Source organism: Alicyclobacillus fructus (assembly GCF_017329605.1).
Classification (GTDB): domain Bacteria; phylum Bacillota; class Bacilli; order Alicyclobacillales; family Alicyclobacillaceae; genus Alicyclobacillus; species Alicyclobacillus fructus.
This window is the reverse complement of the sequence record NZ_JAFMTY010000027.1, coordinates 1-42684: the sequence shown is the minus strand read 5'-3', so window position 1 is coordinate 42684 and position 42684 is coordinate 1. Positions and strand designations below refer to the sequence as shown.

The window sequence follows — 42684 nt, the reverse complement described above, 5'->3', positions numbered from 1 at the left end:
GCCTGTGCTGCCTGTGCTGCCTGTGCTGCCTGTGCTGCCTGTGCTGCCTGTGCTGCCTGTGCTGCCTGTGCTGCCTGTGCTGCCTGTGCTGCCTGTGCTACCCGAGCCACCCGAGCCACCCGAGCCACCCGAGCCACCCGAGCCACCTGTGCTTTGACCTTGACCTGTGCTTTGACCTGTGCTTTGACCTGTGCTTTGACCTGTGCCTTGACCTTGACCTGTGCCTTGACCTTGACCTGTGCCTTGACCTTGACCTGTGCTAGTCGAACCGCCGCCCTGGACCGAGCCGCTGGACGCCTTGACCTGGCCGGAGCCCGTCACGGTCACAGGCTGATTCGAGCGGTTAACCAACTCGTCGATGACGCCGTCGTTCTCGAGCGCCTTCACAGTGATCCCCGACGCCACCTCCAACGTCGAAACTTCAGCATTTTGAGCAATGGAAACGGAGGCGCCGGAGGCGAGCAGGACCAACGAGTGGACTGAAGCCTCGACGTTGAGCGCCGCGTTCTGCGCAAGGACGTTCACCGCGCCAAAACCACCACCCGAAAGGGACAGGCTCGCTGCCGTGCGGTCATTGAGCACCATAATCGTGGAATTCGAACTCGACACGAGCACCGCTGCATTCGGATTCGTCGCCAGTACCACCATCTGTCCAATGGCGGAATCCTCGAGTTCAAGCGCGACCGCACTCGAGGAGTGCACATCAACGACCGGGGCGCTCACGCCAATCAGATGAACCGAGTGAGAAGCGCCCGACAGAACGACGATTTTGCCGGAGACCGACACGTTTTGAAGCGTCACGGAGCCGTCTGCGCCCGGATTGACATACACGTTGCCATCCACCTGAAGGTTGCGGAGCACCACGCCGTTTCCGACGACGGTCACATCTCGCTTGATGACTTGACTGCCGCGCTCAGGCCCCAGCGTGCCACTGCGCACCACCTGCGGCGGGGTCAACGCCCACTGATGACGCGAACCATTCCAACTGTTTTGAATCCCGAGATCGTTCAGGATCTGTTGCAGGTAGTAGATCGGCGCATAGACGGTTGCAACTCCATGCGATCCCGACGCCGGATCGATATGTACTTCCGTGTTGAATTTTTTTACGACTTGTCCATCGAGCAGGACCGTGGTATTCCCCGACCCCACCGCCAGATCCGATGTGTCCACGTTGCTCGTCTGTGATTTCAGGGACCAGGTGTGCGTGACGCCGTTCCACGTCGCCGAGATGCCGAGTTTGGCAAGAAGCTCATCCAGGTAGTAGAGCGGCATGTAGGTCGTGACGTGGCTGCCGTCCGAAGTGGCCCAGGCATACGCGCGGAGCGTGCCGCCGCCTGTGACAGAAATCGTGGCCGACGCAGAGCGAGACGCTGCCGGCGCAGCAAACGTTGTCACCGAAGGTGCCATCGACCCGAGGACAATGGAAGTCGCCGCTGCAAGCGCCAACGGCCTGTGTTTCCGTGTCGACATTCCGTATACCCCCCTACATTTTCGCGGAACGAACCTTTGCGTAGCGAGATAAGATTGGAAAGGTTGGTTGTGGGTTCGTGACGCTCTCCAAGGGTTCCTGACATTCACAAAATACTACAGGAACGTTCTGTCGGCAATAGTTTTTTGATGCCTCGCTCGGGTCAAATTTCGGCCGGCTCTTCTTGGGCATAAAACGCTATGCGAGAAAAGGCGTCTTTAGTAGAATAGAGGAGTCTGACAAAAGCGAGGGTTCGAAATGTCCACGGTCCTGACTGATATCCACGTCCATCTGCTTCCCGGCGTCGACGATGGGCCGAGCACCCTGGATGAGGCCGTGCAGCTCGTCGACGCACTCGTGGCGAACGGCGTGCGTCAGGTCATCGCGACACCGCACCGGTTCCACCCGCGCATGCACAACGTTGGCACCGAGGCAGAGCATGCCATCGAACGTGCCTACGGGCGCGTCCAGGCGGCGGCGAGAGAGCGAAGCCTTGCCATGCAACTTGGCGCCGAACTGTACGCATCCGACTTCCTGAAAGACGCCCTTCTTCAGGACAAGGTGGCCACGCTGGGAACGACGGGATACGCGCTGATTGAATTTTCGCCCCTCGAGGATTTCGCTCACCGCGATGTCGAGGCGTACATCCACGAGCTCATCATCCGCGGGTTCCGCCCCATCATCGCTCATCCGGAGCGCTATGGCTGGGCGCGGCGTGAAGTGCGCCTTCTCGAGGCACTGGTGGAACAAGGCGCTTATCTGCAGATCACGGCCGGGGCGCTCCTGCCAGGCCCCCGCCGCGACGCCGGTGCGTGGGCGTGGGAACTCGTCGAGCGCGGCCTCGCCCATGTGCTCGCATCCGATTCGCACGGTGTCGAGCGCCGACCTCCCAGGCTTCGCGAAGCGTACGACGCAGTGGAAATGCGCCTCGGCCCTCAAGTCGCCGCTCGGCTGATGGAAAACGCGGAGCGAGTATGGAACGGCGAAGAGATGGCCTGTATCGAGCCGGTGATGGTGAGACGACGAACCGTTCATCAGCTGTGGTCGATGATCAGGCGATAAACGCCATCGCCGAAACAGGAATCGTGACACATTCTGTCGAATGACACTTCGTCTGTTGCCACCCATCCTCGCGACTGAAACAGAAAGGGAGTGCACACCGTTGGCGTCCAAGCGACAGAAAGAGAAACTCGTCACGCTCGAGGACCCCACGTCCTCGCTGGCGGAAGAGTACCGCACGCTGAGGACCAACATCCAGTTCGCAAGCGTGGTGCATGAGACCCGGACCATCTTGGTCACAAGTTCCGCGCCCGGCGAGGGCAAGTCCACCACGGCCTGCAATCTCGCCGTGGTGTCCGCGCAATCCGAAAAGCGTGTCCTGCTCGTCGACGCGGATCTTCGCAGGCCCAACATTCACCGTCGGTTTCAGGTGACGAACATTCACGGCCTCACCTCGCTGCTCATCCGAGAGCGGTCGTTGGACGACTGTATCCTGGCGAGCGGCGTGGAACGGCTGTCCATTTTGCCCTGCGGCCCCCTCCCCCCTAATCCGTCGGAACTCGCGTCGAGCCGCGCCATGGTGGACCTGATGCACGAGTTGCGGGAACGCTTCGATCTCGTCGTGATCGACAGCCCGCCGGTTCTCTCCGTGTCGGACACCCTCGCGTTGTCTCGAGCGGCGGACGGCGTGCTGTTTGTGATTGATTCGCAGAAGTCGCACCGCAATCACGTGAAGCGTGCGGTGCAGACCTTGCAGCAGGTCGACGCGCACCTGTTGGGCGTCGTGCTGAACCGCGTCAAACGCTCTCGCACGGATGCCTATTATTACTACTACCGCTACTACCAAACGTCGTCGCAGCAGCCCATCGCCACACCCTGAAGGACATACGGAAGGAGCGCTACTGCACGTGGAAGAGAATGAACTCTTGCATTACTGGCGGGTCATCCGCCGGAACTGGCTCCCGGTGGTCATCATCCCTATTGTTGCGGCGGTGGTCAGCGGGCTCTTGTCGTTTTTCGTGCTTCACCCGCAGTACGAGGCGGACACGACGCTTCTGGTCAATCAGCCGCAGAATTCCGCCGCACAGATGGCTCTGGAGTACGATTCCATCATGGCGAATCAGGCGCTCGTCAACACCTACAGCGCCATCATCAAGAGCAACTCCATTGAAAGCTCGGTCATCGATGAGCTTCACCTGCCGTACACAACGGCGCAGCTCGACAAGATGATCACCGTGTCATCTCCGACCCAGAGCCAGGTGATTGACGTCAAGGTCATTGCTCCGAACGAGGCGCAGGCGGTGTCCATCGCCAATGCACTCGCAACCACGTTTCAGCACCGGGCCGCGCAGCTCATGAATGTCGAGAACGTGCAAATTGTCGATCGCGCCGTTGTCCAGCCGAACGCGAAGCCGGTGAAGCCGAACAAGAAGCTGAACGTGGCGGTCGCGTTCATTTTGGGCCTCATCGTGGGCATCGGTGTCGCTTTCCTCCGCGAATACCTGGACTATCGCATTCGCACGCCGGAGGATGCGGAGCGGCTCTTACAGTTGCCGGTTCTTGGCGTGGTGGAGGAATACCGGTTGGGTTGACGTATCCGGGCAATTCATCAACGCAGGGAAGTGCTAGCGCACGTCCCTGCGTTTTTTCGTGGCACGTTACAGGGGGAAGAAGCGAAGGAAGCCATGTTTTCGTCATGAGCGGCTAACGCCGACGAACCCGGGATTGAGTCGGGCAGATGCTAGCCGGATCGAACGAGGGCGCGAGCGCGCGGGAGATGGTGGGGGTGTGAGGGAAGCCCCTTCACGCTCCCGTGGCGCCCGGTGCCGCCCCACTTGCCTGCGAGGTGGTCATCGCCCCCATCGCGGCTTCGACCGCGCCGGTGCCCTCTGTTGACACCGGATGTGGCGAACTGTTCACGAGAAACTGAATGGTTCCGAAGTTGTCCACAGAGAAACCGTTCACCGCTGGCGACACCTGCAGCAGGCCGATGGTCTGACCTTGCCCCACGGTGAGCGTGACGCCCGAAGCCTGCACTCTAACGAGAGGAAGGGAAGCTTCGGCCTTCAGGACGCCATCGTCAGCTCGGATCTCCGCAGACTCATAGGCGCTTCCCGCGAGCACGACCGCTGATGTCGCAAAGTCGTCCACCTCGAGCACAGACGATTTCGAACTCGCGACTTGAACACCGCCCACGCCAGGCAACACGTCGAGAACGCCGACGGCTCCGCCGCTGAGTTGGATGGACACGGGCCCCTCGCTATCGACGTCGATGCGAGGCGATGCGATGTCCGTAAGTTGGATGGGTGCACCCGAACTCTCCAGGATGACCAGCTTGCCATCGATGCTGACGTGATCGAGCGAAACAGAACCGTCAGAAGACGGAGCGACGATCACGTCTCCGTCCACCTGCAGATTCCGGAGCACGATGTTCGCTCCGCTGGCCAATAGGTCCGACCGCACTTGCTCGACACCCTGGGATGGGCCAAGCGGCTCGCTCGTTTGGAGAGGCGGGACCCACGTCCACACCCGCGAGGCGCCGTCCCACGTGTTCTGCACGCCGACATCTGCGAGCAGTTGCGAAACCTGAGACAGCGGCAAAAAGGCCGTGTCGACGCCGTTCCATCCAGACGTCAGATCCACGCCGGGAACGACGTTGAGCCTGGTGACCAGGCTCCCATCCACCTCCACCGCTCCAATCCCGGTTCCGACGGGGAACCCCCACGTGTCCGCGCGCGATGTGGGTGTCTGTATCGCCCAGGTGAATGGAGTCGCATTCCAGGTGGAACGAAAACCGATGGAATCCAAAGCCTTCTGCAGAATGTCGAGCGGGACGCACACCTCACCCGAGTCCGAAGAACCCGTGACCCAGAGATCCATCGGGATGGAGGCCGTTCCAATGCGCAGCGCCGCCACCGCAAGAAAGCCGTCGCCTCCGGAAGGCGGCGAGGCCACTCGATAGAGAGTACGCCCGGGTAGCACGAAACTCGCGCGCGCCGCCTCGATCGATGGCAAGCGATGTATCACCTGCGCTTCGAGCTTTGGCGCCGCCATCCAAGTGAAAAGGCAGGCCAACGACACAGCGGCCGTGATTCGCTCAACATGACGTGATGCTCGCATCCCCCGCGCTCCCCTTCACCTTTGACAGTTCTGAGAAGGCATTTCTCCTCGCGCCGCGCTCGATCCTTCTGGTCCTCCACATTGGGGGAGCGTATTTTGCGAGTGGCAGCGGATCCGTGTCAGTCCGAGCCTTTGTACGCCATGGGAGCCCCACTACGCCGCCAATACGGCCGTATCGTCACCGGCGTTCCTAGCGGCACCGTGTGGGCGAGCCAGATGACGTCCTCGTTGGACATGCGGATGCACCCGTGCGAGACGAGCTTGCCGATGCTCGACGGATCGTTCGTGCCATGAATGCCATAGTGCGGCTTGGACAGGCCCATCCAGTACGCGCCGAAGGGCCCGCCGGGATTCGGCTCCTTGTTGACAATGGTGTACTGCCCGATGGGCGTCCGGGTCACCATCTTGCCGATCCCGACGGGAAACGCGCGGATCACCTTCCCCGCTTCGAGCAGATATAAGCGCCTGTCGGAAAGATCGACGATGATTTCGTACTTCGCCACGGCGGATCGCCTCCGCCCTCAGCCTATGTGCGAGCGGCTGCTCCTGCGCATGGCGGGGGAGCGTTACGTGTTCTGGCGTGGACTTGGGTTTGCCCGCGCGGCGGTTGTCGAGGTCAAGGGAGCTTCTGCGCGCATGAGCTATGGCATGCTCCGACGGAAGGAGGTTCGACCGTGGCGCAGAAGAAGCGCTTGGCACCGCCGACGAACTTCCTCGTATGCCTCGGAGCGACCCGTAAGGTTTCGATTCAGAATCCGGCGAGTGCATCGAGCGCGTTCGTGCTGCAAGCCGGATCGTATGCCAAGACATTCCGAAGCTGATGAAGTGAACGGGTGCCCCGGCGCCCGGCCTTGCCCGAACCGGAAGCAGCACAACTTTCTTTACACACTCAAATATATGTGTTAAACTAAGGATAATCGGAATAGGGATCCCATCCCTGTCTTCCCCTTGGTTCCTGCATCATCCCACCCGATTCAGACCCTGATTGCAAAACCATCTCCGACGTATTCATCGCACTGGATTCCGGTGACCGTCTCGCTCATCGCCTATCGCGCATGAACTTCGATTTCTCAAAAGGAGGCAAAAATGGAGACTTTCCTGCTCATTCTTTCACTCATTTTGCTTGCGGGCGTATGGTCCGCGCACCTCGGCAATCGGTTAGGATTTCCGGTACTCATTGGCTTCGTGACCATCGGCATGTTGCTCGGCCCGGGCGGACTCCGGCTTGGTCCCCACGTCCCCATCTCCGTCGCCCAATCCATCGGCTATCTCGCGCTCATTCTCATCCTGTTCGAAGGCGGCCTGCACACCCCGCTCGACCGCATCCGCAGCGTGTGGAAACCGGCCCTGTCGCTCGCCACCGCGGGCGTCGTCATCAGCGGCGCCATCCTGACCGTCATGGCACACGCGCTGCTTCACCTCCCATGGTACGCGGCGGCGCTTCTCGGCGTCGCAGTGAGTTCGACGGATGCCGCCTCGGTCTTCTCCATCCTCGGCCGGCAGCCGCTGCGCCGGCGCCTGGTGGATGTCCTGGAAGTGGAATCGGGCACGAACGATCCCATGGCGTTCTTTCTGACCATCCTGCTCATTCAGTGGTCGGAACACGGCATAGGCAGACCGTGGAGTGCGCTCGGTTATGCGATCTCGACCTTCGCCCTGCAAATGGCAATGGGCCTCATTGCGGGGGCCGTGATCGGATACCTCGGCTCGCTGGCCAATCAGCGCATCAAGCTCGACACGGGCGGCCTGTACCCGACGCTCTCCCTCGCGTTTGCGCTGCTCAGCTACAGCGTCGCCGTCCTGCTGCACGGCAGTGGCTTTCTCGCCGTCTACACCGCGGCGGTGGTGATGGGCAACCGCAGGCTCGAGCATCGCCACAGCATCCTGCGGTTTCACGAGGGGCTGTCCTGGACCATGCACATCGTGATGTTTGTCGTGCTGGGCCTGCAAATTTCCCCCGCGCGGCTTGGGTCCATCCTCGTGCCGGGCGTGCTGCTCGCCGCAGGCGCCCTCTTTCTGGCGCGGCCCGTTGCCGTCTGGATCTCGACCATCGGCATGCGCTTCTCCGCGGCGGAGAAGGTGTTTATCTCGTGGGCCGGGCTGCGCGGCGCGGTTCCCATCGTACTCGTGATGACGGCCATGCTCTCGCCCGCCTACACGCCCGCGCCCATGCTGGACGCCGTGTTTTTCGTCGTCATTGCGTCCACCCTGATTCAGGGTCTCACCGTCCGCCCGCTCGCCGCAAAACTCGATCTGCTGGAGCGCGCCCCGTCCGGAGATCTGCTTGAACTGGTGCGCATCGCGCGCGAAAACGCCGTGATCACGCCAGTCGAGGTGGACGCTTCGTCCGATCTCGTCGGGCGAAAGATGGTCGAGATTGAGTTTCCAGAGAACACGCTGTGTTACGCAATTGTGCGAGGGGACCAGGTCATTGTGCCCCGCGGCGCGACCGAGCTTCAGGCAGGGGATCACCTGCTGATTCTGTCGGACCGGCGAAACATCGGGCGGCTTAGGAGGCTGTTCGGGGCGGAGCGAATGGGGCCGGCGGAGATGTTGCCGTAGTGGCGCGGCGGGAGGCAGGTTGCAAGGGCAGGGTTTGGTGGCCCGCGGGGACGGAGCCCGGTAGCTGCAGGCGACTTCCAGGCGACTTCCAGGCGACTTCCGGCATGGAGAGGACACAGAGGACGCAGAAGCGCGCGCCCAGGTGCGGACATCATGACCGGCTTTCACCGCATCGGTTCGCATTCTCCTCGGCCTCATCGACGGACGGGTTGGGTGGGCGTACACTGGGGGCATCCTCCATGCGGATGGCGCGGCGCGTGACGGGCCTCGCAACACGGAGGAATCCGGCTCGCATTGTGGTTTCGACCAGGATCTCCTATCATGGGTGGTGGGATACGCTTCGATGCCCGGACAGGACAGCTTACTCAAGGCGCTTACGCGCACGCTCTCGGGTGGAGCGCTTGACGCCCTCGGGGTACGCGGCGTGGAGACACTGGAGCCATTCACGACCGAACTGCCCGCCAGCACGCTGAGGATGGATCGGGCGTGGCGGATGGCAAACGGCGACGTGTTTCACCTGGAATTCCAGGATCGCCGCGAGCGCACGCTTCACCGCTTTTTGGAATACGATGCCCGCCTTGCCAATCAGGTCAAGGCCAGAATTCGCACGGTCGTCTTGTACCACGCGCATGTTGCCAGTGCGCCGCAGGAGTTGGACATCGGCACCGCCATTTATCGCGTGGAAAACGTGTTCCTCTCCGCGCTCGACGGCGATGACGCACTGGACGAAGTTGAAGCTCACCTTCGTGGGACGATGGGAACCCGCCGATCGCCTTCGGCTGGGTCTCGCGCTCTCGATGCGCGTCGAAGACCGCCATCAAGCCATGGTCCGCGTGCTCAACCTTCTCCCGCCCGTTCCGGACGACGAAGAGCGCGAACTCGTGGCGAGCGCCGTCCTCGCGTTTGGTGACAGGGCGTTGTCAGACGAAGACCGCAGAAAATTGCGGAAGGAGCTGAAGAACGTGTTCCGCATGGCAGAAGAACTGTATGAAGACGGTCGCAGAGAGGCTGCCGAAGACATTGCACACCGCCTGCTGGCCGAAGGGGTGCCCGTCGACGTTGTGGAAAAAGCGACGGGCCTGCCTCGCGAAAGACTCGAGCAGATGCAGCGCGAGGTGCACTGACGCTCACATGAGCGATGAGCCGAGCACCGCACGCGGAAGGTCTTCGGTCAGCTTGCGCCTCCAGCCGCCCTCCATGATCTGGCGAATGACAGCGTGCGACTGGCCTGTGGGCGACACATGATCATCGTCCCACCCTGCGTGCCGCAGCGTCACGCGCGTGGTGCGCCCATCCAGTGGCTCCAGGATGAATTCCACGCTCCAATGGGCGTCCCAGTCAAACGCGAAGCGAGTCGGCGGTTCGACAGCGATGACTCGGCATGGCGAGTCTCCGTACGGCCCCGCGTGCAGGAAGAACGGTTCGCCCTCGATGGGACGGAGCGTGCTCCCCATGAACCACGCGCCGAGTCCGTCCGCCGTCGCGACGTACGGCCAGATTTTCTCGGGCGACGCCTCCATCACCACGTCCAATACGATGTCTGGGAGTTTGGCCATGTTGTCGCATCACCTCTTGAACGACAGCGCGCCGTCGTCCACGCAGATGGCGTGCCCGTTGATGAATCGCGCGTCGTCCGACGCCAAAAAGGCCACCACGCGGGCAATCTCGTCCGGCTCCGCCATACGCCGGCGCATGTGCGCCCGCTGAATCGTGTTCCACACGTGCTCGTCCTGCCGCCAGTTGTCGACGAGGCCCGTGTTCACCATCCCCGGCGCCACTGCGACGACGCGGATGTTGTAGCGGGCGAGATCGAGCGCCGCCGCCTTGGTCATGGCCACGACCGCCGCCTTGCTCGCGTGATACGGGAGCTGGTTCCTGTCCGCGATGAACGCGTAAATGGACGCCGTGTTGATGATCACGCCGCCCGTGCCCGCCTGCCGCATGTGGCGCGCCGCCGCACGCATGCCATAAAAGACGCCGTGCTGGTTGATGGATACGACGCGAAAGTATTCCTCCGGCGGATCGTCGAGGAAGTTTCGCGCGCCGTCGCCAAACACGCCGGCGTTGTTGAACATGATGTCGAGGCGGGAGAATCGCGCCACCGCCGCGTCGACAAGCGCGTTCACGCTCGCCTCGTCCGTGACGTCGACGAACATCCCTTCCGCCTCGCCGCCCGCCGCCCGGATCTCGTCCGCGACGCGCCGCGCGCCCGCCTCGTCGCGATCCGCCACCACCACGCGCACGCCGCGCTCGGCCAAACGGCGCGCCGTCGCGCTGCCGATGCCGCCCGCGCCGCCCGTCACGATGGCCACGCGGCCCTCCATGTCCCTCATGCCAGTGCCTCCTCCTGATACGCCATGAGCCGCTCCCGCCAAAACGCGGGAATGGGCTCCGGCCGCCCGTTCTCGTCCACGTGCACGTACACCGTCTCCGCGCGGAAGATGGGCTCACCCTCGCGCGTCATCACAAATTCCAGCGTCACGCTCGTGTTCCCGATGCGTTTCGGCCGCACCCAGATGGACAGCTTGTCCCGCCAGCGCGCTGGCTTTAGGAACGTCTGCGTGGACGTGGCAATGACGGTGGTGGGCACGTCGTCATAGAGCCCCAATTCGCTCCGGAAAAACTCCTGATAGGCGAGATCGAGGTACATCAGATAATTGGCGTTGAACACGATGCGCTGAGCGTCCACCTCGGACCAGCGCACCTCGAGATCATAGTGATAGCGAAACCCTTCCATGTCGTTCACCTCGCGTCACGGCAGGACGAGCGTCACACCGCCGTCCACGCGCACCGTCTGGCCCCGGATCATCTCCGCCTCGGGCGAACACAGAAAGAGCGCGAGATTCGCCACGTCGTCCGGCGTCACCATCCGGTGATACGGCATCTTCTCCTCGAGCTTCTTCAGCGTCTGATCCATGTCCGGGAAGTGATCCAGCGCGTCCGTCAGGACGGCGCCGGCCGAGATGCAGTTCACGTTGATCCGGCGCGGCCCGAGCTCCACGGCGAAGTAGCGCACCATCGCCTCGAGCGCGGCCTTGCTCGTGCCGACCGACAAATAATACGGAAACACGCGATCCGCCCCGAACGAGGAGATGGCGAGCATGGCGCCGCCCTCCGGCATGAGCTTCGCCGCCCGCTGCGCGCCGATGAGAAACGCCCGGGCGTTCACGTCGACGGTCCAGTCAAAGCCCTTCGTGTCCACCTCGAGCGCCGCGCGATTGCGGCCCGAAGCGGCGTTGTGGATGAAGACGTCCAGGCGGCCGAACGCTTCGCGCACCTCGTCAAACAGCGCGACAATCTTCTCCTCCTGCGCCATGTTGGCGCGCACGGCGATGGCCCGCCTGCCCATTTGCTCGATCTCGGCGACCACTTCGCGGGCGAGATCGCCATTTCGGAAGTAATTCACTACCACGTGGGCGCCCTCTTCGGCGAAACGAATGGCGAGCCGGCGGCCGATGCCGCGCGAGCTGCCCGTGACGAGCACGACCTTATCTTCAAAGCGCCGAGGCGCCCGCCCTGCATTCGCCAAGCTGCATCCTCCATTCCACGGGAAGCCAATTCTCGCTCCATCATACCAAACGCAGGGCGCCTTGTCCCAGCCAAATGCGTCGCCTGGCGCCTGTGGACGTGGTATGATAGAGGCGGAACTAGCACCAAGTCATAAATTTGTGCGGGCGGTTCAGATTCACGTAGAGTCTGACAGCGAGAGGAGAACCTTCATGGCGGACAAGACGCGCATCGTCGTCACCGGAATGGGTGCCGTGACGCCATTCGGGGTCGGGGTTTCGACGTTTTGGGAGAACATCGTCGCCGGCAGATCGGCCGTGCGCGAGACGGAGGACGAACTGTTGCGCACGTGGGCGCCGGTGGTTGCGGCGGCCCGCGATTTCGATCCGGCGGCGTATCTGGATAAGAAGCAGGTGCAAAACAGCGACCGATTCACGCAGATGGGGCTGGTGGCCGCGGCGGAGGCCATTCGGGACGCAGGGTTTGGCGACGGCGGCGCGTTTGGTCCGTATGAGCGGGATCGCATCGGAATTTCCATTGGGTGCGCGTTCGGGGGCGTGCAGACGCTGGAGGAAGGATCGAACCGGCTCGCGTCGGGGCGCTCGACGCGCGTGGGCCCGAGGCTTGTGCCGAAGTCCATTCCCAACGCGGCCGCGGCCGGGATCGCCATGCGCTACGGCATTCGCGGGCCGGTGATGACGTACTCGACCGCGTGCGCGTCGTCGGCCAACGCCATCGGCGAGGCGAGCTACTGGCTGAGGCTCGGCGAGATTGACATGGCGCTGGTGGGTGGCGCGGAGTGCCTGTTCAGCCCGGCCATCCTGGCGGGCCTGCGCGCGGCGGGGGCGCTGGCGACGGAGGGGCCGGCGGATTACAGCGCGTGGTCCCGGCCGTTTGACAAGCGGCGGACCGGCATGGTGATGGGCGAGGGCGCGGCGGTACTGGTGCTGGAGACGCTGGAGCGGGCCCTTGAGCGCGGCGCCACCATCTACGGCGAACTCGTGGGGTACGGCACGTCGAACGACGCGTATCACGAGACCTCGCCCGATCCGTCCGGCCAGGGCGCCAAGCTGGCGATGGAGCGGGCGCTTCGCAGCGCGGGCCTCGCGCCGTCGGACATTGACTACGTAAACGCGCACGCGACGGCCACGCCGGCCGGCGATATCGCGGAGTCGACGGCACTCCGGGATATGTTCGGATCGCACATTGACGAGATCCCGGTGAGTTCCATCAAAGGCGCCGTCGGGCATATGCTCGGCACTGCGGGCGCCATTGAATCGATTGCCTGTGTGAAGGCGCTCGAAACCGGATGGCTGCCGCCCACCTTGAACTGTGACGAGAAGGAAGAGGTGGCGCCGCGCGACGTGGTGGCGAACCGAAGCCGCAGGGCGGACATCCGCACGGCGCTGAGCTCGTCGTTTGGATTCGGCGGGCAGAACGGCGTGTTGATCTGGAAAAAGGCGGAGTTGTGAGCAGCGCAGGCGGGGCCTGTATCCTATCGAGCAGCAGAAGGGCCGGCCCCCGCCCTCACACCGCCCGCGTGCGGCCCCGCGCACGGCGGCGGCGTTTCCACCTACCTTACATCGCGGCGGGAGTTGTGGAGTAGGTCAGTAGGTCAAAGGATGCAAGGAACCGCCCCACGGCCCGGCGCCGGGGGCCCTTGGTGCCGGGCCATTCGATGGGCATCCAAGGGGAGCGCGGCGCGCATCCCGAGGCAGATGAGCGCCATGGAAATCCCCTCAACCCACGGAAGCCGTCTGTCACGTTCCCGCGTAGCGCCACACCCATCCGCCGTCTCGCGTGACGAGGAGGCCGCAGTCGGTGAGCAACGCGCCGAACGCTCCTCCCACCATGCTGAGGCTCTGGATCTGTTCCGGGCGAACGGCGCCAGGCGGTGTGACGAGGTCCCGCGATGTCCACGTCGATCCGCCGTCGTGCGTGACCCAAAGCGTCAGGCGCTTGGCCGGATCCATCTGGGCCGCGGATGTGCAAAATACCCACCCATTCTTCCCCGACCAAGCCATCGCGAGCGCGTCGTATCCTTCGGGAAGGAGGAGCTGCTTGGGCTTCGCGCCGGCCTCGTCCACCAGGATGGGGCGCTCGAGCGGAGGAACGGACTGGTTCCCCTTTTTGCTTCCCGGTCGCGACACCTGCTCTTCGAGCCACCACAGCGCTCCTTGATCAAAAACAGGCTGAGAGAGCACGGCCGCGTTGGGCGTCGAGGAACGCACCTGCCAGTGCAGGCCGTCGCTCGAAGTCAGCACCACGTTCTGCGGATACGCGCCGATCGCAAGGGTGTAGGTGCCCTGACGCATCGAGAGGGCGACGGCGCACGCCCCTGGGGTCAGGTCCTGGGTCAGGCCGTCCGGCAACGAGCCTGCGCCGAGATCGCGCCAATGGGATCCGCCATCGCGACTGACCCACAGGTGAAGCTTGACGTCCCCGTTTGGTAACGCATGGACGCTCGCGACCACGAGGCTCTTCCCCGGCCCCGCCGCGACGGCGATGGGCAGCTGGCCCGGCAGCCGGGCCATCACGCGCCATGAGGCACCACCGTCCGCGCTCACCTCCACGGCGCCCTGAAACCCATCCTGATCCACGCCAACAAGCGCCGGCGTCGCCGAGGAGCCAAGGGCGGGATCGGCCACAACCTGCACGTCCGGCGGCGAAACGGGGGCCACGCGCCGCCAATCGGTGAACCCGGCGGCGCTCTGGTACAGCCCTGTTGGTTGCGAGGAGGACGGGGCGGCGTACCAAGTGCCGTTGGGCGCGTGAGCGAGGGCAACCGCGTACCACGATGGTATCACGGCGAGGGTGGAGACCTTGCCGGTCCGCAGATCGAATGAGGTGACGCCGCCTGGAAACGGAGCCGCGTATGGACAGAGGCCAATGTAGGCGGTGTCGCCCGAGATGACGGGCACGGACTGCGCGACGCGGCCCTGATAGGCCGGCGGCACGACGGTCTGCCATGAGCGGCCCGCGTCGGTCGTCCACCACACGCGCGTCTCCCAACTGCCCGCGTCTTTCACGAGCCAGACCCCGGTGCCGCTGGCGCTTACGGCCACGTTCGCCTCCCAGGGCAGCATCGCCGGTGTCCGCACGAGCGTGCGAAACGTCTTGCCTCCGTCGGTGCTGTGGACGAGATCGACAGGACTAGGCGATCCGGCGGATGCACCCGACCGGGGCGCCGCCTCGCTGAGCCACAGATCGGTGGGCGAGGTCGCGGCGGCGTCGAAGACCGTCTGTGCCAGAGGCACCTTGCTCCACGTACTTCCCGCGTCGGACGTGCGGAGCAATTCGCCGTGCACGGTGGCGTAACCCACCGTTCCGAACATCGCGATGGAGGGCGTCTCGGGATCCACGCCGTCCACCGCGCGGGTCCGGAGCTGCCAGACCACGCGCCACGACGCGCCGCCATCCTTCGTCTGCAAAATCCGGTAGGTGATAGGAACGGACGTCGATCCGGCATTCATCTCGCCTTGTTGCTCGGTGATGACGGCGCCCACGCGATCTGAAGAGAACCCGAGCGCGAGGACCTGGCCGGTCAGATTCGCCACGACCTTCCACCGGCCGTCCGCGGTTTTGAGGATGGCGCTCGTCGTTTGGCCGTTCAGCGCCGCAAACCCAATGTCTCCCACAAAGACAGGCGAGATAGCTTGCGTGACGCGACTGGGCGTCCATTGAGGCGTACCGAGGAACGCAAACGCCCGCTTCGCCGACAGCCTGGCCGCCGTCCACTGGCCCGTGCCCGAACCGTTCACCGCGATACGGTTCGCCGGAGGCGCATCGTTGCTCACGACCCTGCCCCCATCGCTCGCAATCCCGCATCCCGCAAGCAGCACTCCGCAACACGCCATGGCGCTCCAAAACGGAAGACGCACATTTCATCCCCCCACGGTTTGATGACGCCGTTCGCTTCGTCTATGGGACCGCCGCACGTGTGGACATCGCCCCGCTTGCCAATCTCAGCCTTCGCCGTCGTTCATGATTCGCGCCGGAGACGGCCCGAGATCACACATCGTGCCACGGATCTGTCCTTCGCCGGGCTCGCGAATCCAATAGCGCGCCGGGAGAGGGCGGTTCGGTTGGCGATTGCGCAACGCGAGCCAGCACACATCGCATGCACGCCCATGCACAGCCTTCTCCCCCATGCAATTCTAGCTTCCATTCTCATCGTAATTTTCATATGTTATCAAATATGTTATCAAAAATCATATCATCCAAATTCTTATTTGAATGGTCCGGGATGTTCGTGATAGGCTTGTCTTGGGAGGGAAACCTCTCCTTGCACCCCCTTTGTGGAAAGGGGGTGAGAGGGATGTCGCACGGAATCGCCTGTGTGCTCGGAGTGATTCTGTGGGGCCTGGCCCGTCTGGGTTATGCCAGCGCGGACATCATTCGGGCCTTACACGGCGAACCCCGCCTGGGCCGCAATCCAAAGGCGGGGCCGTCACATCGACCTCGCAGGAGGGGTTAGCCCTCCTGCCGTGTTCAAGGTTATGTTACCACGTCAGGACGTATTCGTCTACCGTTCTTTGCCTCGAAACGTGTTACGTGGCGTTCGATTCGGCGACCATCCATCTTGCTGACCGCCACAACCCACTGCTCGCTCGACCGAACGAACGCCTTGAACTCGTCCTCGGTCCATTCACGGTTGTCCTTCTCGGGTTCTCGTGGTGGATGGTAGAAGGACTTTGTTTTCCACATTTGCGATAGGCAATACAGCTCACGAATGTCTCATGCCGCTAGGTCTACGAATGGATAGAGGTGGATCTCGGTGCATGACGAAATATTGAAAATCCTTTGTGATCCGACGACCCATGATGCCTTGGAATGGATCATCTCTCCACAACATCAGCACTTATACAATAGCCATACGCATACCGCGTATCCCATTCGGGACGGGATTCCTTCGTTTTTGGAGTCCGAGGTTTCGGGATTAAACGAAAAATATCGGAAGTTGTATGACCGGATTGCTCCTTTCTATAACCTTTCCAACAAAGTGAGTTTCTTTCTTCGCCATGGTGGTGAGGCATCCTACAGAAAACAACTGCTCAGCGAATTGGAAATCGCCGATGGAGACTCCGTGGTCGAAATTTCTTGTGGAACTGGCAGTAATCTTCTCTACCTAAGTCAACAATACAGAGATCTCGTACTCTATGGATTGGACATCTCCTGGGGTATGTTGAAGATCTGCCAACGCGTTTTGCACCGGAACCGGATACAAGCCAAGTTGATCCACGGTCAAGCCGAGGCGTTGCCGTTTCGAGACGATTCTTTCGACGTCGTGTTCCACGTTGGCGGAATTAATTTTTTTAGTGATCAGCGGAAAGCTATCCAAGAAATGATTCGCGTTTCGAAGCCCGGGAAAAAGATTGTCATCGTGGACGAAACAGAGAAGAAAGTTAAGGGGACATACGAGAAGACCCCCTTTGTAAGACGGGCATATCAACATCGCTCATCTCCGGTCTCTATTCCCATTGATTTCGTGCCATCCAACATGGAAGAAATTCAAATAAAGGAATTCGACAATGGCCTGATGTACTGCTTGAGTTTTCGAAAGCCTTTATCCAAATGTTTCTGAGTCTCAGCGAGTTCCAACGCGATATGCAGTTGTGATCTAACATGGAGCCTTTTGCAGAATCACGAGTCCCTGTGTAGCAATCATTTGTCGAGCATCAAGAAGCACTGCACACCAACTTAAGCCCTTGATAGCACGCGGATTGCAGGGGCAGGTTTGCACCAAACGCGCTTGAGCCCCGCGTGGCTGCGGGGCTCGTTGGAGATCCGTTTGTCTTTGTGTGCGGTTTACTCGGCCGACGTCTTGCGTTGTGATTTCGTCACCGACAAGGTCCTTTTTGGCGTCGGAAATCCCCAGGCTTGTGAGGATGGCCTTCACGCTGTCGTTCACCCGCCGCTCATTCCAGGGATAGACTGGCCTGACGAGACCGCGCGTCAAGCCCAACCCGTGTTTCCTGGGCGGTTCAGGTCTGTCCCACCCAGTCAGGCTGCGCGACGCGCCGCCACGCCTCGCGGATGGCCTCAAACTCCTCTTTCGGCAACGGGCCCTCGTCGACGTAGCGCGCGTTTTTCTGCCACCGCCCCGGGTTCTGCGTGCCCACGATGGCCGTCGTCACCCCTGGCACACTGAGCGTGAATCGAAGCGCCACGCCCACCGCCTCGCCGAGCGGCTTCTCCGTGAAGGGAAGCTTCAGTTCCCGCAGCCGCCGCCAGTACTCCACGTAGTAGTCGATGTCTGGCTTTTCGGTGTACCGCCAGGCCACGTTCGCCACGGGCCGTTTGGCAATCACACCCATCCCCCGCGAGGCGGCGAGCGGGATCACGCCGTCGATGGCGCTCTGATCCGCGACGTTGACGGACGTCTGCAGGCTGTCGAACACGCCCAGCTCCACGGCGTATTTCGCCGCCTCGTTGTCGCCGCTATAGCCCAGGAAACGGATCTTCCCCGCCTCCTTCGCCTTCTGCAGCTCCGCGATGACGCTCCCTTCCTTCAACACTTCAACGGAGCAACTGTGCAACTGCATCAAGTCGACGTAATCTGTGCGAAGCCGCTTCAGGCTGCGGTCGATGCTCGCGCGGATGGTCTCCGGCGCCCAGTCCGGGGTCTCGAGTCCAGACCGATGACCACACTTCGTGAACAGGAAGAAGTCGCCCCGCCGATGACCCACCGCCCTGCCAATCAGCTCCTCGCTGTCCCCGTAGCACTCGCCCGTGTCGATCACGTTCAATCCCGCGTCGAGCGCACTCGCGAGCAGCCGCTCCACCGTCGCGACATCCGCTCCGCGAATCTCCGATCCGCCAAACCCCAGCGCGCTCACGCGCATGCCCGTCCGGCCCAATTCACGGTATTCCATGGTCTCTCCCCTCACATGTCGGCTTCTTCTTCGGCTCGCCGGAGGCAGGTCATCAAAACGTCCCCCAGTTCGCCCGGGTGCGTCAGGCGCAGCGTGACGTCCGGCCGCTCGCGGCCGAGATACCGATCGATGTAGATGGTCAGCATCCCCAGGCGAATCGCCGGCCGCATCTCGTTTCGGTAGTGATCGCCAATCGAAACCGCCCGCTCAGGCGCCACCCCAAACTTCTCCAGCCATCTGCGGAAGTGCTCCTCCGTCCGGTACGGCTTGACCGCCCGAAACACGAAGTCTTCGATCACGTCCTCCAGGTTCAGCTTGCGCAGAATCGCCCGGCTGTCCGGCTCGGGGCTGTTGGTGGCGAGCACCACGTGCCCCCCGCGCGCCCGAATGGCCTCCATCGCCTCGCGCAACCCGCTGAGCGGCTGCATGGGAAACGGCCCCGCCATGTAGTCGCGCGTTCGCAAGAACGCCTCGTCCCGCTCGCGAGGCCCGATGCCGTGGCGAATCGCGATCACCTGCAGCAGGCCCCAGGGATCGTCGACGTGCAGATAGGCGCGATCCGGCCGTTCTCCCTCGTCCACGCCGTCCACGCGCTCGCCGGTTTCGCGCGAGAACGCGTGGCCGTAAAACGCGGGGCCCTCGTGAAGCAGTGCGCGGTGGGCGTCCTCGAGGAACGCCTGGCGCTTGTCTTCCGGCACAAAGGCCGCCAGCTCGCGCGCGTACGCCTCAAAGTGCTCCGTCTCGGCGTACACGGTGCCGTCGAGATCGAAGATGAAAAGTTTGGCACGCCCGATGCGGACGTAAGGGTCCTGATACACGCGTCTCACTCCCGCAGAATCGAATACGCTTCTGTTTCATCTTTCCACGTTCATCTTGATGTCACGCCTCAAGCCGAAAGCTCGCCACCATCCGCCGCAGCGACTCGGCCATCTGCGCGAGCGTGGCGGCCGAGGCCGTCATCTCCTGCATCGACGCCAGCTGCTCCTCCGTCGTCGCCGCCACGGTCTCCATGCCGGCGCTCGTCTGCGCGGACACCTGCGCGATCTCGTCCACACCTTCGCGCAGTTGCGCGGATGCTCGGCCCAGACGGTTCACGAACGTCACCACGCCCTGAAGCTCCTCGTCCACGCGCTCAATGGCCTGGCGGATGCGAGCAAACGAGGCGTCCACCGCTTCGAACGACGCCTTGCCCGCCTCCACCTGCTCGCGCGAGGAGACCATGCGCGCCGCGGCGTTCTCCATATCCGCCTGGATGGACGTCACCAGATCCGCAATCTGCTTCGACGAGTCGGCCGACTGCTCCGCCAGCTTCCGGATTTCCGACGCCACCACCGAAAACCCGCGCCCCGCCTCGCCCGCTCGCGCCGCCTCGATGGCGGCGTTCAGCGCCAAAAGGTGCGTCTGCTTGGCGATGCGGGTCATGACCTCCACAATCGCCCCGACTTCCTGCGATCTCGACGCGAAGCTCCGCACGGCCTGCGCGAGATGTTCGAACGCGCCGTCCACGGAGGCCATCTGCGCGACGGCCTGCGCCACGTGTTGCCCCCCGCCGCGAGCCGCTTCCCGCGCCTGTGCGGTGGCCTCGCTTGCGCCCTGGAATCGCGCGGACATGTCCTCCATCCCGCGGGCGAGGAGTTCAAACACCTCGGTGGAACGCGCGATGCGCACGTCCTGCCGCTGCACGCCGGAAGAGACGTCCTGAATCGTGAGCGCAATCTGTTCCGCCGCTTTGCCCGTCTCCTCCGCGCTCGCCGCGAGTTCCTGACTTGCCGCGGCGAGATCGCCCGACGTGCGCGCGAGTTCGTGGATGACCTGCCGCATGGCGGCGGTCGCGGCGTTCAGTTCGCGCGCCAGAAGCCCCATCTCGTCCTGCGTGTCGACCGCCACGCGCCCCGCGAGGTTGCCCGCCGCCACCTCCTGCACCGCCCGCACCAATTGGCCGAGCGGCCGGATGACGAGGATCTGAATCGCCGCAAGCAGCAGGATGGCCGACACGATGATGCCGACCGCGCTGTTCACGTAGATCCCGTAATGGCTATTGGGCACCGCCCGACGAATCGCGGCGTCGATGGCGTCCGAGATGGGCACGCTCAGTGCGAGGCTGACGATCACGACCACGATCATCTTCACCCGCAGGCTGACGCGCACGGCCCTCTCACGCGCAGACCCGCCTTGACGATCTGAACGCGACACATCCGATGTCTTTTCCAACGCGCAATCACTCCTTGGAACCTCTCGGCATCCCTTGTCAATCTACGACGCGCATCGCGCCATCTCCTGCCTGCGGTTGCCCATTGGCGAGAGCGGCTGTCATAATAGAACAAGTGGTCTGACAGAGACAGACGATTCGCCGGAGGTGCGCCATGGGGTTTGAGTATTGTTTCGCGTGCGGAAAGGACAATCCGCACGGCCTTCACATGCACTTCGAACGCGACGGCGACGGGGTGGTGTGCCACTTCGAGACGCGGGAACACCACATCGGCTGGCCCAATGTGCAGCACGGCGGCATCACGTGCACGCTCCTCGACGAAGCCTCGGCCTATGTGCCATTTTTCATGGGACTCGTGACCGTCACAGCCGAGCTGAACATCTCGTTCAAGAAGCCGATTCACGTCGGCGAACGGCTTCGCGTATGGGCCCGGCCGACCAAGGTCTCGTCGCGCCTGTTGGTGGTAGAGGCCGCGGTGGAAGGCGAGGACGGCGAACTGAAGGCCTCCTCGACGGCCAAAATGATGGTGCTCAACGCGGAGAAACAGAGGGAACTTGGCATGGAGGGGTTGGAGACAAGAGGATGACATCTCGGGAGAATCGCGGTCGCCTGCTGATCTCGTGTCCGGACCGAATTGGAATTGTCGGCGCCGTCGGCCAGTTCCTCGCGTCGTGCGGGGCGAACATCGCCGAGTCGGCGCAGCACTCCACGGCCCCCTGGGGCGGAGACTTCTTCATGCGCGTGGAGTTTGAGCTCGAACGCCTCCCGGAGCGCGAGGAGGCGCTGTGCCAGGACTTCGCGAAACTGGCGGAGGAATACCAGATGCGCTGGCGGTATCATCCGGCGCGCAAGAAGAAGCGCATGGCCATCTTCGTGTCGCGCGAACTCCACTGCCTGCAGGAGCTCCTGTGGGAATGGCAGGACGGGCTGCTCGACGCGGATCTGAAGATGGTGATTTCCAACCACGAAGACGCCAGGCCGCTCGTGGAAAGCCTGGGCATTCCGTATCATTACGTCCCTGTCACGCCGGAGACAAAGGCGGAGGCGGAGGCCAAACAGCTCGCGCTCATGGACGGGCAGATCGACGTGATCGTCCTGGCGCGCTACATGCAGATCCTGAGCCCGTCGTTTCTGCAACACTATCCGCAGCGAATTATCAACATCCATCACTCGTTTTTGCCTGCCTTCATCGGTCGCAACCCCTACCAGCGGGCGTATCAGCGCGGGGTGAAGCTCATCGGGGCGACGGCCCACTACGTGACCGAAGAACTGGACGAGGGGCCCATCATCGAGCAGGACGTGATGCGCGTGGATCACCGCTTTACGGCGCTCGACCTGAGGATCGCGGGGCGCCAGGTGGAGCGCGCGGTGCTGAGCCGCGCCGTGAAGTGGCATCTCGAGGACAAGGTCATTGTGCACGGGAACAAGACCATCGTGTTCGCGTGAAGAGTTCGCATTTGGCGGCGGCATGGGCGACTGTCGCTTCAGCGTTCGCCAGCCCGGCATACGCTGAAGCGAAAGGAGGCAGTCTCGCCATGCCACATCCGCTGTATCCAATTGCGAAGCAATACGTCGGGCGACCCGTCATTGTGCACCACGTGAACGGCCGCCGGTATCACGGCATCCTGCACAGCGTCCGCGATCACGGCATCTACCTTCTCAACGTCCGGCCTATTGCCCACGCCGCCGGAACGGAGGAAGAGCGCTTCTCGACGCTGGACGCGGCGCAAGGCGGAGACATCGAGACGGTGTACGCCCCCGTGGGCTATTTTGCGTTCGGCGCCCTGACCGGCCTCACGCTCGGCACGGCGCTCGGCGCGGCGGCAGCCCGCCCATACCCGTATTACGGCTATGGCTATGGGTACGGCTACGGCTATCCGGGCTACTGGTGGTGAACCGATGGGGCTCGCCGGATGGGCCGGCGAGCCGCTCACGTCAAACGGAAGCTCCCCAGCCTAGGAGCGGCCTGCATGACCCGCTCGGCGACCAGCGCGACAAGGGCCGGATCGCGCCCGAGCGGCGGCGCCACTTGAAAGGAGACAAGCCTCTCCCCCCGCCACCGCCTGACCCGCTCCGGCAGGCCCTCCGTGAGAAGCCCCGGAAACCAGAGATACGGCACCACCGCGAGGTGACGACAGCCGCCCTGCCACAGCTCGTCGAGCGCCGCTTCGAGAGAACGGCCCGTTCCGGCCAGAAACCCGTGCGCAAGCGGCACGCCGAGGCGCCGTTTCACCCGGAACGCGACGCCGGCAAACGCGCGCTGCGCTTCCTCGTCGCGATTTCCCCGCCCCACGAGGACGACGCCGGCGCCCTCCGGCATGCGCTCGAGCAGCGCGCGGGCGCGGTGGACCGCCACGTCGATGAACGCCGATTGGTCTCCGAGCGGCTTACACCAGCTGAGGTGGAGCGGCCCGGCGATGTTTTCCGCGCGCGCCACGGCCTGCGGCAAATCGACGCGCATGTGTCCCGCCGAAAAGAGCAGAAGCGGCACCATGTGCACGCGCCGGACGCCGCTTTGGGCCATGTCGACGAGCGCCTCCGTCACGCCCGGCTCGACAAGCTCCACAAAGGCGCGCGACGTGTCCCGCGCGTCGAGCCCAGCCTGCGCCACCACGTCGTCCACAAACTGATGCCACATGGCAAGCCCCGGCTGATACCGCGTGCCGTGGCCAATGAAGAGAACCTTGGCTTCGCCGTGGGTCATGCGCCGCACACCGCCTCGCGCGCCGCCAATCCGAAGGCGTCAGCCCGGCGCAGCGGTTCCGAATCCATCCCCAGTTCCAGCGCGAGCGGCCGCATCAGGGCCGGATCGCCAAGCGCCCACAGGTCGGCCGGGCCCTCCGAGAGCCAGTCTGCGATCACGTCACGCCACGTCCGCACGAACGGCTGCCAGCGCGCAGGCACCGCCGGTGCGAGCCTCGCGCCCAAGAGGTTCAGCGGCCGCACCTCTGCCCCGCTCGCCCTGCACGCCGCGTCCACATCGTCGCCCGATCCGGCGGCTTCAACCAGCCACAGGTCCACAGGCGCCCGCGCGATCTCGCCGAGCGAACGGGCGTCGGGAGACAGCCCGCGCTCGCGCAGCGCGTGCGCGACATAGCCGTCGATGGCGGCCACCTGGACGTGCGCGAGCCTGCGCAGATCGAGCCCCGCGCGCTGCACGGCGCAAAGCCACGCGTCGACGCCGAGCGCGGTGCGAAAGACGAAGCCCACGGGCCTGCCGTGCGCGACGGCCGTGAGCCCTGCATCCGCCTCGCTCGGGCGCAAACTCCGCGCCCGATCCCAGGTGTACGCGAGCACCTCGGCGCCCTCCGCTTCAAGCGGGGCCGCGTGCGCGAGGGCCTCGCGCATGGACGAGGCCAGCAGGAGATGGCGCTCACCAAAGCGCGGCATCGACTCGAACCACGAGCCGAGCGAGGCATCTGCCGCCACTTGCCCGATGACGATCACGGCGGGCGACCCGATGCCCTTGCGCTCCGCCTCATGGGCAAGACCGCCGAGCGTCGCGCGCACGGTCCGCTGCTTCCAGCGGGTTCCCCACTCGACGATGGCGGCCGGCGTGTCGGACGAGACACCGTGGGCCGCAAGCTCACCCGCGATGCGCGGCAGCTCGCTGACGCCCATGAGCAGCACAATGGTCTCGGCGGCCGCGAGTGCGTCGACCCGCGCCATCAGGCCATCGCCCGCATGCCCCGTCGCCACGGCGAACGAACGGCTCACGCCGCGCAAGGTCGCCGGAATGCCTGCGAACGCGGGCACGGCCAAGGCCGACGTGACACCGGGCACCAATTCAAACGGAACCCCCGCCTGGCGCAGCGCCGCCGCTTCCTCGGCGCCGCGGCCAAACACGAGCGGATCGCCGCCTTTGAGGCGGACCACCAGGTCGTGTTGGCGCGCCAAATCGACGAGCATCGCCTCGATCTCCCGCTGCCCGAGCGCGTGACAGCCAGGCGCCTTGCCGGCGTAGACCAGCGTGGCTTCGGGCTTCGCGTGAAGCAGAAGGCGCGGAGAGACCAGCCGATCGTAGACGATCACGTCCGCCTGCTCGATGAGCGCCCGAGCGCGCTCCGTCAGAAGCCCGGGATGTCCCGGGCCGGCGCCGACGAGCGCCACGCGGCCGTGGGCCATATCGCTTCCCCCTTCCAGTTGAAACCTCACGAGACGGGAACGGCTTGTTGCAACCGCTCGATCCCGACGCGATGGCAGAAATCCCCGAACCGCTCTCCCGGCTGGCGCTCGTCGCGATAGAGCTCGAGCACCGGGCGGAGGGTCGGGACGAGATCGTCAAACGGCACCATTTCGCGGAAGCGCGCGTTGAGCCGCGTGCCCTCGACGTTGGCGCCGAGGAAGATGTCGTACTTGCCGATGACGCGCCCGACAAACCCGATCTCCGCGATGTACGGCCGCGCGCAGCCATTGGCGCAACCGGTCATGCGGACGATGATGGGCTCATCCGCGAGGCCGAGATCCGCCAGAAGCGCCTCGAGCCGTTCGACGACCTTCGGAAACACGCGCTCCGATTCCGCAATGGCGAGCCCGCAGGTCGGCATGGCGGGGCAGGCCATGGAGCGGATCTTGACCGGCGTGTACGCCTCCGGGAGGCGAATGCCTCGGGCGGCGAGTTCCGCCTCGATGGCGTCGGCGTCCTGCGGGGCGAGATCGGCCAGGATCAGGTTCTGCTGCGTCGTCAGGCGCACGGTCGGGCGATACTTGGCGATGACGTCCCGCAGCGCCGACTTGAGCGGAAGGCCGGGTTTATCGGCGATGCGCCCGTTCTCGACGTAGAGCCCGAGGTGCACCTTGTCGCCGTCTTCGATGCGGCCGAGGTGATCGTCGCTCGAGTGCCAGACGAGTTGGCGCGGCGGCGCCAGCTTGCGGCCCAGCCGCCGCTCGGCCTCCTCGCGGAACCAATCCACGCCGCGCGCCTCGACGAGGTACTTCATCCGCGCGAACTTGCGGTTCTCGCGGTTGCCGTGATCGCGCTGAATGGTGATGATGGCCTTGCACACGTCGACGAGATCGCCCGGCGCGACGAAGGCGAACGGTTTGGCGAGGGCGGGATGTGTCTCCTTGTCGCTCGCGGTGCGGCCCATGCCGCCGCCGATGAGCAACGTGTAGCCCGCCACCGAATCGCCTTCCCGGTGTGCCACGATGCCGATATCGTTCGAGTACACGTCCGAGCAGTTGTCGCCTTCGTAGGCGAAGCCGATCTTGAACTTGCGCGGCAGATACGTCTCGCCGTACAGCGTCTCGCGGGCGCGATCGACCTCCGGATCCACCCGCTCGCCGTCCAGCCAGATCTCGTAATACGCGTTGGTCTTGGCGCTCGTCTCATCCACGAGCCGGAGCAGATCCCGGCGCACGGCTTCCTCGAACGGGCCGTGATGCGGGTGCGCGCAGCCGACGGTGTTGCGGACCTGATCGCCGCAGCCGCCGAGCGTCGTGATGAGCGCCTCGTTGATCCGCCGGATGGTCGACTTCAAATTGCGTTTCAGCACGCCGTGCAGCTGAAACGTCTGGCGGGTGGTGATGCGCATGGTGCCGTTGCCGTATTCGTCGGCCAATCCGTCGAACACGAGGTACTGATCGGCGTTCAGGACGCCGCCGGGGATGCGGGCGCGGATCATCATGATGTAATGACGTTCCTTGCCCTGCTTGACGAGCTCCCGGCGCAGGTCGCGATCGTCCTGCTGGTACGAACCGTGGAACTTGAGCACCTGCACGGCCTCTTCGCTGAAGTGGGACGCGTCGTTGTGGATCTCCTCATCCAGCGGGCCGCGCAGAAAGCGGCTGTTCTTCTTGATGATCTCGACCTTCGACAGCTTTTCCTCCGACACGCTCGCACCCCCTCACTGGTCGGCGTGAAGGCCGCATTCGGTCTTGTCGAAGCCGGCCCAGCGGCCGCTCCGCGGATCCTCGCCCGGTTTCACGGGCCGGGTGCAGTGCAGGCAGCCAATCGACGGATAGTTGCGATCGTGCAAGGGATTGTAGGGCACGCCTCGCTCGACGATGTAGTTCCACACGTCCTTCTCGGTCCAGCGGACGAGCGGGTTGACCTTCACGATGTTGAACTTGGCGTCCCACTCGAAGACCTTGGCGTTGCGCCGCGTCGGGGCCTGCTCGCGCCGGATGCCGGTGATCCAGCCGTCGTAGCCCGCGAGAAAGTCCGCGAGCGGCTCGACCTTGCGGATCTTGCAGCACAGGTTGGGATCTCGGCTCCAGAGCGCGTCGCCGTGCTGAGCCGCCTGCTCCTCCAACGTCAACTTCGGAAGGACCTGGTGCAGGTTGGGAATGCCGTATTTTGCGACGGCGCGATCGATCAATTCATACGTCTCGGGAAACAGCACGTTGGTGTCGAGATAGAACACGTCGGCCTCGCGGTCGATGGACATGAGCATGTCGAGAATGACCATGTCCTCAGCGCCAAACGAGCACGCGAAGGTGATCTTCGGCACTCTGCGCAGCGCCTCGCGCAGAATGTCCTCCGGATGCGCTTCTTCGTAAGCCACAGCCAATTCGTCGATCCACGCCGCTTCTTCCAGCGTCACAGCCACGGACGTTCACCCCAAAATCCCATTGGTTTATGCGGTATTGTACGTATCTCCACGTTAATCGTGTTTGGCCGGAAAGTCAATCGGAAAAGAAGGCGATGGCGACTCGACGGCGTGGACGTGCGGCGAAGGTTTCCTACAAACGCTCGAATATGAACTGGAGAAAACAGGGGGATAGTTGTCGCAAACGCCGAATCGGTTGCTGGAGAGCCGCTGCGGCGGGGCGTGTGTCACGCGATCCCGATCATTGTCAGGCCGTGGCGCGTGACCTATTATGGAAGGAGAACGTGCCGTGAGTGTGCAGCTTGCGCTCATCAAGGCCCTGACCCGGCCTTTGTCGGGCGGCGCGCTTGAGGTTTGCGGCGTCCAAGGCGTCGATCTCGACCTCATCCGCGAAGCCACGGGCCTCAGCAGCCGAGAAACGGACATCGCTGCGCAGGGTTGAGACCTGCGTGCAACGATGAGCGAACGTCTCCATCCCGGGGTGAGGGCATGTCAGCAGAGCGCATCCCCATCTGGCTCAAGCCGCGCGGCCTGCGCTGTGTCGTCGTGGGCGGCGGGCGCGTGGGCGCAAGGCGCGCCGAACGCCTCGCGCGGGCCGGCGCGAAGGTCACCCTGGTGAGCCCCAAGCTCAGCCCTTTAGCCGCCGATCTCGTCCGCCGGGGGCTTGTGACGTGGATCGACCGGGCCTATCAGCCGGGCGATCTCGCCGAATGCGCCCTCGCCGTGGCGGCAACCGACGACCCGCAGGTCAACCGCGCCGTCCGCCTCGAGGCTGAAGCTCGCGGCGTTTGGTGCAATCGGGCCGACGACGCCGGGGACAGCGATTTCGACTTCGCGAGCGTGGTGTACGCCGGGGACATAGCCATTGCCATCTCGACGGGCGGCACGCGGCCCGACGTGGCGAAACGCCTGCGCCAGGCGCTGGAGCAGGACCTCGCGACGGGCGGTAACGCGTTCATTCGCCTGCTGCGGCAATGGGCCGAGGCGCCGCCCGCCGGCGAAAGGCCTCCCGAGCCATGATCACCCCCATCGCGGCGTAGGCGGCCAGATTCAGATAGACCATCCACGTGTCCTGCTGGGCGTTCACCGAGCCGAAGCAAACGACCCACAGATTCCAGAATCCCGTCAGGTTCAGGGCGGCGGCCACCATCCGCCAGCGCTTGTGGAGAGCGCCGAGCCACGATGCCACCGCGACGGCGAGCGCCATGTACCGCTCGTGCATCTCGGTCGGCAGCATGAAGAAGGAGAACCCGACGAAGGTCGCGGCGGTCAGCGCCCGGACGACGAGAGCCTGGCGGGATCGCGCGAGATACACGATCCCCGCGAGGCAGGCCGCCGCAAGCAGCGCGAGCCCGACGTCCTTGTAGCTTATGCCGAGGACGGCCGGCGCCGTATCCGAGGTGTACGGCGATGCGTCGAACAAGTAGAACCAAATGTTCATCGCGTTCATGCTGAGGTACGGATATTCGCCGGTGGTCGCAATGTACGCGGAGCGGATCATGGGCCAAAGCCCGCCGCCCGCGAGCGGAAGGGCGCACAGGGCGAGCGGAACGAGGGCGCCGAGGGCAAGCTCGCCGAGCCGGCGCAGGCGATACGGCACAAGCAGCGCGGTGCACAACAGGACCGGCAACACCACGACGGTCTCGAACTTCGCCGCCAGCCCGAGGCCAAAGGCGACGCCTGCGAACAGCGGGCGCTTGCGCACCAGCCACACCGCCATCAGCGAGAGCGTCGCGTCGATCACGTCCACCTGCCCCCACACCGCCGTGTCGAAGATGAGGACCGGGTTCAGCGCGTAGGCCGCCATGGCCAGGCGGCGCTTGTCTTCCCGCAACCCCCGCGACAAAAGCCACAAGAACGGCATGAACAGCGCGTACGTCAGGATGCCGGGCAGTTTGGCCCACAAGCTGCCTGGCCGAAGATCCACGTGCAACGCTTGGGCCAGGCGCGCATAGCCGTCGAGCACGTACAGGTAGAGCGGCGGATAGTCGATCCCGCCCGCCTGGTACGCGCGCGCGAGTCCCCACGTGCGAACCATCTCCGCCCAGCGCAGAAAGATGGCCTGATCCGCCACATAGCCGCGCGTCGACAGGGCGAGCGCGATTTGGAGCCCGAGCGACACCAGGAAGCACACAAGGAAGAAGGCCCATCCGGGCACCTCGATCAAGCGGCGCCGCGCTTCAGTCACGCGGCTTCACCTCCGCCCGCGCGCCGACGACGCGATCGACGATGTAGAGGGGCCTGCCCCGCACCTCGTCCAGGACGTTCCCCACGTACAGCCCGAGAAGGCCGACCGCCAACAGCACCATGCCCGTGCAGGCCGCCATGCCCGCCATCAGGAGGCCGATCACGTCGAGGACCTGCCCGCTCACCGCGGACAGCGCGGCAAAGATCACGAAGGCCAGAACGCCCGCGGCGCTCATGGCCGCGCCCGCGTAGAGCGGCCAGCCGAGCGGACGCGCGGAAAAGGAGGTCACCGCGTCGAGCGCCAGGCGCCACATGCGGCGAAGCGGGTACTTGGACTCCCCCGCGAACCGAGGCTGGCGGACGTACTCGACCTCGGCCTGGCGAAAGCCCATCCAGGCGACGAGGCCGCGCACGAACCGGTGATGTTCCGGCAGCGCCCGCAAAACGTCGCACACCTTGCGGTCCATCAGCCGGAAGTCGCCTGTGTCCACGGGGATCTCGACGTCCGTCAAGCGGTTGAGGGCCCGGTAGAACAAGGCCGCGGTCGCGCGCTTGAACCACGTCTCCCCAAACCGGATGGCCCGCCGGGCGAACACCACGTCGTACCCCGCCCGCCACTTCGCCACGAGCTCGGGAATGAGCTCCGGCGGATCCTGCAGATCGGCGTCGATCACGACCACGGCGTCGCCGCGCGCCGCGTCGATCCCGGCCGTGATCGCCAGCTGATGGCCGAAGTTGCGCGCGAAGTGGATGACGCGGACGCGCGGATCGCCCTCTGCCATCCGGTCGAGCAGGGCCGGCGACTCGTCGGCGCTCCCGTCGTCCACGTAGACGATTTCCCAGGCGAGCGGCAGCTCGTCGAGCACCGCCGCGAGCCGTTCGTGCGTGACGGGAATCACGGACTCCTCGTTGTAAACCGGCACCACCACGGAGAGGAGCGCCGCGGCGCGCTCAGCTTGCCCCTCCGGGGCCTGGGCCTCCTTAGGCGCTATTGGCGCAGAGGCCAAGGCCGCGGGCGCTCCCTGCGAGAGGCCGTCACGACTGGGTCGAACCTGTGTATTCATAGAGCTCCAGACCTCCCATGCCGCCGAAGCCGCCGAATGCCGCGCGCTGGCTCGCCGCGCTGGACGAGGTGCCGCCCCACGCGCTCGAGGGAATCAGCTTACAGTGCTTCTCGATCCAGGACACGATCTGGCTGTTGCCTCGCCCGCCGAAGCCGCCGCCGTCGATGAGGAAGTATTTCACTTTGCCCTCCTCGCAGAGCTTCTGCAGCTTGGCGACGGTCATGGCGCCGTCCGAGCCCGAGAAGCCGCCCATCGCCATCACGGGCAAGCCCGTCGCGATGATGATGGGTTCGGCGGGCTGCGCGTTGAGGGTCGCCACGAGGAACGAGCCCTGCGACGGCCGATAGTGCGCCACGAGGTAGCGAATCAGCTTCTCGTACTGGGCGATGTTGTCGTTCTCGCCCGTCCTTCCCGCGGCGCCCATGCCGGCGCTCGACGATCCGGCCGGCCCCGCGGCGGGCATCGTGCCGTTCACGCCATACAGCGCGGGCGTGATCGACCAGTAGCCGGGCACCGCGAGCAGGGACAACAGCCCGAGCACGGCGCCCGCGCGCCGCCAGCGGCCGGACAGCCGCGGAACGAAGAGGAGGACCGCCGACAAGACCGCGAGGCCGGCGGTCAACGCAATCAGCGCGGCGCGGACCGTCGGATAGCTGCGCACCATGAGGCATTCGTAGACGAGATCGAGCAGCGTCACGCCGACGAGATACCACTTGAAGCGGCCGCCGTCGCGGAAATCGCGCCACATGGTCGTGAGCCCGGCCCCGACCAATGCCGCGATGGCCGGCGCAAGCGTGATGAGGTAGTACTGGTGGAAGAACCCGGCCACACTGAAGAACGCGCCGACTGGGATGAGCCACGCGGTCCAAAAGACGGCCGCCCGCTCTCGGTCCGTGAGGTCGCGGCGACGCTTCCAGCGCACGTTGCGGAAGAGCGGCACGAGCGACAGGCACGCGATGGGCAAAAGCCAGCCGATCTGCGGCCCGAGTTGCGCTTGGAAGAGGCGCAGCACGCCGCGCGTGCCCGTGTCAAACATGCCTCCGCCGCCGAAGCCGCCGCGGTTGAACCCCCCGCCGCCCAATCGGTCGCCGAAACCGCCCATGCCAAACGACTGGTGGAACTCGCCGCGGCCAAGCGGGGACGACGGCGGCCCGCCTTGCCCCGCGCCCGGGAACCCGCCGGTCGAACCGCGGCCAAAGCCTCCTGCTCCGGCGCCGGAACCAAAGCCACCAGGGCCTCCGTTCAACCCCGTGCCGCCGGAAGCGCCCGCGCCAGGGCCTCCGCCCGACCCCGTGCCGCCGGAAGCGCCCGCGCCAGGGCCTCCGCCCGACCCCGTGCCGCCGGAAGCGCCCGCGCCAGGAAATCCAGAGGTCCCTCCGCCAACGGGGCGCGTGAACTCGCCCATCCCCGGAAATTGGCCGAATTCCATCCGGAAGTTGTGACCACCTACTGCCATGTTGCCCGTGAGCCGGTTCACGCCGTTATATCCGAAAATCAGCGTGAACTCGTTGTTGTCGGTCGTGCTGCCGACGTAAGGGCGATCGCTCGCGGGCGTGAGCTGAACCGCGGTCACCCAGCTGAAGGAGATGGCTCCGAGAATCACCGTCATGACGCCGAGGTAGGCAAGCTTCTTCCGCCAGGGAAGCTTGGCCCCGACAAAATAGCCCACGTAGATGGCGGGGAGGATGAGGTACGCCTCCATCATCTTCGTGTTGAACGCGAGCCCTTCCATCACCGCGACGCCGATGAGATGGCGCAGCTTGTTCGTCTCGATGCCGCGGAACAAAAACCAGGTCGCGAGCAGCATGAGAAAGACGAGCAGGCCGTCCACCTGATTGGTCCGGCTGACGGCGACTGCGATTGGGGTCAGCGCCATCGCGGCCGCGGCAATGAGTCCCGCGACGCTTCCGAAATGCCGTTTGACCAGGGTGAACATCAGCAGGACCGAACCGACGTCGGCCAAGGCCTGAGGCAGGATCAGCGCCCAGCCGTGAAAGCCGAAGACGTACGCAAAGGCCGCCTGAATCCAAAAGTCGAGAGGCGGCTTGTCGATGGTGATGAACCCGCCCGGATCGAAGGAGGCGAAGAAGAAGTTGTGCCAGCTCTCCAACATGCTGCGAACGGCCGCAGCGTAGTACTCGTTGGCGTAGCCCTCTTTGCTGAGCGCGTACAGATTGAGAAACAGGGCGGCCGCCGCGATGAGCGCCAACACGCCCCTGTCCCAGGTCCATCGGCGCTTGGTCTCCAATTGCACTCCACTCCCCACGCATGCGTTCTGTCATTGCGTGGACATGATGCGCCCGGAAGCTGAAGCGCGTTTGAGCGCAAGCTGAAAGGTTCCTGAGGAAGCCTGGCGTGATGGCCGTTCAACGGTCTTTAAGGAGGCATTCAGGCTCGCTTCAGCCTCAGGCGGCAAGATGGCGGTATCGCAATCACGCACACGGATGAGAGGATGAGAGCCAATGCAAATTGACTGCGCCGTCATTCCCGCGGCTGGGCTCGGCACGAGGCTCCGCCCAGCGACGCTTTGGATCCCGAAGGAGATGTTCCCCATTCTCGACACGCCGGCCATCGCGTTCGCCCTGGAAGAGGCGTTGGCCGCCCGGGTCAGGCGCGTGATCGTCGTGATCCACCCGAGGAAGTCGATGCTGGTGGACTTCGTTCGCGCTTGGGCGAATCAACGAAGGACGGAGCCTGAATGGGCGCCGGAGATTGAATTTGTGGTGCAGGAGCAAGCGCTCGGCCTTGGACACGCGGTGCTGTGCGCGAAGGGGGCGGTGGGCGCGGAGCCGTTTTACGTCCTCTTGCCGGACGAGCTGTTCATCGGGAAGACGCCTGCGCTCTGCGAGCTTTCGGAGGGCGCGCCGAGCGCCTGGGCGGCACTCGTGGGGACACAGAAGGTGCCGCCCGCAGAGGTCCACCAATACGGCGTCGTTCGCCTGGGAGCAGCGGATGACGTCGTCGCCGTCGTGGAAAAGCCGAAGGCCGACGAGGCGCCGTCCAACATCGCCATGGTCGGCCGCTACGCGTTTCAACCTCTCCTCTTTGACGCCCTGGCCGAGACGCCGCCGGACGCAAACGGCGAAATTCAACTCACCGATGCCATCCGGCGGCTGCTGCCAGCGGGTGTGTACGCCCGCCACCTCGCCGCGGAGCGGTTCGATATCGGCAACGCGTCTGGATGGGCGCGCGCGGCCGAGGCAGTCGCGCGGATTCGACAGGCCGAGATGGCGGGATGGATTGCCGCGCGCTGACGAAGAGCGAAGCATGCCCCGCGCCTCATCCTTCGGTCCGAGGGCGAAGCGTCCTGCGCACCACGGCGGGCCTGCGCCGCGTCGCGTGTTCGACGGCCGGCAAGGCCGGTTCTTCGGGCGCTGGTACCGAGGCATTCGCCCGCTTCACGTTGCGCAAGAAGAACGACAAGACGAGGGCCACCAGCGCGATCCCGGCCGCCACCAGAAAGCTGTCGTCGATGCCCTCCACCGTGGAGAGGAGCTGCGCCTGGCCGTAAAGGAGGTAGGTGACCACGGCGCTGGCTTGCTGCGCGGTCATCGGCGCCATCGCCGCGAGCGCCTGTGCGAACTGGGAAAGCGTGATGTGAAGAAACGAATCGTTCATCTGGACCGAATTCACCAGTTGCTGATAGTGCATGTTCGACCGATCCGTCATGATGGTGATGAGCAGGGATGTGCCAAGCGAAGCCGCGATGGTCCGCACCGTGTTCGCCGCCGCCGTGCCGTGGCTGTTGTACTGGCGCGGAAGATGATTCAGCCCTGCCGTCATGATGGTCATCATGATGAAACTTAAGCCAAACATGCGAATCGTGTAGATCCACATGATGTCGGAGAGCGGCGTCTCCAGGTTGAGGCGGCCGAGTTCCCACGTCGTGATCACCGTGATGACAAGCCCCACCAGGGCGAGCGGGCGAATCCCAATCCTGTCGAGCAAGGCGCCGGAGATGGGGGACATCACGCCCATCAAGATGGCGCCGGGCAAAAGAATGAGCCCCGAGTCGAGCGCCGAATACCCACGCACGTTCTGCACGTAGAGAGGCGTGAGCAGCGATCCGCCAAACATCGCCATGTTGGCCACGCAGCTCACCACGGCCGCGATGGTAAAACCGCCATAACGGAACACGCGCAGGTTGAGAAGCGGATGCGACGACGTGAGTTCCCGCACCACAAACAGGATGAGGAACACCACGCCCACCGCGATGCTCACCACCACCTCCGCCGCGCCCCACCCCTTGTTGCCCGCCTCGCTGAAGCCGTACAAGAGCGATCCCAAGCCGATGGTCGACGCCACGAAGCTCACCAGTTCGAACTTCGGAAACGTCCGCTCGGTGACGTTCTTCAGGAAGATGGATGCGACGACGAGATCGATCACGGCCACCGGCAAGACAATATAAAACAGCACCCGCCACGAGTAATTTTGCACAATCCAGCCCGACAGCGTCGGCCCCACGGCAGGCGCGAAAAACATCGCGATGCCGATGGTCCCCATGGCCCGTCCGCGCGTCTCCGGCGGGTACAGATTCAAAATCACGGTCATCATGAGCGGCATCATGATGCCCGCTCCCGCCGCCTGCACAATGCGCCCGATGAGCATCACGGGAAAGTCGGGCGCCAGCGCGCACAAAACCGTGCCCACGCCGAATGTCAACATGGCCCCGAGAAACAGCTGGCGCGTCGTGAAGGTGCCAATGAGAAAGGCCGTCAGCGGAATGACGATGCCATTCGTCAACATGTACCCGGTGGAGAGCCACTGAACAGTGCTCGCCGACACGTTGAAGTCTGCCATCAGCTTGGGCACGGCCACGTTCAAGAGGGTCTGGTTGAGAATGGCCGCAAACGCCCCCAGGATGAGCGAAAACAGAATGGGTCCCTTGTGCACCACCGGTTCCCCCGTCGGCCCGCCGGGCCCTGGCTCAGGCGGGCGACCGGCGGTGGTCAGTTCGCCGTTCATGCGCCCACCCCCTCACTTATGAATGCGGACCGTCGCACTCATGCCCGGCATCAGCTGTCCCGTATAGGTCTGAAGCCGTATGCGCACGGGGATGACCTGAGTCACCTTGGTGAAGTTGGCGTTGTTGTTCGTTTGCGGAAGCAGCGAGAACGTGGCCGCGGTCGCCAACCCTACCTGCTGCACCACGCCTTGAAACGATGTGCCGGGAAACGCGTCGACGTACACGTCGACGTTCTGGCCCACGTGGACGTCGTTGATGTCCGTCTCTTTGATGTTCGCCGTCACCCAGAGGTCGTTCAGGTTATACGCGTAGGCAAGAGGCGTGCCCGCCGCGACGAACTGGTGGTTCACAACCTGATTCTGGACGATGGTCGACGTCTCCGGAGCCGTTACGCTCACCGCTGCGGCCTTCGCGCCGGGAACGCTGATGGTGCCAATGACGTCCCCCGCCGAGAACTGCGCGCCCTCCGTCCCGTTCCACGAGGTGATCTCGCCGGAGGCCGGCGCCGCAATGACGATTTGCCTCCCCGTCACCTGAGCGTCGTCCGTCTTCAGGTAGAGGGTGGATTGGTGATAGAAGTAGTACGCCACGAACCCAGCTGCCAAGATGACCACGAGGATGATCACCTGAATGAGCAGAAGCCGTCTTGCATTCATCGGGACACCTCCACCAAACCTTCGTCAGGTGAAGTGTCCCACGCATGAACGGATTCATGCTCGCTCGTGCATTCCATCTCTATCCAATGAGCTCAATGGCTCTGCTCCGGCAGCTGATACGCCGGCGACGACTTCCAGTTCGCCGGAATGGAGGTGTCCGTCCAGCCGCTCTTCGGCATGAACGGCGCGTGATGCTCGTTGAAATACGCGTCCAGCATCTGTCGCGCGATCACGGCCGAAAACTGTGCGCCATATCCGCCGCCGGGCGCCATCACGGCCACCGCCACCTGGGGGTCGTTGGCAGGCGCGTAACAAATGAAGACCGAGTTATCCGTCGGCTTGCCGCCGAGCATGATCTGCGCGGTCCCCGTCTTGCCCGCCACTTGATACGGCGCGCCGGCGAATGCCCCGTACGCCGTGCCGTTGGGACTGGACGTCACACCGATCATGCCGCGCTGCACGAGATCCCACTGCCACTGTTGAGCCGTCACGCGCCCGCTCACTTTCGGCGCGACGGTCGAAATGGGCTTGGCCCCGTTCTGCGGCGTGCCGTTCGGCCCATAGACCGCCTGCAGCACATGCGGGGTCAGACGGACGCCTCGATTGGCGAGCGTGAGCGCATATTCGGCGAGCTGCAGCGGCGTGAACATCTGCGATTGCCCGATGGCGGCATCCGCCAGGCTCGCGGGCGATCCGTAATTCACGTATTCCCCGGTCTTTGCAATGGCTTGCTCGCTGGCCTTCAGATCATAGGGTACCTGTCGGTTGCCCTGCCGCGAGTCGAGGATGTAAAACGCGCCGTCGCTCTCATACGGGAGGTCGATCCCGGTCTTGTAGCCGAGCCCGAAGTCGGCTTCGCCCTGAAAGAGCGCGTTCATCCCCTTCGCCAGATCCGTGTTGAGATAGTGCTGGTACGAGCCGTCCTGCGCGGGCCAGGAGCCCCCCTGCGCCGCGCTCGACCCGAACCACTTGCCGAGCCACAGACCCACCTCGTAGAAGAACACGTCGCTCGAGACGGTCAACGCCTCCACGGGATCGACCGCCCCGAAGGCAAATCCCTCGTCCTCGTTCTTGCGCGACTTGCCGATGTAAATGTATCCGTCATCCTGGATGGTGGTCTGCGGATTCACAAGCCCAGCCTTCATCGCCGTGAGCAGATTGGCGGGTTTGACGGTCGACCCAGGGTAGTTCACCATCGCGATGGCGTTGTTCACCTGCGCGCCGGACGTCGACACATACTGTGCGTGCTGGCTCAGCGTGCCGAGCGTAAACCAGTTCGGATCCAGGTAGGGATAGCTCACCATCGCGATCACGCCGCCCGTCTTGACGTCGAGCATCACCGCCGCCGCGTTTTCCACGGCGTTTTTGTCGCTCGCCTTTTGGATCATGCTTTGCATGATCATCTGCGCGCAGGCCTGCTCATGCCCGTCCAGGGTCAGTTGCAGATTGTTCCCGTTCTTCGGCGCGATCTCGCCGGCCTCCGCGATGGCATTGCCGGCGCTGTTGATGGTCACGAGCTCATAACCCGGCTTGCCCTGCAGGAGCGACTCGTACTGCTCCTCGATGCCGGTTTCGCCCACTTTTTGACTGTACAGATACCCCTTGTACCGGTCGACGTTCTCCGCGGTGATGGCACCGACGTACCCCAGAACTTGGCCGGCGAGATCGCCGTACGGATACTCGCGGATGTAGTCCTGAATGACCTGGACGCCCGGCAAATCGGATTGGTGTTCCACGACGTACGCGACTTGAGCGAGCGAGACGTCCTTCGCAAGCGTGACCTGAATCGAGCTCAAATCCGACTTCATCAGCTCGTAGAGGGCCTGCGGCGTTTGGTGCAACACCGGAGCGAGCTCGGAGGCGAGATGACGGTAGGTCGCGTCCGAGGTGGTGGAATACCGGTTCATGACGATGGACAACGACGGCTTGTCCCAGGCCAGCACCTGTCCGTTGGCGTCGTAAATCCAGCCGCGCTGCGGAAGGACCGGGATGCGCGCTTTGGGAATGACCTGCTCGGCCTCTCGGTACTGTTTCCCATTTGAGATCTGCACATAGGCAGCGCGCAACAGCAGGCCGGTGAACGACAGAAAGATCATGGCGTAGACCACGTGCAGGCGAAACTGGCGCTTGCGCCAGCGGCGCTCTTCTTCCGTGAGTTCTTGGCGTTTCCAAAATGGCATAGGATAACCTCGTCCTTCGGTACACATGGCGCTTGACCGGCGTAAGGGTACGGCGAGATCGGCGTAGAATGAGGTTGGCAGGCAGGATTTGTTGGACTGCGTCCCACGCCTAGATTACCATAAAGTTGCGGGACCCCGCAGGGCGAAAGGGGGATGAGCCGATGTTCTCCGACTTTGCGTGGTCCTTTTTGGCACACGCCCTGCCGCGGACGGCGTGGCTGCCTGTGCTGTGCGCGGTGGTGTGGACCGCGATTTTCCTCCGCACGATTCCGGACCTCGTGCGCACGCCGCGACTTCGGCCGCGGGAAGCTGCGCGGGCCAGCCCGCCAACGTACGGCCGCGTGAGCGTCGTCGTGGCAGCCCGCGACGAACGGGAACACATCGCGGCGACGCTGTCGTCGCTGGTCCGCCAGACGTATCCCGACCTGGAGATCGTGGCGGTCGACGACCGGTCGACCGACGGAACGGGCGACGTGATCGATCAGATGGCGGCGCGCGATGCGCGGATTGTACCGGTGCACATCCGGGACCTGCCGCGCGGATGGCTGGGCAAGAATCACGCCCTGTACACGGGTGCCATGCGGGCCACAGGCGATTGGCTCCTGTTCGCCGATGCGGATGTGCTGTTTTATCCGGACGCGGTGGAACGGGCGATGGCCTACGTTCACGCACACAGGTTGCACCACCTAACCGTCGCGCCCAGGTTGGTGGCAACGGGGTACGCGTTGAAACTGCTGACCGCCATGTACATCTTTAACTACGTGCTCTTCAAGCGGCCTCAGAGCGCGTACCGACGTCGAACGCGGGCGCATGCCGGCATTGGCGCTTTCAACCTGGTCAGCCGCGAGGCGTACGAGCGCATCGGTACGCATCGGGCCATCAGCCTGCGACCGGACGACGACCTGCACTTGGGCAAGCTCATTAAGCAGCACGGTTTCCGGCAGCGGTTTGTTGTCGCGCAAGACATGATCGAGATCGAATGGTATCCAAATTTCCGAGCGATGGTCGTCGGGATGGAAAAAGCGCCGCTACCGGCGTTCCACTATTCCGCGGTGCTCCTGACGGCCGCGATGATGCTCATGATGGCGCTGTACACAACGCCCTTCGTCGGCGCCGTCATCGGACCGGGTTGGTATCGGCTGCTGTATCTGTATTGTCTCGTCCTCATGGGAATCTTATATGAACTTCATGCAGTCTTTCTGAGGTTGCCCAAGCACCAGTTTCTGATCCTGCCGGTCGGCATGCTGCTGTACAGCTACGCGTTCGTTCGATCGGCCGTGCTCGCGGTCCGCCGGGGCGGCCTCGTATGGCGCGACACGTTTTACACGCTGCGCGAACTGCGCCGCGGCCTGTGACAGAGCCCGAGACCCTTGGGCATGGATGCACAGAATCAACCATTTTGAGGAAACCAAATGAAAGTGGCGAGATCTCCTCCAGAGGGGATCTCGCCACGGAAATAAGAGGGTCAAGTCCGAGATTGTGTGTAAATTGCCCTCTTCGGCGAATGGAGCGGTGAGCGCTTAGGCCGTTAGAGCACAAGCCTGAGCTGATTCTTTCCAGGTCTGTTGCGCCTTCTTCCATGCCTCATACTCGTCCATGTTGAGATATTTCCGCCCTGTCGTCCATTCTTCGTCGATTTCCATCAGTAACGCCCCCAGCAGACGGATCGCCGATTCTCGGTTGGGGAAGATGCGAATGACGCGTTCACGGCGCCGAATCTCTTCGTTGAGCCGTTCGACGCCATTGGTCGTGCGTAAGCGCCGCCGATATCGCTCAGGTAAGACCAAAACAGCGGTGACATCATCAAACCCATCCTCCAACACCTGCACCGCCTTCGGTGCCTTCTCTGCGTAAGCCTCGACAAACGCATCTTTGAGCAACCGTGCAGTCTCCAGGTCAGGTGCATCTAGGACCGCGCGGACCCGTTGGTAGACCTCCTCCTGCAACGCCTTGGGTGTGGCGTCCAAGAGATTGCGCATGAAGTGGGTCTGGCACCGTTGCCACGTACAGCCCTGAAATTCGGTCTGAAGTGCCTTGACGAGTCCGCTGTGGCTGTCGGACACGACGATGTCGACGCCGCTCAAACCGCGTTGCTTCAGCCAAGCGAAAAACTCCCGCCAACTCGATTCCGATTCGCTGTTGCCTAGCATCAAGCCGAGAATCTCTCGATACCCCTCGTCATTCACCCCCACGGCGATCAAGGCCGCTCGTGAACGAATACGTCCGTCTTCCCGAATCCGGAGGACCAGGGCATCGACGAGCAGAAACGGATAGCGGTGATCGGCGAGGCTTCGGTGGTTCCACGCCTGGACGATCGGGTCAAGGCGTTTGCACAGATCCGAAACCGTCGATTTCGAGAAGGACGTGCCACACAACTGCTCCGTGACCTTCGCCACATCTCGGGTAGACACGCCGTTCACCACCATCTCCATCAAGGCGAGGAGGAAGGCTTGCTCGCTACGCTGGTATCGAGCGAAAAGCTCCGTTGAAAACTCGCCATTCCGAACCCTTGGAACGCGCAACACAAGTCGCCCCACCCGTGTGGTGAGCGTGCGCGTGACGGTCCCATTGCGGTAACCTCTTCGCGCCTCTGTCCGCTCGTAGGGTGCAGCCTTCAACTGCTCTTGGACCTGCGCTTGGAGAATTTGATTGACGACGCTTTCGACGAGCTTGGCGACGCCTCCGTCTCGTTGAAAGAGCCCTTCCAAAATCGCGTCGTCCACGGTAATCTGGTATTGAGCCATTGGGGAACCCTCCTTCAGATGTGTGATTTTGTCCAACTCACATTCTACCGAAGAGGGCCCGAATGGCTCTTTATGTTTTCGGCAGGAACTCTTTTTACACATGATATCGGACACAACTACATGGGACGGAACAGATGAGGCGACCTTGACGATTGTTGCCATGGTCCGAAACGCTCCCTGAAGAGATACGAGTCAAAAAAGTGATGCCACATCAGCGGAGGCCCTGCCGGAAATGGCGGAGCCTCTCGCAACCGTGTAGCCCGGCGTTCTTGTCATGTGGTGCTGACGATTCATGCGGCACCAAGGGGGCTGAGCGTTAGGTGTGTTTGGTTTTGCGGTTACATACAAACATGTTGGGCTTCTCCCTCATTAGGAATGATGTGGTCTATACCATTTCCTTTCTCTCAAAAGTTGGAGGTGAAGTCCATCTTTGTACTCGAAAATCCCTTGCCCCACATGGACTCACGATTCTGCAAAAAGCTCGCCTATGATTATCGCTGCGAACCGCTGGTCAATTCTCGTTGTCGTAAGTGCTTAAACCGGACTGCCATCATGCGAATTGTAACGACCACTATAATGAGCAAAATCAGGGGTAATGGACGCTTGTAACTTATTCCATCTATCCAAACTGCAAGGCCAACTAGAATAGTCAGCACTGCATGCACTTCTTCCTGAAGAGCGATGGGTTTTCTCCCCGCCAACAAGTCTCGAATCATACCGCCTCCAACACCTGAGAACAATGCGGCAATGATGATCACGAAGATATTGTCACTAACTTGTTTTGCGTATAACGCACCTTGCAACGCAAACGACGCAAGTCCAATTGAGTCGAAAAAGAGCCCCCACCTCTTCCAATGATGTATCCATTTTGTAGACAGCAAATAGAGTATGGTTAATGTACCTAGTACCAGTAACAGCGTCTCACGATCCCAAAGTTTTATGACAGGGATGCCGATAATGATGTTGCGGATCACACCCCCTCCGAAGGCCGTTGTTAAGCCCAATACGTATACTCCGATCATCTTATATCGTGCCTGCAACGCCACGAACGCTCCGCTTGCAGCGTAGGCGATGGTTCCGATGCCGTGGATAATGAGCCAACCAAACGTATCCATCCTTATCCTCCTACCGTGAAAATGGCAAAAAAGGAACCCGGACCTTCCCTTCGTCAATCATGGAATATCGTGGATATTCTTTCAGGAGGCTTCCTCTGCGACGATGACCGTCACCCCAAGTTCCTTCAAGCGATGCACGTGGCGTCGAATCAAGGCGTCTCGATTCCGCTTGTCGTAGTAATCAGGTCCCAGGTCTCGATATTCCGTCTTGTCTTTGAGCAAGTGATACACGATGACCAGCAGCGTGTGTGCCAATGCGACCGCTGCACGTTTTGTTCCCCGGCGCGCGGCGATCCGGTGATAGCGGGCGGAAAGACGGCTTTTTTTGCTTCGAGCCGCAGCTCGCGCACATTCAATCATCGTTTCCCTCAGCCAACCATCACCCTTGCGTGTTTTTCCACTGTATCGTTTCCCCGCACTTTCGTTGTTCCCGGGACATAGCCCTGCCCAGGAGACTAAGTGTGCTGCAGTCGGAAATCGT

General features: G+C 63.3%; 40 protein-coding genes. 15 read left to right on the top strand and 25 right to left on the bottom strand.

The genetic code is table 11. The annotated features are described in order from the left end of the window. The coding region (locus tag J3481_RS12870) for a hypothetical protein (protein WP_206832481.1) at window positions 1–1470 on the bottom strand (1470 nt) is incomplete at its 3' end. 256 nt (window positions 1471–1726) lie between these two features. Here J3481_RS12870 and J3481_RS12865 point away from each other — a divergent pair. The 3 genes from J3481_RS12865 (at window position 1727) to J3481_RS12855 (ending at window position 4059) form a co-directional block, all read left to right on the top strand. Then, entirely contained in the window at window positions 1727–2530 is an 804-nt protein-coding gene (locus J3481_RS12865; protein WP_206832480.1) for a tyrosine-protein phosphatase, read from the top strand. Window positions 2531–2630: 100 nt separating this feature from the next. Next, window positions 2631–3347 carry a CpsD/CapB family tyrosine-protein kinase gene (locus J3481_RS12860; RefSeq protein WP_236011662.1) on the top strand — a complete coding sequence of 239 codons (717 nt, stop codon included), beginning with the start codon at window positions 2631–2633 and terminating at the stop codon, window positions 3345–3347. Between the two features lie 28 nt (window positions 3348–3375). Next, a complete protein-coding gene (locus J3481_RS12855) occupies window positions 3376–4059 on the top strand; it encodes a YveK family protein (protein ID WP_206832478.1) in 684 nt (227 codons plus the stop codon). 211 nt (window positions 4060–4270) lie between these two features. On the opposite strand, the gene J3481_RS12850 is transcribed toward J3481_RS12855, so the two are convergent. Continuing rightward, complete coding sequence (locus tag J3481_RS12850; RefSeq protein WP_236011660.1) at window positions 4271–5482, bottom strand: hypothetical protein; 1212 nt, start codon at window positions 5480–5482, stop codon at window positions 4271–4273. Window positions 5483–5706: 224 nt separating this feature from the next. Beyond that, window positions 5707–6090, bottom strand: a complete 384-nt coding sequence (locus tag J3481_RS12845; RefSeq protein WP_206832477.1) for a L,D-transpeptidase — start codon at window positions 6088–6090, stop codon at window positions 5707–5709. 171 nt (window positions 6091–6261) lie between these two features. On the opposite strand from J3481_RS12845, the gene J3481_RS12840 reads away from it, so the two are divergent. Continuing rightward, the gene (locus J3481_RS12840; protein WP_206832485.1) at window positions 6262–6408 is read left to right on the top strand and encodes a hypothetical protein; all 147 of its coding nucleotides are present in this window, start codon (window positions 6262–6264) and stop codon (window positions 6406–6408) included. A gap of 265 nt (window positions 6409–6673) precedes the next feature. Further along, window positions 6674–8149 (top strand): potassium/proton antiporter, encoded by a 1476-nt coding sequence (locus J3481_RS12835; protein ID WP_206832476.1) that lies wholly within the window; start codon window positions 6674–6676, stop codon window positions 8147–8149. 361 nt (window positions 8150–8510) lie between these two features. Here J3481_RS12835 and J3481_RS14735 read toward each other — a convergent pair whose 3' ends face one another. Beyond that, window positions 8511–8891, bottom strand: coding sequence for a hypothetical protein (locus J3481_RS14735; protein WP_236011659.1), 381 nt, complete (start codon window positions 8889–8891; stop codon window positions 8511–8513). 4 nt (window positions 8892–8895) lie between these two features. Between J3481_RS14735 and J3481_RS14730 the strand changes: the two genes are divergently transcribed. Further along, on the top strand, window positions 8896–9273 hold the full coding sequence (locus J3481_RS14730; RefSeq protein WP_236011658.1) for an RpnC/YadD family protein: 378 nt from the start codon (window positions 8896–8898) through the stop codon (window positions 9271–9273). A gap of 3 nt (window positions 9274–9276) precedes the next feature. Here the strand turns inward: J3481_RS14730 and J3481_RS12825 are convergent, their stop codons facing one another. From J3481_RS12825 to fabL, 4 genes are read right to left on the bottom strand one after another with little or no spacing between them, the layout of a single operon-like run. After that, complete coding sequence (locus J3481_RS12825) at window positions 9277–9705, bottom strand: SRPBCC family protein (RefSeq protein ID WP_206832475.1); 429 nt, start codon at window positions 9703–9705, stop codon at window positions 9277–9279. Window positions 9706–9714: 9 nt separating this feature from the next. Further along, window positions 9715–10482 (bottom strand): SDR family NAD(P)-dependent oxidoreductase, encoded by a 768-nt coding sequence (locus J3481_RS12820; protein ID WP_206832474.1) that lies wholly within the window; start codon window positions 10480–10482, stop codon window positions 9715–9717. Next, window positions 10479–10886, bottom strand: a complete 408-nt coding sequence (locus J3481_RS12815) for an acyl-CoA thioesterase (protein ID WP_206832473.1) — start codon at window positions 10884–10886, stop codon at window positions 10479–10481. The genes J3481_RS12820 and J3481_RS12815 overlap by 4 nt, the downstream gene beginning before the upstream one ends. 15 nt (window positions 10887–10901) lie before the next feature. Continuing rightward, complete coding sequence (gene fabL / locus J3481_RS12810) at window positions 10902–11678, bottom strand: enoyl-[acyl-carrier-protein] reductase FabL (protein WP_206832472.1); 777 nt, start codon at window positions 11676–11678, stop codon at window positions 10902–10904. 190 nt (window positions 11679–11868) lie between these two features. Here fabL and J3481_RS12805 point away from each other — a divergent pair, with 190 nt between their 5' ends. After that, complete coding sequence (locus tag J3481_RS12805) at window positions 11869–13128, top strand: beta-ketoacyl-[acyl-carrier-protein] synthase family protein (protein ID WP_206832471.1); 1260 nt, start codon at window positions 11869–11871, stop codon at window positions 13126–13128. A 288-nt stretch (window positions 13129–13416) separates the two neighbouring features. On the opposite strand, the gene J3481_RS12800 is transcribed toward J3481_RS12805, so the two are convergent. Further along, entirely contained in the window at window positions 13417–15453 is a 2037-nt protein-coding gene (locus J3481_RS12800) for a hypothetical protein (RefSeq protein ID WP_328702137.1), read from the bottom strand. A gap of 980 nt (window positions 15454–16433) precedes the next feature. Here J3481_RS12800 and J3481_RS12795 point away from each other — a divergent pair. Further along, the gene (locus tag J3481_RS12795) at window positions 16434–17240 is read left to right on the top strand and encodes a methyltransferase domain-containing protein (protein WP_328702136.1); all 807 of its coding nucleotides are present in this window, start codon (window positions 16434–16436) and stop codon (window positions 17238–17240) included. A 400-nt stretch (window positions 17241–17640) separates the two neighbouring features. On the opposite strand, the gene J3481_RS12790 is transcribed toward J3481_RS12795, so the two are convergent. The 3 genes from J3481_RS12790 to J3481_RS12780 form a co-directional block, all read right to left on the bottom strand. Continuing rightward, window positions 17641–18531 carry an aldo/keto reductase gene (locus tag J3481_RS12790; RefSeq protein WP_206832470.1) on the bottom strand — a complete coding sequence of 297 codons (891 nt, stop codon included), beginning with the start codon at window positions 18529–18531 and terminating at the stop codon, window positions 17641–17643. An 11-nt stretch (window positions 18532–18542) separates the two neighbouring features. Beyond that, a complete protein-coding gene (locus J3481_RS12785) occupies window positions 18543–19349 on the bottom strand; it encodes an HAD family hydrolase (protein WP_206832469.1) in 807 nt (268 codons plus the stop codon). A gap of 61 nt (window positions 19350–19410) precedes the next feature. After that, window positions 19411–20742 carry a methyl-accepting chemotaxis protein gene (locus tag J3481_RS12780; RefSeq protein ID WP_206832468.1) on the bottom strand — a complete coding sequence of 444 codons (1332 nt, stop codon included), beginning with the start codon at window positions 20740–20742 and terminating at the stop codon, window positions 19411–19413. Window positions 20743–20894: 152 nt separating this feature from the next. Here J3481_RS12780 and J3481_RS12775 point away from each other — a divergent pair, with 152 nt between their 5' ends. The 3 genes from J3481_RS12775 to J3481_RS12765 all read left to right on the top strand — a co-directional run bounded on the left by J3481_RS12775 (window position 20895) and on the right by J3481_RS12765 (window position 22635). After that, a complete protein-coding gene (locus J3481_RS12775; RefSeq protein WP_206832467.1) occupies window positions 20895–21326 on the top strand; it encodes a PaaI family thioesterase in 432 nt (143 codons plus the stop codon). Next, the gene (gene purU, locus J3481_RS12770; RefSeq protein WP_206832466.1) at window positions 21323–22186 is read left to right on the top strand and encodes a formyltetrahydrofolate deformylase; all 864 of its coding nucleotides are present in this window, start codon (window positions 21323–21325) and stop codon (window positions 22184–22186) included. The genes J3481_RS12775 and purU overlap by 4 nt, the downstream gene beginning before the upstream one ends. A gap of 89 nt (window positions 22187–22275) precedes the next feature. Then, window positions 22276–22635, top strand: coding sequence for an LSm family protein (locus tag J3481_RS12765; protein ID WP_206832465.1), 360 nt, complete (start codon window positions 22276–22278; stop codon window positions 22633–22635). A 35-nt stretch (window positions 22636–22670) separates the two neighbouring features. Here J3481_RS12765 and J3481_RS12760 read toward each other — a convergent pair whose 3' ends face one another. The 4 genes from J3481_RS12760 to J3481_RS12745 are packed head-to-tail and all read right to left on the bottom strand — an operon-like array spanning window position 22671 to window position 27291. Next, window positions 22671–23444: a sirohydrochlorin chelatase gene (locus tag J3481_RS12760; protein ID WP_206832464.1), complete on the bottom strand. Its 774-nt coding sequence runs from the start codon at window positions 23442–23444 to the stop codon at window positions 22671–22673. Then, window positions 23441–24865 carry a uroporphyrinogen-III C-methyltransferase gene (cobA, locus tag J3481_RS12755; protein WP_206832463.1) on the bottom strand — a complete coding sequence of 475 codons (1425 nt, stop codon included), beginning with the start codon at window positions 24863–24865 and terminating at the stop codon, window positions 23441–23443. The genes J3481_RS12760 and cobA overlap by 4 nt, the downstream gene beginning before the upstream one ends. Window positions 24866–24891: 26 nt before the next feature. Then, the gene (locus tag J3481_RS12750) at window positions 24892–26574 is read right to left on the bottom strand and encodes an NADPH-dependent assimilatory sulfite reductase hemoprotein subunit (RefSeq protein WP_206832462.1); all 1683 of its coding nucleotides are present in this window, start codon (window positions 26572–26574) and stop codon (window positions 24892–24894) included. A gap of 12 nt (window positions 26575–26586) precedes the next feature. Then, entirely contained in the window at window positions 26587–27291 is a 705-nt protein-coding gene (locus J3481_RS12745; RefSeq protein ID WP_206832461.1) for a phosphoadenylyl-sulfate reductase, read from the bottom strand. 289 nt (window positions 27292–27580) lie between these two features. On the opposite strand from J3481_RS12745, the gene J3481_RS12740 reads away from it, so the two are divergent. Continuing rightward, the gene (locus J3481_RS12740) at window positions 27581–27733 is read left to right on the top strand and encodes a hypothetical protein (RefSeq protein ID WP_206832460.1); all 153 of its coding nucleotides are present in this window, start codon (window positions 27581–27583) and stop codon (window positions 27731–27733) included. 47 nt (window positions 27734–27780) lie between these two features. After that, complete coding sequence (locus J3481_RS12735) at window positions 27781–28311, top strand: precorrin-2 dehydrogenase/sirohydrochlorin ferrochelatase family protein (RefSeq protein WP_206832459.1); 531 nt, start codon at window positions 27781–27783, stop codon at window positions 28309–28311. On the opposite strand, the gene J3481_RS12730 is transcribed toward J3481_RS12735, so the two are convergent. Genes J3481_RS12730 through J3481_RS12720 form a run of 3 tightly spaced genes read right to left on the bottom strand, consistent with a single transcriptional unit; the run spans window position 28247 to window position 32796 of the window. Continuing rightward, window positions 28247–29479: a glycosyltransferase 87 family protein gene (locus J3481_RS12730; protein ID WP_206832458.1), complete on the bottom strand. Its 1233-nt coding sequence runs from the start codon at window positions 29477–29479 to the stop codon at window positions 28247–28249. The two genes, J3481_RS12735 and J3481_RS12730, sit on opposite strands and share 65 nt — an antisense overlap. Beyond that, on the bottom strand, window positions 29472–30470 hold the full coding sequence (locus tag J3481_RS12725; protein WP_328702169.1) for a glycosyltransferase family 2 protein: 999 nt from the start codon (window positions 30468–30470) through the stop codon (window positions 29472–29474). Before J3481_RS12725 ends, J3481_RS12730 begins: the two co-directional genes overlap by 8 nt. 43 nt (window positions 30471–30513) lie before the next feature. Further along, window positions 30514–32796 carry a glycosyltransferase family 39 protein gene (locus J3481_RS12720; RefSeq protein ID WP_328702168.1) on the bottom strand — a complete coding sequence of 761 codons (2283 nt, stop codon included), beginning with the start codon at window positions 32794–32796 and terminating at the stop codon, window positions 30514–30516. Between the two features lie 208 nt (window positions 32797–33004). On the opposite strand from J3481_RS12720, the gene J3481_RS12715 reads away from it, so the two are divergent. Beyond that, a complete protein-coding gene (locus J3481_RS12715) occupies window positions 33005–33796 on the top strand; it encodes a sugar phosphate nucleotidyltransferase (RefSeq protein WP_206832455.1) in 792 nt (263 codons plus the stop codon). A 25-nt stretch (window positions 33797–33821) separates the two neighbouring features. Here J3481_RS12715 and J3481_RS12710 read toward each other — a convergent pair whose 3' ends face one another. The 3 genes from J3481_RS12710 to J3481_RS12700 form a co-directional block, all read right to left on the bottom strand. Further along, window positions 33822–35507, bottom strand: a complete 1686-nt coding sequence (locus J3481_RS12710) for a DHA2 family efflux MFS transporter permease subunit (protein ID WP_206832454.1) — start codon at window positions 35505–35507, stop codon at window positions 33822–33824. A gap of 12 nt (window positions 35508–35519) precedes the next feature. Then, window positions 35520–36164 (bottom strand): HlyD family secretion protein, encoded by a 645-nt coding sequence (locus J3481_RS12705; RefSeq protein WP_206832453.1) that lies wholly within the window; start codon window positions 36162–36164, stop codon window positions 35520–35522. Window positions 36165–36256: 92 nt separating this feature from the next. Continuing rightward, entirely contained in the window at window positions 36257–38344 is a 2088-nt protein-coding gene (locus tag J3481_RS12700) for a peptidoglycan D,D-transpeptidase FtsI family protein (RefSeq protein WP_206832452.1), read from the bottom strand. 161 nt (window positions 38345–38505) lie between these two features. Between J3481_RS12700 and J3481_RS12695 the strand changes: the two genes are divergently transcribed. Beyond that, a complete protein-coding gene (locus J3481_RS12695; RefSeq protein WP_206832451.1) occupies window positions 38506–39699 on the top strand; it encodes a glycosyltransferase family 2 protein in 1194 nt (397 codons plus the stop codon). A gap of 165 nt (window positions 39700–39864) precedes the next feature. Here the strand turns inward: J3481_RS12695 and J3481_RS12690 are convergent, their stop codons facing one another. The 3 genes from J3481_RS12690 to J3481_RS12680 form a co-directional block, all read right to left on the bottom strand. Next, entirely contained in the window at window positions 39865–41088 is a 1224-nt protein-coding gene (locus J3481_RS12690) for an IS256 family transposase (protein ID WP_206832450.1), read from the bottom strand. A gap of 491 nt (window positions 41089–41579) precedes the next feature. After that, on the bottom strand, window positions 41580–42203 hold the full coding sequence (locus tag J3481_RS12685) for a trimeric intracellular cation channel family protein (RefSeq protein WP_206832449.1): 624 nt from the start codon (window positions 42201–42203) through the stop codon (window positions 41580–41582). An 81-nt stretch (window positions 42204–42284) separates the two neighbouring features. Continuing rightward, on the bottom strand, window positions 42285–42684 hold a 400-nt coding region (locus J3481_RS12680; protein ID WP_206830129.1), incomplete at its 5' end, for a transposase.

Excerpts from the sequence above, each read along its gene's own strand:
- J3481_RS12710 (WP_206832454.1), bottom strand. The coding sequence starts at position 35,507 with ATGAACGGCGAACTGACCACCGCCGGTCGCCCGCCTGAGCCAGGGCCC.
- J3481_RS12700 (WP_206832452.1), bottom strand. The coding sequence starts at position 38,344 with ATGCCATTTTGGAAACGCCAAGAACTCACGGAAGAAGAGCGCCGCTGG.
- J3481_RS12815 (WP_206832473.1), bottom strand. The coding sequence starts at position 10,886 with ATGGAAGGGTTTCGCTATCACTATGATCTCGAGGTGCGCTGGTCCGAG.
- J3481_RS12695 (WP_206832451.1), top strand. The coding sequence starts at position 38,506 with ATGTTCTCCGACTTTGCGTGGTCCTTTTTGGCACACGCCCTGCCGCGG.
- J3481_RS12735 (WP_206832459.1), top strand. The coding sequence starts at position 27,781 with ATGTCAGCAGAGCGCATCCCCATCTGGCTCAAGCCGCGCGGCCTGCGC.
- J3481_RS12685 (WP_206832449.1), bottom strand. The coding sequence starts at position 42,203 with ATGGATACGTTTGGTTGGCTCATTATCCACGGCATCGGAACCATCGCC.
- J3481_RS12820 (WP_206832474.1), bottom strand. The coding sequence starts at position 10,482 with ATGAGGGACATGGAGGGCCGCGTGGCCATCGTGACGGGCGGCGCGGGC.
- J3481_RS12825 (WP_206832475.1), bottom strand. The coding sequence starts at position 9,705 with ATGGCCAAACTCCCAGACATCGTATTGGACGTGGTGATGGAGGCGTCG.
- purU (WP_206832466.1), top strand. The coding sequence starts at position 21,323 with ATGACATCTCGGGAGAATCGCGGTCGCCTGCTGATCTCGTGTCCGGAC.
- J3481_RS12715 (WP_206832455.1), top strand. The coding sequence starts at position 33,005 with ATGCAAATTGACTGCGCCGTCATTCCCGCGGCTGGGCTCGGCACGAGG.
- J3481_RS12775 (WP_206832467.1), top strand. The coding sequence starts at position 20,895 with ATGGGGTTTGAGTATTGTTTCGCGTGCGGAAAGGACAATCCGCACGGC.
- J3481_RS12865 (WP_206832480.1), top strand. The coding sequence starts at position 1,727 with ATGTCCACGGTCCTGACTGATATCCACGTCCATCTGCTTCCCGGCGTC.
- J3481_RS12790 (WP_206832470.1), bottom strand. The coding sequence starts at position 18,531 with ATGGAATACCGTGAATTGGGCCGGACGGGCATGCGCGTGAGCGCGCTG.
- J3481_RS12705 (WP_206832453.1), bottom strand. The coding sequence starts at position 36,164 with ATGAATGCAAGACGGCTTCTGCTCATTCAGGTGATCATCCTCGTGGTC.
- J3481_RS12760 (WP_206832464.1), bottom strand. The coding sequence starts at position 23,444 with ATGACCCACGGCGAAGCCAAGGTTCTCTTCATTGGCCACGGCACGCGG.
- cobA (WP_206832463.1), bottom strand. The coding sequence starts at position 24,865 with ATGGCCCACGGCCGCGTGGCGCTCGTCGGCGCCGGCCCGGGACATCCC.
- J3481_RS12835 (WP_206832476.1), top strand. The coding sequence starts at position 6,674 with ATGGAGACTTTCCTGCTCATTCTTTCACTCATTTTGCTTGCGGGCGTA.
- J3481_RS12765 (WP_206832465.1), top strand. The coding sequence starts at position 22,276 with ATGCCACATCCGCTGTATCCAATTGCGAAGCAATACGTCGGGCGACCC.
- J3481_RS12805 (WP_206832471.1), top strand. The coding sequence starts at position 11,869 with ATGGCGGACAAGACGCGCATCGTCGTCACCGGAATGGGTGCCGTGACG.
- J3481_RS12690 (WP_206832450.1), bottom strand. The coding sequence starts at position 41,088 with ATGGCTCAATACCAGATTACCGTGGACGACGCGATTTTGGAAGGGCTC.